Annotated in this window: 46 protein-coding genes (1 of these 46 running past the window's edge); 27 read left to right on the top strand and 19 right to left on the bottom strand. The window is 73.1% G+C overall.

The features are described 5' to 3' along the window. Positions 1 to 146 precede the first annotated feature (146 nt). The gene (locus ACBR40_RS00435) at positions 147 to 812 is read left to right on the top strand and encodes an acVLRF1 family peptidyl-tRNA hydrolase (protein WP_371246962.1); all 666 of its coding nucleotides are present in this window, start codon (positions 147 to 149) and stop codon (positions 810 to 812) included. 175 nt (positions 813 to 987) lie between these two features. Here ACBR40_RS00435 and ACBR40_RS00440 read toward each other — a convergent pair whose 3' ends face one another. Next, entirely contained in the window at positions 988 to 1809 is an 822-nt protein-coding gene (locus tag ACBR40_RS00440; protein ID WP_364453000.1) for an NAD(P)H-binding protein, read from the bottom strand. Positions 1810 to 1900: 91 nt separating this feature from the next. Between ACBR40_RS00440 and ACBR40_RS00445 the strand changes: the two genes are divergently transcribed. The 12 genes from ACBR40_RS00445 (at position 1901) to ACBR40_RS00500 (ending at position 16285) form a co-directional block, all read left to right on the top strand. Further along, positions 1901 to 2476, top strand: coding sequence for a TetR/AcrR family transcriptional regulator (locus ACBR40_RS00445; RefSeq protein WP_371246963.1), 576 nt, complete (start codon positions 1901 to 1903; stop codon positions 2474 to 2476). A gap of 135 nt (positions 2477 to 2611) precedes the next feature. Then, complete coding sequence (locus tag ACBR40_RS00450) at positions 2612 to 3631, top strand: LacI family DNA-binding transcriptional regulator (RefSeq protein ID WP_344215717.1); 1020 nt, start codon at positions 2612 to 2614, stop codon at positions 3629 to 3631. Positions 3632 to 3882: 251 nt separating this feature from the next. Further along, a complete protein-coding gene (locus ACBR40_RS00455; protein WP_371246964.1) occupies positions 3883 to 4497 on the top strand; it encodes a YesL family protein in 615 nt (204 codons plus the stop codon). Between the two features lie 119 nt (positions 4498 to 4616). Beyond that, positions 4617 to 6050, top strand: coding sequence for an extracellular solute-binding protein (locus tag ACBR40_RS00460; protein WP_344215713.1), 1434 nt, complete (start codon positions 4617 to 4619; stop codon positions 6048 to 6050). A 73-nt stretch (positions 6051 to 6123) separates the two neighbouring features. Then, on the top strand, positions 6124 to 7101 hold the full coding sequence (locus ACBR40_RS00465; RefSeq protein ID WP_344215711.1) for an ABC transporter permease subunit: 978 nt from the start codon (positions 6124 to 6126) through the stop codon (positions 7099 to 7101). A 10-nt stretch (positions 7102 to 7111) separates the two neighbouring features. Further along, positions 7112 to 8023 (top strand): carbohydrate ABC transporter permease, encoded by a 912-nt coding sequence (locus tag ACBR40_RS00470; protein ID WP_371246965.1) that lies wholly within the window; start codon positions 7112 to 7114, stop codon positions 8021 to 8023. After that, the gene (locus ACBR40_RS00475) at positions 8020 to 8640 is read left to right on the top strand and encodes a rhamnogalacturonan acetylesterase (protein WP_344215707.1); all 621 of its coding nucleotides are present in this window, start codon (positions 8020 to 8022) and stop codon (positions 8638 to 8640) included. Before ACBR40_RS00470 ends, ACBR40_RS00475 begins: the two co-directional genes overlap by 4 nt. Further along, a complete protein-coding gene (locus tag ACBR40_RS00480) occupies positions 8637 to 11249 on the top strand; it encodes a Tat pathway signal sequence domain protein (RefSeq protein ID WP_371246966.1) in 2613 nt (870 codons plus the stop codon). The genes ACBR40_RS00475 and ACBR40_RS00480 overlap by 4 nt, the downstream gene beginning before the upstream one ends. A 131-nt stretch (positions 11250 to 11380) precedes the next feature. Then, positions 11381 to 12979: an ABC-F family ATP-binding cassette domain-containing protein gene (locus tag ACBR40_RS00485; RefSeq protein WP_344215703.1), complete on the top strand. Its 1599-nt coding sequence runs from the start codon at positions 11381 to 11383 to the stop codon at positions 12977 to 12979. 113 nt (positions 12980 to 13092) lie between these two features. After that, positions 13093 to 13308, top strand: a complete 216-nt coding sequence (locus ACBR40_RS00490) for a helix-turn-helix domain-containing protein (RefSeq protein WP_020547488.1) — start codon at positions 13093 to 13095, stop codon at positions 13306 to 13308. Positions 13309 to 13433: 125 nt separating this feature from the next. Further along, positions 13434 to 14270 (top strand): enoyl-CoA hydratase/isomerase family protein, encoded by an 837-nt coding sequence (locus ACBR40_RS00495; protein ID WP_371246967.1) that lies wholly within the window; start codon positions 13434 to 13436, stop codon positions 14268 to 14270. Between the two features lie 128 nt (positions 14271 to 14398). Then, complete coding sequence (locus ACBR40_RS00500) at positions 14399 to 16285, top strand: ABC transporter ATP-binding protein (RefSeq protein ID WP_371246968.1); 1887 nt, start codon at positions 14399 to 14401, stop codon at positions 16283 to 16285. On the opposite strand, the gene ACBR40_RS00505 is transcribed toward ACBR40_RS00500, so the two are convergent. Then, positions 16257 to 17138: a sulfotransferase gene (locus tag ACBR40_RS00505; RefSeq protein WP_344215698.1), complete on the bottom strand. Its 882-nt coding sequence runs from the start codon at positions 17136 to 17138 to the stop codon at positions 16257 to 16259. The two genes, ACBR40_RS00500 and ACBR40_RS00505, sit on opposite strands and share 29 nt — an antisense overlap. A gap of 76 nt (positions 17139 to 17214) precedes the next feature. Between ACBR40_RS00505 and ACBR40_RS00510 the strand changes: the two genes are divergently transcribed. Together ACBR40_RS00510 and ACBR40_RS00515 are read left to right on the top strand one after the other, a co-directional pair. Beyond that, complete coding sequence (locus tag ACBR40_RS00510) at positions 17215 to 18123, top strand: LD-carboxypeptidase (protein ID WP_371246969.1); 909 nt, start codon at positions 17215 to 17217, stop codon at positions 18121 to 18123. Between the two features lie 33 nt (positions 18124 to 18156). Beyond that, positions 18157 to 19026 carry a hypothetical protein gene (locus ACBR40_RS00515; protein ID WP_371246970.1) on the top strand — a complete coding sequence of 290 codons (870 nt, stop codon included), beginning with the start codon at positions 18157 to 18159 and terminating at the stop codon, positions 19024 to 19026. Between the two features lie 4 nt (positions 19027 to 19030). Here the strand turns inward: ACBR40_RS00515 and ACBR40_RS00520 are convergent, their stop codons facing one another. The 3 genes from ACBR40_RS00520 to ACBR40_RS00530 all read right to left on the bottom strand — a co-directional run bounded on the left by ACBR40_RS00520 (position 19031) and on the right by ACBR40_RS00530 (position 23757). Continuing rightward, complete coding sequence (locus ACBR40_RS00520; RefSeq protein ID WP_371246971.1) at positions 19031 to 21313, bottom strand: ATP-binding cassette domain-containing protein; 2283 nt, start codon at positions 21311 to 21313, stop codon at positions 19031 to 19033. Positions 21314 to 21430: 117 nt separating this feature from the next. Further along, a complete protein-coding gene (locus tag ACBR40_RS00525; protein ID WP_344215690.1) occupies positions 21431 to 22594 on the bottom strand; it encodes a histidinol-phosphate transaminase in 1164 nt (387 codons plus the stop codon). Positions 22595 to 22656: 62 nt separating this feature from the next. Further along, a complete protein-coding gene (locus ACBR40_RS00530; RefSeq protein WP_371246972.1) occupies positions 22657 to 23757 on the bottom strand; it encodes a PP2C family protein-serine/threonine phosphatase in 1101 nt (366 codons plus the stop codon). A gap of 378 nt (positions 23758 to 24135) precedes the next feature. Here ACBR40_RS00530 and ACBR40_RS00535 point away from each other — a divergent pair, with 378 nt between their 5' ends. The 4 genes from ACBR40_RS00535 (at position 24136) to ACBR40_RS00550 (ending at position 29577) form a co-directional block, all read left to right on the top strand. Then, positions 24136 to 26565, top strand: coding sequence for a lantibiotic dehydratase (locus ACBR40_RS00535; protein WP_371246973.1), 2430 nt, complete (start codon positions 24136 to 24138; stop codon positions 26563 to 26565). After that, a complete protein-coding gene (locus ACBR40_RS00540) occupies positions 26565 to 28133 on the top strand; it encodes a hypothetical protein (RefSeq protein WP_371246974.1) in 1569 nt (522 codons plus the stop codon). The genes ACBR40_RS00535 and ACBR40_RS00540 overlap by 1 nt, the downstream gene beginning before the upstream one ends. Positions 28134 to 28330: 197 nt before the next feature. Then, positions 28331 to 29194: an NAD-dependent protein deacetylase gene (locus tag ACBR40_RS00545; RefSeq protein WP_371246975.1), complete on the top strand. Its 864-nt coding sequence runs from the start codon at positions 28331 to 28333 to the stop codon at positions 29192 to 29194. A gap of 5 nt (positions 29195 to 29199) precedes the next feature. Further along, a complete protein-coding gene (locus ACBR40_RS00550; RefSeq protein ID WP_371246976.1) occupies positions 29200 to 29577 on the top strand; it encodes a YchJ family protein in 378 nt (125 codons plus the stop codon). Between the two features lie 4 nt (positions 29578 to 29581). On the opposite strand, the gene ACBR40_RS00555 is transcribed toward ACBR40_RS00550, so the two are convergent. From ACBR40_RS00555 to ACBR40_RS00575, 5 genes are all read right to left on the bottom strand, one after another. Next, positions 29582 to 30418 carry an SAM-dependent methyltransferase gene (locus tag ACBR40_RS00555; protein ID WP_344215678.1) on the bottom strand — a complete coding sequence of 279 codons (837 nt, stop codon included), beginning with the start codon at positions 30416 to 30418 and terminating at the stop codon, positions 29582 to 29584. A gap of 97 nt (positions 30419 to 30515) precedes the next feature. Further along, positions 30516 to 31490, bottom strand: a complete 975-nt coding sequence (locus tag ACBR40_RS00560) for a LacI family DNA-binding transcriptional regulator (RefSeq protein WP_344215676.1) — start codon at positions 31488 to 31490, stop codon at positions 30516 to 30518. 20 nt (positions 31491 to 31510) lie between these two features. Beyond that, the gene (locus tag ACBR40_RS00565) at positions 31511 to 32395 is read right to left on the bottom strand and encodes a carbohydrate ABC transporter permease (RefSeq protein WP_344215674.1); all 885 of its coding nucleotides are present in this window, start codon (positions 32393 to 32395) and stop codon (positions 31511 to 31513) included. Next, the gene (locus ACBR40_RS00570; protein ID WP_364452940.1) at positions 32395 to 33279 is read right to left on the bottom strand and encodes a sugar ABC transporter permease; all 885 of its coding nucleotides are present in this window, start codon (positions 33277 to 33279) and stop codon (positions 32395 to 32397) included. The genes ACBR40_RS00565 and ACBR40_RS00570 overlap by 1 nt, the downstream gene beginning before the upstream one ends. Next, positions 33276 to 34595, bottom strand: a complete 1320-nt coding sequence (locus ACBR40_RS00575) for a sugar ABC transporter substrate-binding protein (RefSeq protein ID WP_344215670.1) — start codon at positions 34593 to 34595, stop codon at positions 33276 to 33278. The genes ACBR40_RS00570 and ACBR40_RS00575 overlap by 4 nt, the downstream gene beginning before the upstream one ends. 177 nt (positions 34596 to 34772) lie before the next feature. On the opposite strand from ACBR40_RS00575, the gene ACBR40_RS00580 reads away from it, so the two are divergent. Genes ACBR40_RS00580 through ACBR40_RS00605 form a run of 6 tightly spaced genes read left to right on the top strand, consistent with a single transcriptional unit; the run spans position 34773 to position 41192 of the window. Further along, on the top strand, positions 34773 to 36794 hold the full coding sequence (locus ACBR40_RS00580) for a beta-galactosidase (RefSeq protein WP_344215668.1): 2022 nt from the start codon (positions 34773 to 34775) through the stop codon (positions 36792 to 36794). After that, positions 36791 to 37915, top strand: a complete 1125-nt coding sequence (locus tag ACBR40_RS00585) for an arabinogalactan endo-beta-1,4-galactanase (RefSeq protein WP_371246977.1) — start codon at positions 36791 to 36793, stop codon at positions 37913 to 37915. Before ACBR40_RS00580 ends, ACBR40_RS00585 begins: the two co-directional genes overlap by 4 nt. A gap of 44 nt (positions 37916 to 37959) precedes the next feature. Then, on the top strand, positions 37960 to 38421 hold the full coding sequence (locus ACBR40_RS00590; protein WP_344215664.1) for an Rrf2 family transcriptional regulator: 462 nt from the start codon (positions 37960 to 37962) through the stop codon (positions 38419 to 38421). 42 nt (positions 38422 to 38463) lie between these two features. Further along, on the top strand, positions 38464 to 39648 hold the full coding sequence (locus tag ACBR40_RS00595) for a globin domain-containing protein (protein ID WP_371246978.1): 1185 nt from the start codon (positions 38464 to 38466) through the stop codon (positions 39646 to 39648). A 35-nt stretch (positions 39649 to 39683) separates the two neighbouring features. Beyond that, positions 39684 to 40313 carry a nitroreductase family protein gene (locus ACBR40_RS00600; RefSeq protein ID WP_371246979.1) on the top strand — a complete coding sequence of 210 codons (630 nt, stop codon included), beginning with the start codon at positions 39684 to 39686 and terminating at the stop codon, positions 40311 to 40313. A 48-nt stretch (positions 40314 to 40361) separates the two neighbouring features. After that, entirely contained in the window at positions 40362 to 41192 is an 831-nt protein-coding gene (locus ACBR40_RS00605) for an SAM-dependent methyltransferase (protein ID WP_371246980.1), read from the top strand. Positions 41193 to 41196: 4 nt separating this feature from the next. Here ACBR40_RS00605 and ACBR40_RS00610 read toward each other — a convergent pair whose 3' ends face one another. From ACBR40_RS00610 to ACBR40_RS00625, 4 genes are read right to left on the bottom strand one after another with little or no spacing between them, the layout of a single operon-like run. Further along, positions 41197 to 42588, bottom strand: a complete 1392-nt coding sequence (locus ACBR40_RS00610) for a GH1 family beta-glucosidase (protein WP_371246981.1) — start codon at positions 42586 to 42588, stop codon at positions 41197 to 41199. Next, positions 42585 to 44876, bottom strand: a complete 2292-nt coding sequence (yicI, locus tag ACBR40_RS00615; RefSeq protein ID WP_371246982.1) for an alpha-xylosidase — start codon at positions 44874 to 44876, stop codon at positions 42585 to 42587. Before yicI ends, ACBR40_RS00610 begins: the two co-directional genes overlap by 4 nt. A gap of 23 nt (positions 44877 to 44899) precedes the next feature. Then, positions 44900 to 46891 (bottom strand): beta-galactosidase, encoded by a 1992-nt coding sequence (locus ACBR40_RS00620; protein WP_371246983.1) that lies wholly within the window; start codon positions 46889 to 46891, stop codon positions 44900 to 44902. Continuing rightward, a complete protein-coding gene (locus ACBR40_RS00625; protein WP_371247567.1) occupies positions 46888 to 47889 on the bottom strand; it encodes a LacI family DNA-binding transcriptional regulator in 1002 nt (333 codons plus the stop codon). Before ACBR40_RS00625 ends, ACBR40_RS00620 begins: the two co-directional genes overlap by 4 nt. A 98-nt stretch (positions 47890 to 47987) precedes the next feature. Between ACBR40_RS00625 and ACBR40_RS00630 the strand changes: the two genes are divergently transcribed. Next, entirely contained in the window at positions 47988 to 49169 is a 1182-nt protein-coding gene (locus tag ACBR40_RS00630) for an SGNH/GDSL hydrolase family protein (protein WP_371246984.1), read from the top strand. Between the two features lie 3 nt (positions 49170 to 49172). Here ACBR40_RS00630 and ACBR40_RS00635 read toward each other — a convergent pair whose 3' ends face one another. The 4 genes from ACBR40_RS00635 to ACBR40_RS00650 form a co-directional block, all read right to left on the bottom strand. Beyond that, on the bottom strand, positions 49173 to 50378 hold the full coding sequence (locus ACBR40_RS00635) for a hypothetical protein (protein WP_344215647.1): 1206 nt from the start codon (positions 50376 to 50378) through the stop codon (positions 49173 to 49175). A 119-nt stretch (positions 50379 to 50497) separates the two neighbouring features. Further along, complete coding sequence (locus ACBR40_RS00640; RefSeq protein ID WP_371246985.1) at positions 50498 to 51718, bottom strand: PP2C family protein-serine/threonine phosphatase; 1221 nt, start codon at positions 51716 to 51718, stop codon at positions 50498 to 50500. Between the two features lie 32 nt (positions 51719 to 51750). Next, positions 51751 to 52317 carry a dihydrofolate reductase family protein gene (locus ACBR40_RS00645; RefSeq protein WP_371246986.1) on the bottom strand — a complete coding sequence of 189 codons (567 nt, stop codon included), beginning with the start codon at positions 52315 to 52317 and terminating at the stop codon, positions 51751 to 51753. 50 nt (positions 52318 to 52367) lie between these two features. Further along, a complete protein-coding gene (locus ACBR40_RS00650; protein ID WP_371246987.1) occupies positions 52368 to 54158 on the bottom strand; it encodes an aldehyde ferredoxin oxidoreductase C-terminal domain-containing protein in 1791 nt (596 codons plus the stop codon). 81 nt (positions 54159 to 54239) lie between these two features. Between ACBR40_RS00650 and ACBR40_RS00655 the strand changes: the two genes are divergently transcribed. Beyond that, entirely contained in the window at positions 54240 to 54422 is a 183-nt protein-coding gene (locus ACBR40_RS00655) for a DUF6203 family protein (RefSeq protein ID WP_371246988.1), read from the top strand. Between the two features lie 27 nt (positions 54423 to 54449). Here the strand turns inward: ACBR40_RS00655 and ACBR40_RS00660 are convergent, their stop codons facing one another. Beyond that, positions 54450 to 57026 carry the 3' portion of a protein kinase gene (locus tag ACBR40_RS00660; RefSeq protein WP_371246989.1) on the bottom strand. 87 nt of this gene lie beyond the right edge of the window, so only the last 2577 of its 2664 coding nucleotides appear in the window; its start codon lies off the right edge, out of view — the gene reads right to left on this strand; the stop codon is at positions 54450 to 54452.

Genomic DNA, 57026 nt, shown 5'->3' on the forward strand with positions numbered 1-57026 from the left:
TGGCGCGGGCCGGTGATCATGCCCGCCGCACCGCGACGGGGTGCGGGCAGCGGGGCACCGCGACGGCGTGCGGACGGCGCGATCCGGCGCCGGCGCAAGCAGCCGGCCGCGGTGACCTCGGCCGGCGGGTCGGCTAGCCTCGGGGCATGAGCGGGCGTCCGGCCAAGGGTGGCGGCCGGTGGGTCGTGGTGCCGCCGGGGCGGGTGCATCCGTGGATCGACGGGTTCGCCGAGCGGCACGGGCCCTTCACGGCGAGCGGCGACGGGCGGGTGGTCCGGCTGTCGGCCCGCGACGGCGCCCTGGCCGAGCTGCACGTGCCGTTCCCGCCCATGACCGCCGGGCCGCCGCACGTCAGCGGGCTGGTCGCGCACGTACGCGCCGAGCGCCGGGTGGGGGTGTTCCTCGTCCGGCTCGGCGGGTACGCGGCCGGCGTCTTCCACGGCGACGCGCTGCTGGCCTCGAAGGTCGGCTCGCGGCTGGTGCAAGGGCGTACGGCGGCCGGGGGCTGGTCGCAGCAGCGCTTCGCCCGGCGGCGGCGCAATCAGGCGAGCCAGGCTTACGACGACGCCGTGGAGACGGCGGTGCGGGTGCTGTCGCCGCACCTGGGGGAGCTGGAGGCCGTCGTGCTCGGCGGCGACCGGCGGGCCATGGACGCGCTGCGCCGGGACCGGCGGCTCGCGCCCCTGCTGGCGCTGGAGGCCGAGCCGTTCCTCGTGGTGCCCGACCCGCGCCTGACCGTGCTCCGCGACACCCCGTCCACCTTCCGCGCCGTCCGCGTCCGCGTGCTGGACCCCGAACCCCCGCCCGCCTGAGTCGGCCGCCCAGCCTGGGCAGGCCGCTCGGTTCACCCGCCCCCAGCCCGCCCGCGTGAGTCGGCCGCCCAGCGTGGGCAGACCGCTCGGTTCACCCCCCGCCCGCCTGCGTGCGTCAGGTCGCCCAGCCTGGGCAGGCCGCTTGGTGCACCCGCCCCCAGCCCGCCTGCGTGCGTCAGGCCGTCGCGAAGGTTGTCAGGTGGTCGGTGAGGAAGTCGTCCAGGGTGCGCGGTGGCCGGCCGGTGATGTCCTCGACCTCGGTCGTGGTCGTCGCCCAGCGGCCGTCGCCCGTCTCGGCCATCAGCGCGGCCAGGTCCGCGGCGAACGGCGCCGGCATGCCCTGCCGCTCCAGGTGGGCGGCCATCTCGGGCACCGGGAGGTCCACGTACCGGACGGGACGGCCGAGTGCCGCGCCGACGCGCTCGGCGATCCGCTCGTGCGGCAGCGACTCTGGCCCGGTGAGCACGTGGTCGCTCCCCGGCCCGGCCGGGCGGGTGAGCAGCGCGGCGGCCACGTCGGCGATGTCCCTGGCGTCGATGTAGTTGACCGGTCCCGGCCCGTACGAGCCGTACATGCGCCCGTCCCGCACCTCGCCCGGCAGGTTCTGCATGAACCCGGTCGGCTGCAGGATCGCGTACGGCACGCCGGACGCCCGCAGCCGCTCGTCCACCTCGCCGTGCATGCCGCCGCCGAGCCGCCCGCCGGGACGGGCGCCCCGGACGGAGACCGTGACCACCTGGGCGACTCCCGCCCGCGCCGCGAGGTCGATGACGGCCCGGTGCGCCGCGGCGAAGCCGGGCCAGAGCGAGCTGTTGAGGAACAGCCGGTCGCCTGGCGACAGCAGCGCGCCGATCGTCTCGGGCCGCTCGAGGTCGGCGAGCGCGTACGGGCACGGCAGGTCGGCGGGCCGGCGGACGGCGGCGAGCACGTCGTGCCCGCGCAGCCGCCCGGCCAGCGCCCGCCCGATGGTGCCCGTGGCCCCGGTGATGACGATCATGAGGTCTCCTAAGCGGACGATCGGATTCCGGTTGGCCGCACGGTACACTAACCGGAATTCGATCGTCCACTTGCAGGAAGAGGAGACGCCGGTGCGCGCGGACGCGAGACGGAACCTCGGCAGGATCGTCGAGGCGGCGGCCGAGGTCCTGGCCGAGCGCGGCGTCAACGCGCCCATGGAGGTCATCGCCCGGCGCGCGGGGGTCGGCGTCGGCACCCTCTACCGCCGCTTCCCCGACCGCCAGGCCCTGCTGGCCGCCGTCGGCGACCATTACGTGCACAGCATGGCCGAGGCCCTCGACCGGGCCGCGGACGAGGCGGCCGACGCCTGGAGCGCGATCCGCGCCTTCGTCTCCTGGGCGGCCGACCCCGGCCGCGCCGCGCTCGCGACCGCCCTGGCCGCGCTGCCCGACGAGGCGTACACCGGCAGGGACGGGTTCGCGCGGACGCGGGACGGCTGGCTGGAGCGGTTCGGCGAGCTGGTGGGCCGCGCGCAGGAGGACGGCGCGATGCGCCGCGACGTCGGCGTCGAGGACCTGGTCCACCTGCTGAACGTCTTCACCTGTCACCCTGACCGGCTTCCCGCCCCCGTCGCCGCCGACCCCGGCCGTTACCTGCGGCTCATGCTCGACGGCATGAGGGCGGAGGGGACGACCGTGCCCCTGTGACCGTTTCGACGTATTGAGACGATTCAAAAGAATCTTGATCACCGCTATGATGGGCCGAGTTCATCGTGGAGCTCCGTACGCGGACCACGTCAGAGCGGCGAATCATGCACCCGCAGCACGGCCTCGTGAGGATCGATGGCGACCAGGAACATCAAGGAGGTCGCGCAGCTGGCGCGCGTCTCCGTGGGGACGGTGAGCAACGTGCTCAACCGCCCGGAGATCGTGTCACCGGCCACCCGCGAACGCGTCTTCGACGCGATCAAGAAACTCGGGTTCGTCCGCAACGAGGTGGCCCGCCACCTGCGGGTGGGCCGTAGCAGGACGGTCGGCCTCGTCGTGCTCGACGTGGCCAACCCCTTCTTCGTGGACGTGGCCCAGGGCGCCGAGTCGGTCGCCGAGGACCACGACACGATGGTGGTGCTGTGCAACAGCGCAGGCGACCCGGGCCGCGAGCGCCGCCACCTCGACCAGCTCGAACAGCAGCGGGTGATGGGCATACTCATCACCCCGGTCGAGGCGGAGAACCCCTGGCTGGAGGAGCTGGCCGCGCGCGGCACGCCGGTCGTGCTGGTCGACAGCCCGGCCACCGGGCTGCAGTGCTCGGTGGCGGTCGACGACCGGCTCGGCGGGCAGATCGCCGGCGCCCATCTCGTCGAGCGCGGGCACCGGCGCGTGCTGTTCGCCGGCGGGCCGATGTCGGTCAAACAGGTGGCCGACCGGCACGCGGGCGCCGAGGCGGCGATCGCCGCGACCGGCGGCGCCGTCGAGCTGCTGACCTGGACCGCGCCCGCGCTGACCGTGGCCGGCGGCCGGGCCATCGGGGAACAGGTGGCGGCGCTGCCGCCTGACGAGCGGCCCACCGCCGCCTTCTGCGCCAACGACATCATGGCACTCGGCTTCCTGCAGGCGATGGCCGCGCACGGGCTGCGCGTGCCCGAGGACCTCGCCATCATCGGCTACGACGACATCGACTTCGCCGCGGCGGCGGCCGTGCCGCTGTCGTCGGTCAGGCAGCCGCGCGAACTGCTCGGCCGCACCGCCGTCGACCTGCTGCTCGAAGAGGTCGCCGAGCCCGAGCAGCACCGGCACAGGCAGGTCATCTTCCAGCCGGACCTGGTGGTCAGGGAGTCGAGCGCGCTGCGCCGCGACCCCTGACGCCCGCCCCCGAGCACGGCCCTCCGCACGAGGCGGCGGGCCGTGCTCACGCATGCCCGGACGGCCTCCGGCGCCCGCGGCGGGTCCGCGAATTCCCGCGCATCTCGTCATTGACTTTGAGTCGATTCAACACTAATTTCGCACCAACCGCCGTTCACTCCCGTGTAACCGGGCAGGAACGGCGGCGCAACAGCCCACCCCCGTCCGGGGCGGATGCCACGAGAAGGTGGTGCCGGATGTCTCGTCCCGCCATGTCATTCAGGATCCAAGCTGCCTGCTCAGAGGCCATCTGGGCGGCTCAGCTCAACCTGATGTGGCTCGTGTTCACCCTCGCCGGAGGCGTGGTTCTCGGGCTGGGGCCCGCCACCGTGGCCGCCTACACCCTGGCCCGGAGGCACGTCCGTTATGAAACGTTTCAGGCTTGGCGCGAATTCTGGACCGTCTACCGGCGGGAATTCGTCCGGGCCTCGCTGCTGGTCCTGCCCCTGGTGCTGACCGGCGTCCTGCTCGTCGGCAACTACCTGTACCTGTCCGCGCTCGGCCCCGGCATGGGGGCGATGCGGATCGCGACCCTCGTGGCGCTCGTCGCACTGGCCGGTGCGGGGGCCTACGTGGGCCCGCTCTACGCGCATCACGACCTGCCGCTGTGGGCGTACGTGCCCAAGGCGGTCCACCTGGCGCTCATGCGCCCGGCCTCGTCCGTGCTGCTGCTGCTCGTCCTCTCCGCCATCGCCTTCGCGACCTCGGCGGCGCCCGTCCTCGCCCCGGTGATCAGCTTCGGCGCGTGGATCCATCTCAACACGTGGCTCTGCCTGCGCTTCTTCGAGGAGAACGAGGCGCGCCTGCATTCGAAAGGGAACTCATGAGCGCATCCCGCCGCCGGCGGCTCCTTGCCGGCGTGTTAGCGATAACGGCTGCTCTCACCGCTTCGGCCTGCTCGGGCGGCGGGGAGGCGCCCCAGTCCGACCCGAACACGATCACGTTCATGTCGAAGCTGTTCGGCACCGCGCCCGACCCGAAGGGCGAGCTGCACCAGGCCGTCGAGAAGTTCCTCGGCAAGAAGCTGCAGATCACCTGGGTGCCCAACGCCGAGTACACCGACAAGCTCAACGTCACCCTGGCCTCGGACAACCTGCCGCAGGTCATGGTGGTCGACCCGCACCTGCCGGCGTTCGTCAAGTCCGCTCAGGCCGGGGCGTTCTGGGACCTGACCGACAAGCTCGACAAGTACCCGAACCTCAAGCCCGCCGACGAGCGGAGCGCGCTCAACTCCTCGATCAACGGCCGGATCTTCGGTCTCTACCGGATGCGGCCCCTGCTGCGCTCGGCGATCGTGATCCGCAAGGACTGGCTGGACAAGCTGGGACTGAAGCTGCCCGAGTCGGTCGACGACCTCTACGACGTCGCCAAGGCGTTCACCGAGAAGGACCCCGACGGCAACGGCAAGAACGACACCTACGGCCTCATCATCCCGAAGTGGCCCGGCAACTACGCCAGCGCCAGCCCGTACGACGTGATCGAGACCTGGTTCGGCGCCCCCAACGGCTGGGGCGAGCGCGACGGCAAGATCGTGCCCGGCTTCGACACCCCCGAGTTCCTCGAGGCCAACCGCTGGCTGAAGAAGATGGTGGACGGGGGCATGATCAACCCCGACTTCGCCACGCTCGACACCGCCAAGTGGAACGAGCCCTTCCACCAGGGCAAGGGCGGCATGATCATCGACGTCAACATCCGCTCCCGCCAGGTCCTCGACCTGTTCTACGAGGACGACAAGGAGAACTACGGTGACAAGGTCGCCATGGTCGGCAACCTCAAGCGCTCCGACGGCCAGAAGTTCTCCTACCCGTTCACCGGCTACGCCGACGTGCTCGCGATCTCCAAGCAGAGCGTGCGCACCGAGCAGGACCTCGACAACGTGCTGAAGACCCTGGACAAGCTGGCCACCAAGGAAGGCCAGAACCTGGTCACCAACGGCATCGAGGGCCGCAACTACAAGGTCGAGAACGGCGACACCGCCGCACTCATCAACGAGGACGACCCCGCGGTCAAGGTCATCCAGGACAACGCGGACGACGCCTTCATCCAGCTCGGCACCAAGGGCACGGTCGACATCGGCGGCATCGCCTACCAGCGGGTGCCGTCGGGCAAGCCGTACCAGGACATGCTCACGCTGCAGAAGAAGCTCATGGAGGAGGACCTCAAGACGGCGGTGCACAACGTGGCGCTGCCCGTGGTCTCGGACACCGCCGTCGCGCGCGGCCCGCAGATCGACACGATCGTCCCCGACGCGCGGATCAAGTTCCTGTCGGGCGCGATCACCGAGGACCAGCTCAAGGGCGAGATCAAGCGCTGGTACGACAGCGGCGGCACCCAGGTGACGGCCGAGATCAACGACCTCGTCAAGAAGCTCGGCCAGTAACGGCCGCCCGACCCCGCCCGAGAGCCCGGGGGACCTGCCGCCCCCCGGGCTCTCCCACGAAAGGAGGCCGCTCGTGGCCACCCACCTGGCGGCGCCTCCCGAGAAGGCGGCGCCCAAGGAGAGCGGGAGAGGCGCCGCCAAGGTGCCGCTCCGCACGGCCGTAGGCCGCTACCGCTGGCTCTACCTGATGCTCGTCCCCGGCGTCGCGTACTTCGTGATCTTCAAGTACCTGCCGATGTACGGGCTGACGATCGCCTTCCAGGACTTCCTGCCCTTCCTCGGCTACTCCGGCAGCCCCTGGGTCGGGCTCAAGCACTTCGAGGAGCTGTTCGCCGGGCCCGACTTCGGCCGGCTGATGTTCAACACGCTCCTGCTGGCGCTGCTGCACATCGTGTTCGTCTTCCCCGCGCCGATCATCGTCGCCCTGCTGCTCAACGAGGTGCGGGTCGGCTTTCTCAAGCGCTCGGTGCAGTCGCTCATCTACATCCCGCACTTCCTGTCCTGGACGATCGTCGCGTCGCTGACGTACGTGCTGTTCGCCGCGGACTTCGGCGTGCTCGCCGGCTGGATGCGCGAGATCCTGGGCGACACCTCCAAGATCGACTACATGGCGCAGGAGGAGTGGTTCCGGCCGCTGATCATCCTCCAGCAGCTGTGGAAGCAGACCGGCTGGGGCACGATCATCTACCTGGCCGCGCTGGCCGGCGTGGACCCCAACCTGTACGAGGCCGCCCGCATGGACGGCGCGGGCCGCTTCCGCCAGCTCTGGCACGTCACGCTGCCCGCCATCCGCCCCACGGTCGTGGTCATGGCGATCCTCGCCTCCGGCAACCTGCTCGACTCGGGCTTCGAGCAGATCTGGCTGATGACCACCTCGCTGAACCGCTCGGTGGCCGACGTGTTCGACACCTACGTCTACTACGCCGGCATCACCCAGGGCGCGATCAGCTACTCCACCGCCGTCGGCCTGTTCAAGGGCGTGGCCGGCGTCATCCTGATCTTCGGCTCGAACTGGCTGGCCAAGCGCCTCGGCCAGCGTGGACTGTTCTGAGGAGCCCGGCATGGCCACCATCACCAAGACCAAGAAAGCCGGCCTCCCCGCGGGGAACGAGGCCGGGCTCGGCAGCCGGGTGTTCGACACGCTCAACGTGATCGTGCTCGTCGGCCTGGCGGCGATCACGGTGCTGCCGTTGCTGTACGTGCTGGCCGGCTCGTTCGCCGGCGAGGCGGAGATCTCCTCCCGGCCGTTCTTCCTGTGGCCGGAGAAGTTCGCCACCGAGTCCTACGAGTACATCTTCGCCACCCCCACCTTCCTGCGCGCGCTGCTGACCACCGTCGTCGTGACGGCGGTCGGCACGGTGGTGCAGCTGCTGCTGACCTTCACGATGGCGTACCCGCTGGCCAAGCGCTATCTGCCGGGCCGGGCGCTGGTGCTCAACCTGGTCATCTTCACGATGGTCTTCTCCGGCGGCATGATCCCCACCTACCTGGTGGTGCGCGACCTCGGGCTGCTCGACAGCTACTGGGCGCTGATCCTGCCGCTGGCGATCAACCCGTTCTACCTGATCATCGTCAAGAGCTTCTTCCAGGAGCTGCCGCAGGCGCTGGAGGAGGCGGCGCGCATCGACGGCTGCAACGAGATGGGCGTCTTCTTCAAGATCGTCCTGCCGCTGTCCAGGCCGATCATCGCCACGTTCTCGCTGTTCTACGCGGTCGGCATCTGGAACGACTACATGTCGCCGCTGCTCTACATCAACGACCCGAGCAAGTGGACGCTGCAGATCCTGGTGCGCCAGCTCACCAGCACCGACGCCGCCAACGCGCTCGCCCAGATGGACCGCACGTGGGTGCCGCCCGAGCAGGGGCTGAAGTTCGCCGTCGTGGTGATCGCGACGCTGCCGATCCTGCTGTTCTACCCGTTCCTGCAGAAGCACTTCGCCAAGGGCGTGCTGCTGGGAGGCGTCAAGGAGTGAGCGTCACCGTGCTGCTGGCGGGGGACTCGACGGTCGCCTCCTGCCCGGCCGCCGAGGCGCCGATGTCGGGGTGGGGCGCCCAGCTCGGCGCCCGCCTCGGCCTTCCGGTGCGCAACTTCGCCAAGGGCGGCGCCACCACGGCGAGCCACCGGGCCGAGGGGCTGTGGGCGGCGCTGCTGCGCGAGGTGGTCCCCGGTGATCTGGTCGTCCTGCAGTTCGGGCACAACGACCAGAAGGAGCCGGAGCTGCCGTACCGGGAGAACCTGCGCCGCTTCGTCGCGGAGGCGCGCGCCGCCGCGGCGCGGCCCGTGCTGTGCACGCCCGTCCAGCGCCGCCGCTGGGCGGACGGCCGGCTCGTCCCCACGCACGGCGGCCATCCGGACCAGGTCCGCGAGCTGGCCGCCGCCGAGGGCGTGCCGCTCATCGACCTGACCGCGGCCACCACCGCCCTGTACGAGCGGTACGGCCCCGAGGGCTCGAAGGCCCTGTTCACGCACTTCCCGCCCGGCGTCCACCCGCTCTACCCGGGCGGCGTCGCCGACGACACCCACTTCTGCTTCCGCGGCGCCGACGAGGTGGCCGCGATCGTCGCCGAGCGACTGAAGGAGATCGCATGACCGCGCTGCGCTGGCTGGACCGACCGGGCGACCAGGGGGTGACCTGGGGCGTGCCCTGGCCGCGGGGAGCGGTCGCGCCGGGGACGCCGTTCGCGCTGAGCGACGACGCCGGCCGCGAGGTGCCCGTGCAGAGCTGGGTGAGCGCCACCTGGCCGGACGGCTCGGTCAAGTGGTCCGCGCACGCCGCGGGCGCCGGCCCCGCCGCTCCGGAGTACCGCCTGGAGCCCGGCCGCGAGCCCGCCGCGCCGCCCACCCCCGTCACCGTCACCCGCGAGGCCGGCGCCCTGGTGGTCGCCACCGGCGTCGTCACCTGGACGGTCGGGGAGAGCGGCGCCACCCTCGCCCGCTCCATCGCCCGCGGCGGGCGCGAGATCGCCCGCGACGTCCGGCTGGTCAGCCTGCGCCAGGCCGGCCCCACCCCCGACGAGGGCGCCGCGCCGCCCCGCGAGCGGCGCACCGGCCTGGTCGAACGGGTCACGGTCGAGCAGGACGGCCCGGTGCGGGCGGTGCTCCGCCTGGACGGGCGGCACGGGGACTGGCTGCCGTTCACGGTCCGGCTGTACTTCCACGCCGGGGCCGAGGACGTGCGGATCACGCACACGTTCGTCTGGGACGGCGACCCGGAGCGGGACTTCCTGGCCGGGCTCGGCCTGAGCGCCGACGTCGTCATGCGCGACGAGCCGCACGACCGGCACGTACGCCTGGCCGGCCCCGACGGCTTCCTCACCGAGGCCGTACGCGGCCTGACCGGCCTGCGCCTCGACCCCGGCGAGCGGGTCCGCCGCGACCAGGTCGCCGGGCTGCCCTGCGGCGAGATCGCCCCCGAGGTCGCGAGCCGCCTGCACCTCGTCCCCGCCTGGAACGACTACACCCTCGACCAGTCCTCCGCCGACGGCTTCACGCTGCGCAAGCGCACCGGAGAGGGACACTCCTGGGTGACGATCCCGTCGGGCACCCGCTCGGCCGGCTACGGCTACGTCGGCGGCGTGAGCGGGGGCCTCGGCTTCGGGCTGCGCGACTTCTGGCGGCTGCACCCCACCCGGCTCGACGTCAGGAACGCGGCCACCGGCCTCGCCACGGCGACCGTCTGGCTGTGGTCGCCCTCCGCCCCCGCCATGGACCTGCGCTTCTACCACGACGGCATGGGCCAGGACACCTTCGAGGAGCAGCTCGAAGGGCTGGAGATCACCTACGAGGACTACGAGCCGGGCTTCGGCGATCCGCGGGGCATCGCGCGTACGCACGAGCTGACCCTGCGCGCCCTCGCCGCCACGCCGCCCGCCGCCGACCTGGCCGCCTTCGCCGCCGCCATGAACGAGCCCGCCCTGCTCACCGCCACGCCCGCGCGGCTGCGCGAGGCGGGCGTGTTCGGCGTCTGGGAGCTGCCCGACCGCTCCACGCCGGCCCGCGCCGAGATCGAGGACCGCCTCGACTTCCTGTTCGACCTGTACGTCCGCGAACGCGAGCAGCGCCGCTGGTACGGCTTCTGGGACTACGGCGACGTCATGCACACCTACGACCCCGACCGCCACACCTGGCGCTACGACGTGGGCGGCTACGCCTGGGACAACTCCGAGCTGTCGCCGGACCTGTGGCTGTGGCTGCAGTACCTGCGCACCGGCCGCGCCGACGTCTTCCGCTTCGCCGAGGCCATGACCCGCCACACCGGCGAGGTCGACGTCTACCACCTCGGCCGCTGGAAGGGCCTCGGCAGCCGGCACAACGTCCAGCACTGGGGGTGCAGCTGCAAACAGGTACGCATCTCCAACGCCGCCTACCGCCGCTTCCACCACTACCTGACCGCCGACGAGCGCTCCGGCGACCTCATGGACGAGCTGAGCGCGCCGGAGGAGACGTTCACGGCCGTCGATCCGCAGCGCAAGGTCCGCGAGGACGTCTACACGCCCGACCCGTCGGCGCTGTCGGTCGGGCTCGGCACCGACTGGGGCTCGCTCGCCGCCGCCTGGCTGACCCGCTGGGAGCGGCACGGCGACGAGCGGGCCAGGGACCGGCTGCTCGGCACGATGGCCGACATCGCGGCGATGCCGCGCAGGTTCCTGACCGGCGAGGCCAGGATGGACCTCGCCACCGGCCGCTTCGACACCTCGGTGGACAAGATCTCGATCTCGCACCTGTCGTCGCTGTTCGGCCTGCCGGAGATCTGCGCCGAGCTCATCGCCCTGGTGGACGTGCCCGGCTTCGAGGACGCCTGGCTGGAGTACTGCCGGCTCTACCTCGCCACCCCGGAGGAGCAGGAGGCCGAGGTCGGGCGGCGGCTCGGCGGGATCTCGCTGATCCAGGCGCACAGCCGGCTGACGGCGTACGCGGCGGCGCGCACCGGGGACGCCCGGCTGGCCGCCTGGGCGTGGCGCAAGTTCGGCCGCGACGAGGGCGACCAGCTCAACACCAACCCGTTGCAGCGGCAGGAGAAGTGGGAGCTGACGACGGTGGACGGCCCGTCGGTGCTCGCCCCCGTGCGGGAGGCCCCGTTCGTCAGCACCAACAGCGCGGCCCAGTACGCCCTGGCGGCCATCCACAACCTGGCCCTGATCGGGGAGCACCTGGACGGCGGGGAGCGGCGGGAAGAGGCGGGCCCCGCCGGGCGTTAGGGAACGGCGGAGCGTCAAACCAGAGGTGGGGCTCCAGCGGGGAGCCCTACACTGATCGTATGCACACTCCCGATTGATCAGGCGTAGCACGCCCAAACCCTCGTTTCCTAGCACGGGAGTGTTCCGCCATCATGATCATCGCCAATGATATCGAGCTGCGCGCCGGCGCGCGCCTGCTCATCGAGAAAGCGTCCTTCCGGGTCAACCCGGGCGACAAGATCGGGCTGGTCGGCCGCAACGGCGCCGGCAAGACGACCCTGACCAAGGTGCTGGCCGGCGAGGCGCTGCCGGCCGCCGGCACCGTCACCACCAGCGGCTCGGTCGGCTACCTGCCGCAGGACCCGCGCACCGGCGACCTGGAGGTGCTCGCCCGCGACCGCATCCTGTCCGCCAGGGGCCTCGACCAGGTGCTGCGCGAGCTGCGCGAGGCCGAGCTCGGCATGAGCTCGGCCGACGAGCGCACCCGTGAGCGCGCGGTGCGCCGCTACGGCCGCCTGGAGGACCAGATGCACGTGCTCGGCGGCTACGCCGCCGAGTCGGAGGCTGCCTCGATCGCCTCCAGTCTCGGGCTGCCCGACCGGGTGCTCACCCAGCCACTGAAAACGCTTTCTGGCGGTCAGCGCAGGCGCGTGGAATTGGCCCGAATTCTTTTCAGCGGAGCGGAAACTCTCCTTCTGGACGAGCCGACAAACCACCTAGATGCGGACTCAATCGGCTGGCTTCGCGATTTTTTGCGCAGCCATCAAGGTGGCTTGGTGATCATCAGCCACGACGTCGGGCTTCTTGAAGCGACGGTCAACAAGGTCCTGCACCTGGACGCCAACCGGTCCGTGATCGATCACTACAACGTCGGCTGGACCGCCTACCTCGCCCAGCGCGAGACCGACGAGAAGCGCAGGAAGCGCGAGCGCGCCAACGCCGAGAAGCAGGCGGGCGCGCTGCTGGCGCAGGCCGACAAGATGCGCGCCAAGGCCACCAAGGCCAAGGCCGCCCAGGACATGATGCGCCGGGCGCACCGCCTGCTCGCCGGCACCGAGGAGGAGCGCCAGAGCGACAAGGTGGCGCGGCTGCGCTTCCCCGACCCCAAGCCGTGCGGCCGCACCCCGCTCACGGCCCAGGGCCTGTCGAAGTCCTACGGCTCGCTCGAGGTCTTCACCGACGTGGACGTGGCCATCGACCGAGGTCACCGGGTCGTCATCCTCGGCCTCAACGGCGCGGGCAAGACCACCCTGCTGCGTCTGCTCGGCGGACTGGAGAAGCCCGACACCGGCGAGCTGCGGCCCGGCCACGGGCTCAAGGTCGGCTACTACGCCCAGGAGCACGAGACCCTCGACGCCGACCGCACGCTGCTGGAGAACATGCGCTCGGCCGGCGGCGAGTTCACCGACACCGAGCTGCGCAAGGTGCTCGGCTCGTTCCTCTTCACCGGCGACGACGTCGACAAGCCGGCCGGCGTCCTGTCCGGAGGCGAGAAGACCCGGCTGGCCCTGGCCATGCTGGTGCTCTCCAGCGCCAACGTCCTCCTTCTCGACGAGCCCACGAACAACCTCGATCCCGTCTCCCGCGAGCAGGTTCTCAACGCTCTGAGGTCGTATTCAGGAGCGATCGTCCTTGTGACCCATGACGAGGGTGCCGTTGACGCCCTGTCACCGGATAGGGTGATCTTGCTACCGGACGGAACTGAAGACGCGTGGAGCGCCGAATTTTCCGATCTTGTGGCACTTGCCTGATCTTAATTTGAGTGGGTACGGATCTTTTCCCGTGGAGTAGGTAGCCGATCCCGCTGAAATGACTGATCATGGCGGAGTAACGCTGCGGAAGTCCGGCACTACAGGAGGTACTCGTGGCCGAGACACTGAAGAAGGGCACCCGGGTCACCGGGGCCGACCGGGAGAAACTGGCCGGCGATCTCAAGAAACGCTACGCCGCGGGTGAGAGCATCCGCGCCCTGGCCGCTTCGACCGGTCGGTCCTACGGGTTCATCCACCGCATCCTGAGCGAGTCCGGTGTGACTCTGCGCGGGCGCGGCGGGGCGACTCGAGGCAAGTCCAAGCGCTGACGGCCGCCTCGGAACGTGCGACCGCAGCCGCCCGTCCCTAGTCAGCCAGCCGTCGCGCCCGAGCCAGAATCATATTCTGTAGGCTCGGGCGCGACGGACAGCACTTCGGACCGAAGGAGCGGGCGATGGCGGAAGCTCAGGCGCGACAGCGCGGGGGGCACACGGAAAGCGTCACGGAGGACGTCTCTGCCGAGCGTTTGGCGGAGAGCGGGCTCCGCTTCGAGGTGGACGGTGAGATAGCGACGATCACGCTCGACCGGCCGGACAAGCGCAACGCTCAGACGTTCGCCACCTGGTCCGCGCTGGCCGGCATCGGCGACAACCTGCCCGAGCAGGTGCGCGTCGTCGTCGTGAAAGGTGAGGGACCGTCCTTCTCGGCAGGCATCGACCTGCGGATGTTCACTCCTGAGGGGGTGCCGGGCCAGGGCTCGTTCAGCTCGGTGGCCAGGTCCGGTGACACGGATTTCGAGCACAACATCAGAAAGGCTCAAGCCGGGTTCCTGTGGCTGCGCAGGCCGGAGATCGTTTCCATCGCCGCGGTGCACGGGCACGCGATCGGCGCGGGGTTCCAGCTCGCGCTCTCCTGTGACCTGCGGATCGTCGCGGACGACGTCAAGTTCTGCATGAAGGAGCCGGCGCTCGGGCTGGTGCCCGACCTGACGGGGACCAAGCCCCTGGTCGAGCTCGTCGGCCTGGCCAAGGCGATCGACATCTGCCTGACCGCCAGGATGGTGCACGCGGAGGAGGCCGTGCGCATCGGCCTCGCCGAGCAGGTGGTCGCGCGGGACGACCTCGACCGGGCCGTGCGCGACAAGGCGGCGGAGCTGCTGTCCACCAACCGGGACGCGGCCGCCGCGACCAAGCGACTCCTCCAGGGGGCGCGGGCCCGCACCCTGGAGGAGCAGAGCGTCGCCGAAGGGCTGGAGCAGGCCGCGCGCATCAAGGCGCTCTTCGGGGGCTGATCTTCGGGGCTCATCTTTGGCGCGAAGCCCCCTTCGTCCCCTCGTGGCACAATTTCGCGCTGAGCTGAGACGGGAATCGGCGGCGCCACCTGGGCGCTGTGTCCGGCGGAGGAGAGGGGATCCCCCGGATGGCGATGATGGGAGGGGGCTTCGGCCCTCACGTGTGGAGCTCGTTGCGCCGCGACGAGTCGGTGGTCAGGCAGCGCCTGCGCCCCGGGATCGCGCGGCGCATCGCCGGTTACGCGCGCCCCTACACCAGGCAGATCGCGGCGTTCCTGCTGCTGGTGGTGGCGGGCGCGGTGATCGTGGTCGCCAACCCGCTGCTGATGAAGGCGATCATCGACGACGGCATCCTGCCCAAGCGCACCGGCGTGGTGATCTGGCTGGCCGTCGCCATCGGCGCGCTCGCGCTGGTGGACGCCGGGCTGACGCTCGTGCAGCGCTGGTTCTCCGCGCGCATCGGCGAGGGGCTGATCTACGACCTGCGCACCGAGGTGTTCGACCACGTGCAGCGCATGCCGGTCGCGTTCTTCATGCGCGCCCAGACCGGCGCCCTGGTCAGCAGGCTCAACACCGACGTGATCGGCGCGCAGCGCGCGCTCACCAGCACCCTGTCGTCGGTCGTGTCCAACGTGGTGAGCCTGGTCCTGGTGCTGGGCGCCATGCTGGCGCTGTCGTGGCAGGTGACGCTGGTGGCCCTGGTGCTGCTGCCGATCTTCGTGATCCCCGCCAAATACGTGGGCCGCCGCATGTCCGCGCTGACCCGCGAGCAGATGCAGCTCGACGCCGAGATGAGCTCGGTCACGACCGAGCGCTTCAACGTCGCCGGCGCCATGGTCGCCAAGCTGTACGGCCGCCCCGAGGACGACGCCGAGGTGTTCGGCGCGCGGGCCGCGCGGGTGCGTGACGTCGGCGTCCGCGTCGGCATGTACGGCACCGTCTTCCGCGTCGCGCTCGGCCTGGTCGCCGCGCTCGCCACGGCCCTGGTCTACGGCATCGGCGGCGTCCTGTCGGTCACCGGCTACTTCGAGCTGGGCACGCTCGTGGCCCTGGCCGCGCTGCTGATGCGCCTCTACGGCCCGCTCACCTCGCTGTCCAACGTGCACGTGGACGTCATGACCGCGCTGGTCAGCTTCGACCGCGTCTTCGAGATCCTCGACCTCAAGCCCATGGTGGCCGAGCGCCGCGACGCCGTGCCGGTGCCGGAGGGGCCGGTGACGATCGAGTTCGACGACGTGCGCTTCCGCTACCCGGCCGCCGAGGAGGTCTCGCTCGCCAGCCTGGAGTCGGTGGCCAGGCAGGACACCGGCCCGTCCCACCCGGTGCTCAAGGGCGTGTCGTTCACCGCCCGCCCCGGGCAGCTCATCGCCCTGGTCGGCCACTCGGGTGCGGGCAAGACCACGATCACCTCGCTGGTCTCGCGCCTCTACGACGTCGACGCGGGCGCCGTCCAGCTCAACGGCCTCGACGTGCGTGAGGCCACCCTCGCCTCGCTCCGCGACACCGTGGGCGTGGTGATGCAGGACCCGCATCTCTACCACGACACGATCGGGGCCAACCTGCGCTACGCCAGGCCGGAGGCCACCGACGAGGAGATCTGGGCGGCGCTGAAGGCCGCGCAGATCGGCGACCTCGTCGAGTCCCTGCCCGAGGGGCTCGACACCGTGGTGGGCGACCGCGGCTACCGGCTGTCCGGCGGCGAGAAGCAGCGGCTAGCGCTGGCCCGGCTGCTGCTCAAGGCCCCCCGCGTGGTCGTGCTCGACGAGGCGACCGCGCACCTCGACTCCGAGTCGGAGGCGGCCGTGCAGGTGGCGCTGAAGACCGCGCTGGAGGGCCGCACGTCGCTGGTGATCGCGCACCGGCTCTCCACCATCAGGGAGGCCGACGAGATCCTCGTCGTGCACGAGGGCCGGGTCGCCGAGCGCGGCCGGCACGAGGAGCTGCTGGCGCGCGGCGGGCTGTACGCCGAGCTCTACCGCACCCAGTTCAGCTCGTCAGGTAGCCCAGCCGGGTGAGCTCCTTGCGCGCCACCCGCTCCACCAGCTCCACGTCCTGGGGGCGGAGCCGGGAGCGCCAGGCACCGGCCGCGGCCTCGTGGCCGTACAACGCGACCTTCGGCACCCGCGTCTCCAGGTGCTCGGCGAGCGTGGCCGCCGCCTGCGCGGGGGCGCGCACCAGGTCCTCGTAGCGCAGGGTCAGGAGCTGAGCGGCGGGCAGGGAGCGGCGCAGCTCGGCGCTCAGCCGCACGGCGCTGCGCCAGCGCAGGGCGCACTTGCCCGCCGCGGGCATCTCCTTCCAGTGTTCGAGGTGCTCGTCCTTGCTGACGCCGAGGAAGGCGTTGGGGAACTCGGTGCCGCCGCTCAGCATCGCCGGACGGAACCACGCCAGGCAGTCGGGATCGGCGAGCATGTCGGCGGCGACGTCGCGGCCGTCGCGGACGAGCTGCACGAACCGGGCGTCGGGGAAGGCCTGGAGCAGCACCGGCGCGCTGTAGATGAGGTCGGGGCCGCCCTCGCCGAAGCGCACGATGTCGCCGGTGGCCACGCACGGCCCCGCGCCGGTGACGCCGCCCGCCTCGCGGCACGGCGCCGCGCACTCCCCGCACGAGCCGGGCAGCACCTGCCACGACTCGGCGAGCGCGTCCCGCAGCACCCGCACGGCCCCGGAGGTGCGGGCGATGGACGGCTTGCGGGCGAAGGCGTACAGCACGTGCGCCACGCTCGCCCGGCCCATCGTCATGTGGAAGCCGGGTGAGCGCTTGAGGGCGCGGGCCAGCAGTGCGGCGCCGGAGTGCGGTGCGCCCAGCAGGAACACCGGGCGGCGGACCTTGACGCCGTTGACGACGAGGATGTGGGGCGGAAGTCGCATACGCGACACAAGTGTGACACCGTTTGCCTGGTGAACGAGCCAACCGCGCCGCGGGCCCATGTCCAGGAGTTGATCGATGCAGCAAGCTGACCTGCGGCCCGGTGACACGGTCGCGATCGTCGCGCCCTCCGGCCCGCCCCACGCGACCCTGCTCAGGCAGGGCGTGGCGCGGCTGGAAGGGCTCGGACTGAAGGTCGTCGTGGGCGCGCACGTGCTCGACCGGCAGGAGCTCGACTACCTCGCGGGCGCGGACGCCGATCGCGCCGCCGACCTGCAGTCCGCCTGGTGCGACCCGGCGGTCAAGGCGGTGTTCTGCTGCCGGGGCGGCTACGGCGCGGGGCGGCTGCTCGGCCTGCTCGACTGGGACGCCATGCGCGCCGCCGGGCCCAAGGTGCTGCTCGGCTCCAGCGACATCACGGCGCTGCACAACGCCTTCGCGATCGAGCTGGGCGTGTCCACCCTGCACGGCCCGATGCCGGCCTGCGAGCTGCTGGGCGGGGAGAACGGTCCCGAGCCGCTCACCTGGGCGAGCCTCCAGGCGGCCCTGTCGGGCGCGCAGGAGAGCGTGTACGGCGATCGGGTGCTGGTGCCCGGCCGGGCCGAGGGCGAGCTGTCAGGGGGCAACCTGTCGCTGCTGGCGTCCATGTGCGGCACCCGGTGGCAGCCGTCGTTCGAGGGGCGTCTCGCCTTCCTGGAGGACGTGGGGGAGGAGCCGTACCGGATCGACCGGATGCTCACCCAGTTGCTGCAGGCCGGGGCGTTCGACGGGGTGCGCGGGATCGCGCTCGGGTCGTGGGTGGAGTGCGGCGATCCCTACCCGGTGCTGCGGGACCGGCTGGCGCCGCTCGGCGTGCCCGTCCTGGCCGGGCTTCCGGCGGGTCACGGGTCGCCGCAAATGAGCCTCTGGCTGGGAAGACTTGGAGTTATCGATACCGAATCGTGCTCCCTGTCTGGTCCGGAGCGCGATGGGGAGCAGGCAACCTAGGAGGGACGAATCCGGAAGAAAGGGACAGCGCGCGTGAGCTTTTTCAAGCGAGAGCGAGAGCCCGCGCGCCGGCCCGACGCGGACGCCGACCTCGACTCGCTGCTCGCGCTGGTCGCCGAGTCCCGCGGCTTCACCTGCGAGTTCGCCGCCGACGGCGGCTCGCTCACGCTGCACGGCGAGCCCACCCTGACCGTCCGGCTCACCGGGCTGCGCCGCGAGGCGGGACGGCGGGCCAGGGAAGACTGGCCCGTGCTGGTCAGCGAGCACCTGGCCCACGCCGTGGCCACCGCGGGAGAGCCCGCGGACCTGTGCGACCTGGAGCAGGCCGCCCCGCTGCTGCGCACCCGCGTGGAGTCGGTGGACGAGCTGGCCGACCCGGCCAGGATCGTCGGCCGCCACCTCAACGCCGACCTGGTGGAGCTGCTGACCGCCCACGGCCGCCCGGTGCGGCCCGAGGAGGCCGGGTGCTGGCCCGTGCCCACGGCGCAGGCGCTCGACCTGGCCGTGGCGAACGTGCGCCGCGAGGAGCGGCTGCCGGTGGAGTCCATCGAGCTGTCCGGCACGCCGGTGCTCCGGCTCACCGGGACGGCGCCGTCGGCGGCCACTCACCTGCGGTGGCTGGCCGACTACCTGCCGGTGCCGGCGGACGGCGTGCTGGTGGTGCTGCCGGATCCGTACACGCTGCTCGTGCACCCGGTGGACGGGATCGGCGTGGTGCGCGCCATCGAGCGGCTGCGCGTGCACGCCGCCCGCACCGGCGGGCTGAGCCCGCAGGTGCACTGGTGGCACGGCGGGCGGCTGACCCTCATCAAGGCCGACATCGTCATGAGGGGCGGCCAGACCCGCCTGGTGGTGGCCCCGCCGCCGGAGTTCGCGCGGGTCCTCGCCCGGCTGGCGGTCTGAAGGCTCAGCCGGTCACGTACTGCCGCAGGTGGGTGGCGGTGAGCGTGTCGCCGTGCGCGACCAGCTCGGCCGGGGTGCCGGTGAAGACCACCCGGCCTCCGTCGTGACCCGCGCCGGGACCGAGGTCGATGATCCGGTCGGCGTGCGCCATCACGGCCTGGTGGTGCTCGATGACGATCACCGAGTTGCCGTCGTCGACCAGCCGGTCCAGCAGCCCGAGCAACTGGTCCACGTCGGCCAGGTGCAGGCCGGTCGTGGGCTCGTCCAGCACGTACGTCGTCCCGCCCCGCGCCATGTGGATGGCCAGCTTGAGCCGCTGCCGCTCGCCGCCGGACAGCGTGGTCAGCGGCTGCCCCAGCCCGAGGTAGCCGAGGCCCACGGCGGACATCCGCTCCAGGATGCCCTTGGCCTGCCCGGTGGTGAAGAACCCGGCGGCCTCGGCCACGGACATGCCGAGCACGTCGCTGATGTTCTTGCCGCGCAGCGTGTACGTCAGCACCTCCGGCGTGAAGCGCCGCCCCTCGCACTTCTCGCACACCGACGCGACCTCGGCCATCATCTGCAGGTCGGTGTAGATGAGGCCGATGCCCTTGCACGCCGGGCAGGCGCCCTCGGAGTTGGCGCTGAACAGGCCGGGCTTGACCCCGTTGGCCTTGGCGAAGGCGGCCCTGATCGGGTCGAGCAGGCCGGTGTAGGTGGCCGGGTTGCTGCGGCGCGAGCCGCGGATCGGCGACTGGTCGGCCACGACCACGCCCTCGCGGCCGGCGATGTAGCCGTGGATGAGCGAGCTCTTGCCCGACCCGGCCACCCCGGTGACCACGGTCAGCACGCCGAGCGGCACGTCCACCGTGACGTCGCGCAGGTTGTGCAGATTCGCGCCCTCGATCCGCAGATGGCCCGAGGGCGTGCGGGGCCGCTCGCGCAGCCGGGCCCGGTGGCCGAGGTAGCGGCCGGTGAGCGTGCCGGAGGCGCGCAGCCCGTCGAGGTCGCCCGCGTAGCAGACCTGCCCGCCGCCGCTGCCCGCGGCCGGGCCGAGGTCCACCACGTGGTCGGCGATGGCGATCGTCTCCGGCTTGTGCTCGACGACCAGCACCGTGTTGCCCTTGTCGCGCAGCCGCAGCAGCAGCTCGTTCATCCGCTGGACGTCGTGCGGGTGCAGTCCGGCGGTCGGCTCGTCGAAGACGTAGGTGACGTCGGTGAGGCTGGAGTTGAGGTGGCGCACCATCTTGACCCGCTGCGCCTCGCCGCCCGACAGGGTGGCCGACTCGCGGTCCAGGCTGAGGTAGCCGAGGCCGATGCCGGTCAGCGAGTCGAGCGTGGCGAGCAGGCCGTCGAGCACCGGGCCGACGGCCTCGGCGGACAGGCCGCGGACGAACTCGGCGAGGTCGTCGACCTGCATGGCCGAGCACTCGGCGATGTTGCGCCCGGCGATCCTGGCCGAGCGGGCCGCCTCGTTGAGCCGGGAGCCGCCGCAGTCGGGGCAGGTGGTGAGCTTGAGCGCCCGGTCGGCGAAGGCGCGGGCGGCCGGCTGCATCGACTCGCGGTCCTTGCCCAGGTAGCCGCGCCGGACCCGGACGGCGAGCCCTTCGTAGGTGAAGGTGTTGGAGCCGTACTTGATCTTGGTGGGTGGTTTGTGGAGCAGGTCGTCCCACTGCTGCGGGGTGAAGTCCTTCAGCTTCACGGCGGGGTCGTAGAGGCCGGAGCCGGCCAGGACCTGCCAGAGCCAGCTGTCCACCGCGTGGCCGGGGACCTTGACGGCGCCCTCGTTCAGCGACAGCTCCCTGTCGACCAGCGCGTCCACGTCGATCTCCATGGTCTTGCCGAGGCCCTCGCAGGCCGGGCACATGCCCTCGGCCAGGTTGAAGCTGAAGGCGGAGGCGGAGCCGACGTGGGGGACGCCGACGCGGCTGAAGATGATGCGCAGCATGGTGTGCGCGTCGGTGGCGGTGCCCACGGTGGAGCGGGCGTTGGCGCCCATGCGCTCCTGGTCGACGATGATGGCGGCGCTCAGGTTGTGCAGGGCGTCCACGTCGGGGCGGGCCTGGCTCGGCATGAAGCCCTGCACGAACGCGCTGTAGGTCTCGTCGATGAGCCGGCGCGACTCGGCGGCGATGGTGTCGAAGACGAGCGAGGACTTGCCCGAGCCGGACACCCCGGTGAAGACGGTGAGCCGGCGCTTGGGGATGTCGAGGGAGACGTCCTTGAGGTTGTTCTCCCGGGCGCCACGGACCTGGATCAGGTCGTGGCCGTCGGCGGCGGTGTGGTCGTGGCGGTGCGTGGGAACCACGGGACCCCTTTGTCGGCGAGATTGCTTAGGGCGTAAGGAGTTAGCCGGGACAGCGTACATCGTCCCGGGAGCTCCGTGTACGGCGTACAATGTACCGTACGCCATACGCCCAAGCGCTCAGGCGGACAGGGGGTTCGCGTGCCGGTGGTGCAGGCCGATCACCGGGATCTCGTGCAGGCTGCCCGAGTACAGGAACTGGGTCATGCCGATGAGCAGCCGCCGCACGTCCTCCTGGGGGCGCACCACCAGGCGCAGGAACTGGCTGGTGGTGCCGAGCTTGTTGCCGCACTCGCGGACGTAGACGCCGTGCTCGGTCAGCAGATGGTCGCGCAGCGGCACCCCGTCGTGCCCCGGCGGCAGCTTGACCAGCAGGAAGTTGCCCTGCGAGGCGTACACCGACAGCCCCGGCATGGTGCTGAGCTGCTGGAACATGGCCCGCCGGTCGCTCGACAGCCGCCGCAGGCTCTCCTGGTACTCGGCGCCGAACTGCTTCATCATGAACACCATGACCTCGGCGAAGGAGTTGAGGTTCCACTTGGGCAGCGCGTCGCGCACCCGCCCCGCCAGCGCCGGGTTGGCGACCATGTAGCCGAAGCGGACGCCGTGCAGGCCGAAGTTCTTGCCCAGGCTGCGCAGCACGATCACGTTGGGCCGCACCGCGGCCTCGGCCGCCACGCCCGGACAGGGCTCGGCGTCCACGAACTCGCCGAACGACTCGTCGATGATCACCAGGTCGAGGTCGATGAGCTCGTCCATCAGCCGGACGACCTCGTGCTTGGGCAGATAGCCGCCGTCGGGGTTGTTCGGGTTGCAGATCACCGCCACGCGCGAGCCGCGGGTGCGGACGAACGAGACGTAGTCGGCCACGTCGAGGGCGAAGTTGCGGCTCTCCAGCAGCGGGTACATGTCGACCCGCTTGCCCGTCTCCAGCGGCTGGTCGGTCCACCGGCCGAAGGTCGGGATCGGCACCGCCAGGCTCTCGCGCACCAGCAGGTGGTCGATCCAGGTGATCAGCTCCGTGGAGCCGTTGCCCATGGCGACCGTCTGGGGGTGCAGCCCCAGCGTGGCGCACAGCTCGGCGGTGATCGTGCCGGCGTCGCTCGGATAGAACTTGAGTATCGTCTCCAGATTCCTCCCGAGGTGCTCGAAGATCTCAGGCGTCGGGAAGTACGGGTTGCACGGTATGCAGAAGTCCACTGGTGCGCGCTCTCCGGCCGAGCCGCGCAGCAGTGAGAAGTACGACGGGCTGTGCGCCTGTGTACGCAGCAGGCTGAGCTCCACGACACCTCCATGGAACACCACGTGTCCGATGTGTGGAGATACGCGCTACTTGCCGCAGTGGTTCATGACGACGCGCGGGTCCTGGTCAGGGTCAGGATCGCGATGTCGTCGCGCGGGGGCGCGCCGGTGAAGCTGCGCACGTCCGCGCCGACGGTCTCGGCCAGGCGGCGGGGCGGATGCCTGGCCCACGTACGCAGCCGCGCCGCCAGCGGGTAGAACGCGCCCGCGCTGTCGCGGGCCTCGGTGACGCCGTCGGTGCACAGCAGCATGGTCGCCCCGGTGGGGAAGGCGAACCAGGCGACGGCACGCGGCCCGGGAGCCAGCCCGGCCAGGCCGAGCGGCACCGCGGGCTCGCCGAGCGCGGCCTGGTAGGCCCGCCCGTCGTGAATGATGTACGGGGCGATGTGCCCGCAGTTGACCGCCTCCACCACCGGGCCGCGGCGGATGTCCAGCACCAGGGCGGTCACCAGGCGCTCGGGCTCGCCACCACGGCCGGCGCCCAGGTTGTGCCGGGTCACCGCCGACTCCATCGCCTCCACCACCCCGATCAGGGTGGCCTCGCGGTAGGCGGCCTCGCGGAAGGCCCCGAGCACGGCGAGCGCGGTGCCGATCGCGGGCAGGCCCTTGCCCTGCACGTCGGCGATGAGCAGGCGGGTGCCGTGGGGGGAGGCGGCCACCTCGTACATGTCGCCGCCCACCATCGCGTCCTCCTCGACCGGCTGGTAGAGGCCGTCCACCAGGACGTCGCCGCTGCGCAGGGGGAGCGGGCGGACGATCTGCCGCTGGAGCGCCGCCGCGGCCGAGCGCAGCCGGTAGACCTCCTCCTCGCGGTGCACCCGGTAGCGGCAGCTGATCACGGCCGCCACGCCGAACAGCCCCGCGAACCCCGCGGCGAGCAGGTTGTCGTCCAGGTCGGCCCCGAGGTAGGCGAGCGTGCCGCCCATCACCAGCACCACCCACACGGACGCGAACGCGGTCTGGCGCACGTTGCCGAGCCCCGACACGATCGAGGGCAGGAAGACCAGGAGGGGCAGCAGGCGCACCGCCGTGCTGGTGAGCGAGTCGAGGGTGATCAGCGCCACGGTGACGCAGACGAGCACCGCCACGAACACCGGCATCGGCAGGGAGGGGCCCACGCGCCGCCGTTCACCGCCATTCGCCACGGCCGTCCCTCATTCCGCGCCGTCGTTCCTCCGTCCCGGTGGTCGTGCCCAGCTCGGCGGGTGCGGAAAACAGCGTGAGCGGTCCGGGCGCGAACAGCAGCCGCGCTATTACCCGCCATTCCTATAAGAAATTGTCCGCCGATCGCTCCGCCGTCATGAGCGGGGTTGTGCAGCCCTGATATGCCCGCGACTACGGAAAGTAAACGTCCGTGACTCGCATGAGGCGACATGTCGGTTTTGAAAGGATTTATCAGGTGCAGAGGGTTAGCCGAGTGTGACGATTTCTCGTCACGGAACGCATTGACAGAAGTAAATGATCTTGTAAATATCTGTGTTACCGCATTCCGAAAAATAACCGCGAGAAAGGGGAACGTGTACATGGGCGAACCCGGCACGTTGCAAGACCGCGAGTGGACCCTGTTGCCGGCCGCGGTCGTCAGGACCGCTGGGTTCCCCTGGGAGCTCGTCCAATCCCTGGCCTGCCCCAGGGCCGCGGAGACCGCGGCCGCCGTCGCGCTGCTGGAGACACGGGCCCTCGGCCTGCTCGCCGGCGCGCCCGCCCGCCGCGAGGCCCGTCCGGCCGGCCCGCACCCCGGCCGGACGGACGCCCCCCGGCTGCCGCGCGGGCTCCGCGGCCGCCTGCGCCGCCTGCGGCCCCTGCCGCCCGGCACCCCGGGCCCCGAGGACTGGCTCGCCGACTGGAACCACGTCACCGGCCTGCTGGAGGAGGCGAGGCTCGCCCTCGCCGAGGTGGTCGCCGCCGACACGGCGCTGACCAGGGCGGCCGTCGCCGGCGTCGCCTCCGACGAGCGCTTCCTCGACGCCCTGGTCTGCTCCGCCCCCGCCGCCTACCGCGAGCTGCGGCGCGGCCCCGCCGATCCCGCGAAGCTCGCCTCCCACGTGCAGCGGCTGGCCACCCGGGCCGCCCCGACCGGCTTCCACGCCCCCACCGGCGCCGCCCGCGTCGAGCCCGCCCTCCCCAGCGGCTACACCTGGGCCGGATACCGCGAGCTCGCCGGCCGCCACGCCTACCCCGCCGCCCGCGTCGGCGAGGCGCTCCAGCAGCGCCTCCTCGCCGACCCCGCCGTCGTCGCCGGGCTCGTGCCCCGACTGCGCGCCGGCGCGACGCCCCCGCGCGACGCCGCCGCCTTCGCCGCCCGCTGCGACGGCCGCCGCACCGTCGCCGAGATCGCCGCCGACTGCGGCATCAGCATGGAACGGGCCTCGGCCGCGCTCGCCGTCGCGGTGCGCCGCGGGCTGCTCACCCACGACCTGTGCCCGCCCGCCACCGTCCCCGACCCGGTCGGCTGGCTGCTGGCGCGGCTGCCCGGCGACGACGAGCCCGCCGTGCAGGAACACGGCCTCGTGGCCGCCCGCGGCGTGCCCGCCCAGGAGCGGCGGTGGCCGCTCGCCGGCCCCCGCGCCGCCGGCAGCACAGACCTGCCCGTCGCGCGGCGCGCCCGCGAGATCGCCGGCCTGCTGGAGCACTACCCGGCCGCGGCGCCCGAGGTGAAGCTGGCCGTGCAGAGCCGCATCGAGGCCCTCGCCGGCGGCGGGCAGCGGGCCGGGCGCGACGAACGCCTCATCGTGCACGAGGCCGCCGCCGGCACCCTCCGCCTCACCGCCGGCGGGCCGCTCGCCGCCGACCTGCGCGAACGCGTGCCCGCCGCGCTCGCCCTGCTCGCCGAGGAGGCCGAGCTGACCCGGCTGCGCACCAACCGGCTGCTCGCCGCCCGGCTCGGCGCCGGGACCTTCCCGCTGGCCGAGGCGCTGGGCGCGGCCGGCGACCTCGAGGTGTGCCACGGCGACCGGATCGCCGGGCTCGTCCGCGCCGCGCCGGCCGGCGCCGCCGTCCTCGACCTGGCCGAGGTGGCCGGCGAGCCCGTGCCGCCGGGGGCGCCCGTGCTCTGCGCGGCCGACGTCATGGTGGCGGCGGCGTCGCTGGAGGCGTACGAAGGGGGCGTCACCCCGCTGGTCATCGACGCGCTTCACGACGCGCCCAGGCTCGGCCCGTGGGAGCCGCCGCCCGTCCGCGACGGCGCCGCGCTCGTCGCCGAACGGGACGCCGCCGTGGCCCGCGTGCTCGACGGCTTCACCGCGCTCAACGTCGTCGCGCCGCGCGCCGACGGCCTGCTCCCGCTGGAGCTGCCCGGCCCCGTCCTGGAGCACGGCGGCGCGACGGCCGGTCCCCGGCGGCGCCGCCTCGGACTCGGCGAGCTCTACGTCCACAGCGACGGCCACCGGGCCGTGCTGCGCGCCAAGGGCACCGGCGAGACGCTGATGTTCCACAACGGCGGGCCGGGCCCGGGCAGCGCCCTGCGCATCGCGCTCGCGCTGCCGGGGCTCCGCCCTCCCGCCCTGCCCTGCCTGCCCGCCCTGCCCCGCATCACCTGGGGGAACGTCGTGCTCGCGCGGCGGCGCTGGCAGCTCGGGCGGGCCGCGTCCGAGCCGCTGCGGCACGCCTCGGGCTCGGGCGAGCGCGACCTGCTGCTCGCCATGGCCCGGCTGCGCGAGGCGCACGACCTGCCCCGCACCTTCTTCGCGGCCGCCGGCCGGCACCCCCTCTACGTCGACACCCGCGCTCCCTCGCTCATCGCCGAGCTGGCCGCCCTCGCCGAGGCCGCCGGCAACCGGCTCACGCTCACCGAGGCCCTGCCGGGACCCGACGACTGCTGGCTGCGCGAGGGCGGGCTGCGTTTCGCCGCCGTGCTCCGCTGCGTCTACCTGCGGCCCGCCCGGCGTCCCGGCGCCGGGCCGTGCCCGCGTCCCCGTCCCCACCCCTGTCCCGGGACGGAGGAACGCGCCTGATGGACGTGCTCGTCGTGCCTCCGCTGGCGGACTTCACCACCGTGGTGGCGCCGCCCCCAGGGATGGCGCTCCTCGACCTCAACGAGCACCTCGTCCGGCGGCTCGCCGACCCCGCCCGGCTCCGGGCCGCCGCCGACCGGCGTCCGGGAGGGCCGCTCACGGCGCTGATCGGGCGGGCGGCGGCCGCCATCCTGGCGCGGGGGGCGTACGACGACGCCCACGTACGGGCCGTCGGCGCCGCGCTGGGCCTGGCCGCCGATCCTGCCGTCCGGCTCGCCGTGGACGGGCTGGAGCTCACCGAGGGCAGCGAGGAGAGCAGCCGCGACCTGCTCGGCGCCGCCCGCCGGTGCGAGCTGTTCGCGCCCGAGATCGAGCTGGCCAGGGAGGTGACACGCGGGCGGCGGGCGCACATCGTGATCGACCGCGCCGACCAGCTCCCGGCCGCGTTCGCGCTGGTCGCCGCCCTGGGGGAGGGCATGACCCTGTGCGGCCGCCACGTCGCCGAGCACCGGGCGGCGCTGCGGCGGATCCCCGAGCTCGCCGGGGTGAGATGGGACGCCTGGTCCCCCGAGCACCTGATCAGACCGCCCTGGTGCGAAACCGCCCGCGCCGACACGCGGGCCACCTCTCCGGACGAATGGGCCCTGCAGGCCGACGGAGGGGAAACCGTCAGCTGGGGGCGCGGGGATGTGGGGGCCGCTTCTCCTGACGGGTGGGTCCTGCGGGCCGGCGGAGGGGAAGTCATCGGCTCGGGACGCGGGGGCGTCGAGCCGGTGCGGTGGGTCGTGGGGGAGCGGTCGGTGCCCGGTGGCGGGGGGCCGTGGGCGGGGCGGCTGGACGTGGCGCGGGCGGCGGCGCTCCCGGGGGAGGCGCTGGCCCGGTGCCGCGGACTGACGCTGATGCTCACCCGGGTCGACTTCCTGGGCGTGGCCACCGGCCTCACCGGCGGGGCCGCCGACCTGCGCCGCCTGCGGGCCGCGCTCCCGCCGGGCGTGCCGATGACGGGCGAGCTGGCCGTGGGCGCGCCCGGCGTCAGCGCCGAGGCGGCGGAGGAGTCGATGGAACTGCTGGCGGGCGGGCTCGCGGGCGTACGGCCGGCGGGGGTCCGGCCGTACCGGATGGGGGTGCGCGCGCCCTGGACGGCGGGCGAGGTGCTGATGCGGCCGCCTCGCGCGGGCCACGACTTGGCCCGGTGGGCGGAGTTCGACGCGCCGGGCGGCATGTCGCCGGACGAGGTCGCGATCCTCCTGCGGCGGTGGGTGGAGCGGCTGCCGGGGTTGCCGGCCGGGCGACTGGCGGCCTGCTCCGTCGCCGGGCCCGCCGCCCCCGGCCCGCCGGGGGCCGCCTGGGATCCCTGCACGGAGGTCGTCGCGGGCGCCGGCCCCGACGGGCGGGGGCCGGGGACGTTCGCCGTCAACCTGCGTTCCGGCCGCTCGATCCGGCTGCACCACCTCCTGGTCGCCCCGGTCAGCCGCCTGGCCGCCGACCCGCACGCCCTCGACCACCTGGCCGAGCCCGCCCGCCGCCGCCTGACAGCCGAACTCGCGGCGGCCGGCGTCCTGAGGTAGTGGGGAGGGGGTGACCGGGCGCGGCACCGCGTCGGGCCACGGCGCTGCGTCGGGCACTCCGGTAGTGGGGAGGGGGTGATCGGGCGCGGCGCCGTGTGGGGCGCTGCGGTAGCGGGTGGGGGTGACCGGGGGGCGGCAGTGCGTCGGGCGCCGCCGTAGGGGGAGGGGTGACCGGGCATGGGGGTGCGTCGGGCACCATGGAAGGCGTGACACTAGGCAGCACCATGAAGGCGTCACCCGGTGGGCTCGACGAGCTCGACGAGCTGGTCGGCCGGGGCGGGGTGGCGGTGCTGAGCGGCGCCGGGCTGTCCACCGAGTCGGGCATCCCCGACTACCGGGGGCCGACCGGGCGGGCGCGGCAGGCTGAGCCGATGACCTACCAGCGGTTCGTGGCCAGCCAGGAGGCGAGACGGCGTTACTGGGCGCGCAGCCACGTCGGCTGGCGGCAGATGGACCTGGCCAGGCCCAACGCCGGGCATCGGGCCGTGGCCGCGCTGGAGCGGCACGGCCTGGTCAGCGGCATCGTCACCCAGAACGTCGACGGCCTGCACCAGGCGGCCGGCGCGGACCGGGTGATCGAGCTGCACGGCGGCCTCGACCGGGTGATGTGCCTGAGCTGCCGCGAGCGCACCTCGCGCGCCGAGCTGGACCGCCGGCTGCGCGAGGCCAATCCCGGCTGGGCGGTCACCAGCGACGTGATCAACCCCGACGGCGACGCGGTGCTCACCGACGAGCAGGTCGCCGGGTTCCGCGTGGTCGACTGCACGGGGTGCGGCGGCCTGCTCAAGCCGGACGTGGTGTTCTTCGGCGAGAACGTCCCCCGCCCGCGCGTCGACGAGTGCTTCGCCGTCGTGGAGAGCGCCCGGGCGCTGCTCGTGCTCGGCTCCTCGCTGGCGATCAGGTCGGGGCTGCGGTTCGTGCAGCGGGCGGCGGCGCGCGGCGTCCCGATCGCGATCGTCAACCAGGGCCCGACCGGCGGCGACGCCGACGCGGCGCTGCTCGTGGACGCCCCGCTCGGCGCGACCCTGACCGCCCTGGCCCGCCGGCTGGGTGCACAATAGGGCGCATGCCCGCCCGACCGTGCCCCTGCGGCCTGCCCGCCCCCTACGACGACTGCTGCGGCAGGCTGCACCGCGGCGAGGCGGCGGCGGCCACCGCCGAGCAGCTCATGCGCTCGCGCTTCAGCGCGTTCGCCGTCGGCGACGCGGCCTACCTGCTGCGCACCTGGCACCCGGCGGGCCGCCCGGTCCGGCTCGACCTCGACCGGCGGCTGCGCTGGACCAGCCTGGAGATCCTGGCCACCACGGGCGGCAGCGTCGTGCACACCGAGGGCACGGTCCGCTTCCGCGCCCACTACGTGGAGCGCGGGCGGCCGGGCGACATGGAGGAGCACAGCCGGTTCGTCCGGCTGGACGGGCGCTGGGTCTACGCCGGGGCGCTCTGAGCCGTCAGAGCTCGGGCTTGCGGGCCACCCCGCCGACGAACGTGTGGTACGTGATGCCGGGCGTGGCGTGGTCGTCCTCGCCCGGCCGCCACTCCGGCAGCGGCACCAGGCCGGGCTCCAGCAGGTCCAGCCCGTCGAAGTAGGCGAGGATCTCCGCGCGGGTGCGCCACCGCCCGGTGCCCATCGTCTCGTTGAAGACCTTCTCCGCCGAGTACGCCTGCCGCGACACCTCGGGCAGCTCAGGCCCGGGGTTGTGGAAGTGGGAGACGGCGAGGTAGCTGCCCGGCACCAGGCGGTCCATCAGCCGGCGGGTGATGCCGCCGGGGTCCTCGTGGTCGGCCAGGTGGTGCAGGATGCCGAGCAGCAGCAGCGCCACCGGCCGGTCGAAGTCGATCAGCCGCCGGACCTCGGGGTTGTGCAGGATCGCCTCGGGGTCGAGCAGGTCGGCCTCGACCACGGTGGTGGTGTCGTCCACGGCCAGCAGGGCCCGGCCGTGGACGAGCACGATCGGGTCGTGGTCGACGTAGACGACGTGCGTGCCGGGCGCGACCGCCTGGGCGATCTCGTGCACGTTGCCCTGCGTGGGCAGGCCGGAGCCGATGTCGAGGAACTGCCGGATGCCGGCCTCTCCGGCGAGGAAGCGCACCACCCGGCCCAGGAACTCGCGGTTGGCCCGCGCCGCCTGGGGCGCGTCCGGCGCGACCTCCAGCGCCCGCCGCGCGGCCATCCGGTCGGCTTCGTAGTTGTCCTTGCCGCCGAGCATGAAGTCGTAGACCCGCGAGACGCTGGGTCTCGTCGTGTCGATCCCGCGCGGCGCGCGCTCCTGCTCGCTCTCGGACACCCTCGGCTCCTCCTGCCTGCGACGTCACAGGGGACGTTGCCGATGATCGTACGACGCCGGACCCCGGAAGATCCCGACTTTCTGCCATTTATCCCGATCAGGCGGACTCCCGTACCACCAGCTCGGTCGGCAGCACCACCGGCTCCACGGGACCGGCCCCGTCCAGCAGGGCGAACAGCAGCCGCATCGTCTCCTGCGCCATCTTCGCGAGCGGCTGGCGGATCGTGGTCAGCGGCGGATGGGTCGAGACCGCCACCGCCGAGTCGTCGAACCCGCCCACCGCCACGTCGTCAGGCACCCGCCGCCCGGCCGCGCGCAGCGCCGCGAGGGCCCCGGCCGCCATCAGGTCGGAGGCCACGAAGACCGCGTCGAGGTCGGGGGAGCGCTCCAGCAGCTCGCGCATCGCCCGCTCGCCGCTCGCCTGCGTCCAGTCGCCGTGCGCGATGAGCCGCTGGGTGGCCTTGCGACCCAGCACCTCGGCGAAGCCCTCCAGGCGCTGGATGCCGCCCGGCGTGTCCATCGGCCCGGTGATCATCGCGATCCTGCGGCGGCCCTGGCGGACGAAGTATTCGGTCATCTGCCGGGCGCCGAGGCGCTCGTCGGCGGCGGCGTACGGGATGACGTTCTCGTGGCCGATGACCGCGCCGACCGACACCGCGGGCGGCCCGCCGGAGCCCAGGGCCTCCACCAGCGGGTCGCCCGCGTGCGTGGAGACCAGCAGCACCCCGTCGGCGTGGCCGCCGCGCACGTAGCGGACCACCCGCTCGCGGTCGCCCTCGTCGCCGGCCATCATCATCACCAGCGACAGGTCCCGCTCGGCCAGCATCCTGATCGCGACCCGGATCAGCGTGCTGTAGTTGGGGTCCTCGAACAGTTTCTCGTGCGGCTCCGACAGCACCATCACCACCGAGCCGGTGCGCTGGGTGACCAGGCTCCTGGCGGCGCGGTTGACGACGTAGCCGGTCTCGGAGATCGCCCGCTCGATGGCCACGCGCGCCGCGGGGCTGACGTATTTGTCCCCGTTGAGCAGGCGGGAGACCGTGCCGCGGGACACGCCCGCGGCCGCGGCCACATCGTGGATCGTAGGGCGTTTCATTTCACGGCTCCGGAGGACAGATCGGTCCTCCAGTATCGCTGCATCGTGAGGAACAACGCGATCAACGGCACGATCGACAGGAACGCCCCCGTGAGGATCAGGTTGTAGAGCGCGGGCTGGTTGGCCCCCGCCATGAGCAGCGTGTAGAGGCCGACAGTGAGCGGGAACTTGCCGTCGTCGCCCAGCATGATGAACGGCAGCAGGAAGTTGTTCCAGATCGCCACGAACTGGAACAGGAAGATCGTCACCATGCCGGGCACCATGAGCGGCATCGCCACCCGCGCCATCAGCCGGCCCTCGCCCGCCCCGTCGATCCGGCCCGCCTCCAGCAGCGAGTCGGGGATGGCCGCCGAGGCGTAGATGCGGGCCAGGTAGATGCTGTACGGGTGCAGGATCTGCGGCAGCAGCACCGCCCAGTACGTGTCCGCCAGCCCGAACTTGCTGAACAGCAGGTACTGCGGGATGGCCAGCACCACGGCGGGCACCAGGATGCCGCCGATGAGGATGTTGAAGATGGCGTTGCGGCCGGGGAAGCGGTATTTCGCCAGCGCGTACCCGGAGATCGCCGAGACCGCGGTGGACAGCAGCGCCCCGCCGCCCGCGTAGAGCAGCGTGTTGCCCGCCCACAGCCAGAACACGCCGTCGCGGTAGGCGAAGAGCTGCTCGACGTTGTCGAGGAAACCCGTGCCGAACGCCAGCGTCGAGGTGCTGAACAGCTCGCCCGGCGACTTGGTGGCCGCGATGAACACCCAGAACACCGGGAACAGGCAGTAGATCGCCCCGAGGAGCAGCAGCGCGGTCGGCGCGATGCCCCACGGCCCGTGGACGCCCGCGCCGCGCGCGCGGCGGCGGTGCGAGGTGGCGGCGGTGACCCCGGCCATCAGCCCTCCCCGAAGGCGTGGTTGCGGACCACGCGCAGGAACCCGAACGACAGGACGAGCGAGACCGCCGCGATGACGATCGAGGTGGCGGCGGCCGAGTACAGGTCGCCGGTGACGAAGGCGTCCCGGTAGACCTTCATGAGCGGGCTCCAGGTGGAGCTGATCGTGTTGGTCAGCGGGCGCAGCGTGGTGGGCTCGGTGAACACCTGGATGGTGGCGATGATCGAGAACACCGTGGTGAGGATGATCGCCGGGGTCAGGATCGGGATCTTGACCCGGACGGCGATCTGGAGCTCCGAGGCGCCGTCGAGCCGGGCGGCCTCGTACAGGTCGCGCGGGATGGCCCGGAGGGTGGTGTAGAGCACGAGCATGTTGAAGCCGGTGCCGCCCCACACCGCCACGTTCGCCATCGAGTACGTGACCGTGGTGGCCCCGAGCAGGTCGGCGTCGAGCACGGAGCGGATCGGGCTGAGCGAGGGCAGGTAGAGGAAGCCCCACAGCAGGGTGGCGGCCACCCCCGGCACCGCGTACGGCAGGAAGATCGCGATCCGGGAGAAGCGCGCCAGCCGGACCCGCGCCGAGTCCAGCAGCAGCGCGAACAGCAGCGCGAGGCCGAGCATGACGACCAGCACCAGCGCGCCGTACCCGAGCACCCGCAGCCAGCCCTGCCACAGCTCGGCGTCGGCGAGCGCGGCCGAGAAGTTGTCGAAGCCGACGAACACCTCCCGCCGCGCCCCCTTCCCGAGCCCCAGCCCCGACACCTTGGTCCGGCGCATGGCGAGGTGGACCGTGTAGCCGATGGGCACGGCGAGGAAGAGCGTGAACAGCACGATCGCCGGGGTCAGGAAGAGGTACGGCCAGGCGTTCTTTCTTCCCTGGTTCATTGCGCGATCTGGAAGCCGGCCTTGCGCATGTCGGCGACCGTGGCGTCCTGCATGGACCGCACGGCCTCGGCGAAGGGCGACTTGTTCTGCACGGCCTTGTCGAAGGCGTCCTTGAAGGCGTTGTACGTCACGCCGACGTTCGGGCCGAAGGTGAAGCCGCGGGCGCCCGCGGAGACGGCGGCGGCCTGCTGCCAGAAGTCGGGCTGGTTGGCGAAGTATTCAGGGGCCTCGCCGAGCGACGACTGGGCCTTGGTGGCGGCCGGGTAGATCGCGGCCTCCTCCACGAGCAGCCTGATCGCCTCCGGGTCGGTGTTGAGCCAGGTGGCGAACCGCGCGGCGGCGGCCTTGTTCGGGGTCTTGGCCGACACGGCGGTGGACGAGCCGCCCCAGAAGCCGCTGACGTTCTCGCCGGCGTTCCACTGGGGGAGCGGGGCGGCGGCCCACTTGCCCTTGGCCTTGGGGGCGTTGCTCGACAGCACGCCCGGCGCCCACACCGCGGACGGCCAGGTGAGCAGCTTGCCGTCGTTGAGCGCCTTGTTCCACTCGGGGGTGAAGTACGGCATGTCGTCGATGGCGCCCTCCTTCACCAGGCCGCCCCAGTAGTCGGCGACCTTGGTGGTGGCCTCGTCGGCGATGTTCACCTTCCAGGACTCGCCCTCGATCGCCCACCATTGGGCGCCGGCCTGCTGGGCGTAGCCTGTGAACGCTCCCGGGTCCTTGCTGGAGAACGTGCCGAGGTGGACCTTCGGGTCCTTCTTGCGCACGGCGCGGGCCGCGTCCGCGTACTCCTGCCAGGTCTTCGGCACCTCGATGCCGTACTTGTCGAACAGGTCCTGGCGGTAGAAGAGCATCATCGGGCCGCTGTCCTGCGGGACGCCGTAGACGCCTTCGGTGCCGAGCGTGACCAGGCGCCACAGCCCTTCCGTGAACTCGCCCTGGACGGCGGCGGTCTCGGCCTTGATGTCGGCCACCGCGTCGGCGGCGATGAACGAGGGAAGGTGCTGGTACTCGGCCTGGACCAGGTCGGGCGGGTTGCCGGCCTTGGCGGCCGTGAGGTACTTCGCGGCCGCGTCGTCGCCGCCGGCCTGCTTGCTGACCGTGACCTGGATGTCGGGGTGCGCCTTGTTCCAGACCTCCACGATCTTGTCCATGTTGGGGGCCCAGGTCCAGTAGGTGAGCTTGACCGGTCCCTGGGCCGCGGGGGCGGAGCTTTGCGGCGCCGCGGAGCTCTGGGGGGCGGGCTCGCCGGACCCGCAGGCGGCGAGGGTGGCCGTGAGGGCGACGGCCAGCGCTGCTCCGAGACGGTTGGCGCGCATGCGTACCTCCGTAAGGTTCTGTGAACGTGCACAGAGTGGAGCAGCGCAGAAATGCCCGTCAAGAGGCGTTACGTTCTCGTTAACCCGTGGAAAACACCTGATCCGTCCCCGGCCTGTTCCCAACGGTGCGGAGAGGGATTACTGTGCACGTTCACAGAAGCTTTCCAAGGGGGATGGATGTATCCGGAGCGTCCTGCCGGCCTCGCCTTCGGCGGGGACTACAACCCAGAGCAGTGGCCGCGCGAGGTCCTGGAGGAGGACGCGGCCCTCATGCGGGAGGCCGGGGTCAACCTGGTCAGCCTGGGCATGTTCTCGTGGGCGCTGATGGAGCCGGCCGAGGGACGTTACGACTTCGGCTGGCTGGACGAGATCCTCGACCGGCTGCACGCGGCCGGGGTCGCCGTGGACCTCGCCACCCCGACGGCCGCGCCGCCCGCCTGGTTCGTCGCCGCCCACCCCGACGTGCTGCCGGTGACCAGGGAGGGCGTGCGGATCGGGTTCGGCGGGCGGCAGAGCGCCTGCTCCAGCGCGCCGGCCTTCCGCGAGGCCACCGCGCGGCTGGTGCGGGCGCTGGGCGAGCACTACCGCGACCATCCGGCCGTGGCCATGTGGCACGTGCACAACGAGTACGGGGCGCCGCTCGGCGAGTGCTACTGCGAGCACAGCGTGGCCGCCTGGCGGGGGTGGCTGCGGGCGACGTACCAGGACATATCCGCGCTGAACGACGCCTGGGGGACCACCTTCTGGGGCCAGACCTACACCGACTGGTCGCAGATCGACGCCCCCCGCTTCAACCACACGGTGGTCAACCCCGCCCAGCGCCTGGACTACGCCCGTTTCAGCGACGGCCAGCACCGCGAGCACTACGCGCTCCAGCGCGACATCCTGCGCGAGCTCACCCCGCACCTGCCCGTCACCACGAACTTCGCCGGCACCGTCAACTGCAAGTCCACCGACCTCTGGCAGTGGGCCCGCGAGCTCGACGTCGTCGCCAACGACCACTATCTGCGCGCCGAGCAGCCCGACAACCACATCGACCTGGCGATGTCCGCCGACCTCGCCCGCTCGGTGGCGGGCGGCGCGCCCTGGATGCTCATGGAGCACTCGGCGGGGGCGGTCAACTGGCAGCCGCGCAACCTCGCCAAGCGGCCCGGCGAGATGCGCCGCAACAGCCTCGCCCACGTGGCGCGCGGCTCCGACAGCGTGCTGTTCTTCCAGTGGCGGGCCTCCAGGTTCGGGGCCGAGAAGTTCCACTCCGGGCTGGTTCCGCACGCCGGGACGGACTCCGGGCAGTGGCGCGAGGTGGTCCGGCTGGGCGCCGACCTGCGGCGGCTGGCCGGGGTGCGGGGGAGCCGGGTGCGGGCCGAGGTGGCGCTGGTCTGGGACTGGGAGTCGTACTGGGCGCTGGAGCTGGACTGGCGGCCGTCGGTGGACCTGTCCTTCCGCGAGCGGATGGACGCCTTCTACGAGGCGTTGTGGCGGGAGCACGTCACCGTGGACTTCGTCCACCCTTCCGCTGATATTTCGGGGTATCGGGTGGTGGTGGCGCCCAGCGCGTACCTGCTGACCGAGGCCGGCGCCAAGAACCTGCACCGCTACGTCGAGGCGGGCGGGCACCTGCTGGTGTCGTACTTCTCCGGCATCGTGGACGAGCACGACGCCATCCACCCCGGCCCCCACCCGGGCGCGCTGCGCGAGCTGCTCGGCCTCTCGGTCGAGGAGTTCCACCCGCTGCGGCAGGACGAGACCGTCCCCCTGACCGCCGAGCCGGGGACGGAGGACCTGCGGGGGCGGATCTGGTCGGAGCGGGTGCGCCCGGCGGGGGCGGTCACCGTGCGCGCCTTCGCCGCCGGCCCCGACGCCGGCCACCCCGCCTTCACCCGGCACGACCTCGGCGCGGGCGCCGCCTGGTACCTCAGCACCGCCCCCACCGGCGGCCGGGCCCTCCGCGACCTGCTCGGCCAGGTGCTCGACCGGGCGGGCGTGTCGCGCCCGCGCGGCCTGCCCGAGCACCTGGAGCTCGTCCGCCGGGGCCGCCACGTGTTCCTCATCAACCACGGCGACGAGCCGGTGACGGTCGAGGGGGTGACCGGCGTCAGCGTGTTCGACGGCGAGCGCTGCGACGGCCGGGTCACCGTCGCGGCCGGCGCCGTCACGGTCGTCGAGGAAACCCCCCGACCCGAAGGAGAACGCGCATGAGGCGCATCCTGACCGTCCTGTCCCTGCTGTTACTCACCGCCGCCTCCCTGGCGGCACAGCCCGCCCAGGCCGCACCGGCGCACGGCCCCGGGGCGCGGCTGGCGATCCGCGGCGCCGACGTCTCCAGCCTCGCCAAGTCCGAGGCGCTCGGCGGCGTCTACCGCGACACGCTCGGCCGCCGCGCCGACGCCCTGCGCGTCCTGTCCCAGGCCGGGCTCAACTACATCAGGCTCAAGGTCTGGGTGAACCCGGCCGACGGCTACAACACCAAGGCGAAGGTGCTCGCCGTCGCCAAGCGGGCCAAGGCCCAGGGGCTGAAGCTGCTCGTCGACTTCCACTACTCCGACACCTGGGCCGACCCCGGCAAGCAGTACAAGCCGGCGGCGTGGGAGCCGCTGAGCTTCGACCGGCTCCGGCAGGCCGTCGCCGACCACACCTACGACGTGCTCGACGCGCTGCGCCGCCAGGGCACCACCGCCGACATGGTCCAGGTCGGCAACGAGATCAACGGCGGCCTGCTCTGGCCCGACGGCTCCAACGCGAACTGGGCGAACACCGCCGCGCTGCTGAACGCCGGCCACGACGCCGTCAAGCGGGTCTCGCCCGCGACCAAGGTCGTGCTGCACCTGGCCAACGGCGGCGACAACGGGTTGTACCGGTGGTGGTTCGACAACGCCGCCGCGTACGGGATCAGGCACGACGTCATCGGGGTGTCGTACTACCCGTACTGGCACGGGACGCTGGAGGGCTTCCAGGCCAACCTCAACGACGTCGCCACCCGCTACGGCAAGCCGATCGTCGTGGTGGAGACCGGCTACCCCTTCACCACGGCCGACGACGACGGCTGGGAGAACCTCATCGGCTCGGCCGAGCCGTACCCCGGCTACCGGTCCACGCCGCAGGGGCAGGCGGCCATGCTGGCGAAGGTCGCCGACATCGTCAGGCAGGTCCCGAACGGTCTCGGCCTCGGCCTGTTCACCTGGGAGGCGACCTGGACCGGGGTGCCGGGCAACGGCTGGGACCCGGCCGACCCGTCCTCCGGCAACGCCTGGGAGAACCAGGCGCTGTTCGACTTCGCCGACCGCCCGTTGCCCGCGATGGCGGTGCTCGGCGGGGTCTGAAGACGGTGACCTGAGAAGGCGGCCGGGCGGCATACCGTGGACGCATGCGCCTGACCGCCTTCACCGACATCTCCCTGCGCATCGTGATGCGGCTGGCCGTGGCGGACGCCGACGAGCTGCTGACCACGCGGGCCGTGGCCGACGCGCTCGCCGTCCCGTACACCCACGCGGCCAAGGCCGTCGCCAGGCTCAGCGAGCTGGGGCTGGTCGAGGCCAGGCGGGGGCGGGGCGGCGGGATGCAGCTCGCCGCGCGCGGCCGCGCCGCGACGGTCGGGAGCATCGTGCGCGCCCTGGAGGGCGGCGACGACGTGGTGGGGTGCGAGGACGCCGTGCCCTGCCCCCTCCGGGCCGCCTGCCGGCTGCGCGGCGCGCTGCGCCAGGCCCAGGAGGCGTTCTACGCCGCGCTCGACGACGTCACGGTCGCCTCGCTGGTCGAGGCGCCGACCGGGCCGGTGCTGCTGTCGCTCACGCCCCCCGGGGAACGGACCGCCCCTCTGGCCAAATAATATGCATCCTAGATACCAATTTGAGGATCTGGGGGTTCATCCATGCTGTCCGAGGAGAGCGCGGCAGCCGTCCGCGCGACGCTGCCCGTCGTCGCGGCCCAGCTCGACACCATCACCGCGCGGTTCTACGACACGATGTTCGCCGACCGCCCCGAGCTGCTCGACGGCCTGTTCAACCGCGGCAACCAGCGCAACGGCGAGCAGCGGCGCGCCCTGGCCGGCTCCATCGCCGCCTTCGCGACCATGCTGCTCGACCACCCGGACGAGCGCCCCGACGAGCTGCTGTCGCGCATCGCGCACAAGCACGCCGCCGTCGGCGTCACCGAGGACCAGTACGTCATCGTCCACAAATACCTGTTCGGCGCCATCGCGGAGGTCCTCGGCGACGCCGTCACCCCCGACGTGGCCGCCGCCTGGGACGAGGTCTACTGGCTGATGGCCGGCGCGCTCATCGCGATCGAGGCCCGCGTGTACGCCGCCGCCGGCGCCGAGGGCGGCCGCACCTGGCGGACCTGGCAGGTCGTGGAGCGGCGCGAGGAGACCCCGGACGCCATGTCCCTGCTGCTGCGCCCGCTCGGCGACGAGCCCGTGCCGCCCGCCCTGCCCGGCCAGTACGTGAGCATCCGCGTCCGCATGCCCGACGGCGTCCACCAGCTCCGCCAGTACACCCTCTCCGGCGAGGGCGACGGCGACGGCGACGGCGGCCTGCGCCGCGTCACGGTCAAGCGGGTCGAGGACGGCGAGGTCTCCGCCCTGCTGCACGCCACCGCCAGGGAGGGCGACGAGCTGACCCTGTCCGCGCCGTTCGGCGACGTCGCGCTGCGCGACGGCGAGGCCCCGCTCGTGCTCGTCTCGGCCGGCATCGGCTGCACCCCGATCACCGCCATGCTCGGCCACCTGGCCCGCACCGGCGACCCCCGCCGGGTGCTGCTCCTGCACGCCGACCGGGACGTGACGAGCCACCCGCTGCGCGCCGACATGGCCCGCCTCGCCGCCGAGGTCGGCGCCGAGCAGGTCCTCTGGTACGAGCGCGACGCCCCCGAAGGCGCCCGCACCGGCCTGATGGACCTGGACGGCGTGGCGATCCCCGAGGGCGCGGAGGTGTACATGTGCGGGCCGGTGCCGTTCATGCGGGCGGTCCGCGGCGGGCTCATCAGGGCGGGCGTGGCGCCGAAGGACATCCACTACGAGGTCTTCGGCCCCGACCTCTGGCTCGGCGCCGCCTGAGCCTCCCGGGCGCGGCGGGTTGGCATGATGGGCCCATGACACCCGACGAGCTGCTCACCACCACCCGCAGCGTCCGCAAGCGCCTCGACCTGGCCAGGCCCGTGCCGATGGAACTCGTCCGCGAGTGCCTGGAGATCGCGCTGCAGGCCCCCAGCGGCGGCAACGCCCAGGGCTGGCACTGGGTCGTGGTCACCGACCCGGAGCGGCGCAAGGCGATCGGCGACTACTACGGCCGGGCCACCCGCGCCTACCTCGCCTCGAAGTCCTCGGCCGGCGCGCTGTTCCAGGACGACCCTGAGCGGGCGGAGGTGCAGCGGCGGGTCTCCGACAGCGCCGCCTACCTGGGCGAGCACATGGGGGAGGCGCCGGTCCTGGTGATCCCCTGCATCGAGGCGGCCAGGCTGCCCGAGGGCAACCAGGCGGGACTCTGGGGGTCGCTGCTGCCGGCCGCGTGGAGCTACATGCTGGCCGCCCGCGCCCGCGGCCTCGGCACCGCCTGGACGAGCCTGCACCTGGTGTACGAGACCGAGATCGCCGAGCTGCTCGGCATCCCGGCCGACGTCCGGCAGGGCGCGCTCATCCCCACGGCCTACTACACGGGCGAGACGTTCAAGCCGGCCCGCCGCCAGCCGCTTGACGACGTTCTTCACCTCGACGGCTGGTGACGGGTTAAGATCACCGGCGTAATCCCCCCATACCCCAAGGAGCCGGCGATGCCCGACAACGAGCAGGAAAGCGCACCACAGGGGATAGACACCAGCAGGCCGAGCGTGTCACGCGTCTACGACTTCCTGCTGGGCGGCACGCACAACTACGCCGCCGACCGGCAGGTCGGCGAGCTGGCGCTGAAGATCGCGCCGGACGCGCCGCAGGCCGCCAGGGCCAACCGGGCGTTCCTGCGGCGCACGGTCCGCCACCTCGCGGGCGAGGCCGGCGTCCGGCAGTTCATCGACGTCGGCTCCGGCCTGCCCACGCAGGGCAACGTGCACGAGATCGCGCAGGCGGTCGCGCCGGGCGCGCACGTCGTCTACGTCGACCACGACCCGATGGTGCAGGTCCACGGCGGGGCGCTGCTCGCCGGCGACGACACGACGGCCGTGGTGCACGCCGACGCGCGCGAGCCGGAGAGCATCCTCGCCGACCCGCGCACGCGCGACCTCATCGACTTCGACCGGCCGGTGGGGCTGCTGATGTTCGGGCTGCTGCACCACCTGGCCGACGAGGAGGACCCGGCCGGGATCGTGGCCCGCCTGGCGGCGCCGCTCGCCTCCGGCAGCCACGTGGTCATCTCCCACTTCCACAACCCGGGCGCGGCCCACCCCGAGGTCGCCGCGCAGGCGGCCGAGGCCGAGAGGCTGTTCAACGAGCATCTCGGCACCGGCCGCTGGCGCACCCGCGAGGAACTGCTGGCCTACTTCGACGGCCTGGAGCTGCTGGAGCCCGGCCTCGTGCCGCTGCCGGAGTGGCGGCCGGACGAGGGCGACGACGCCGGTCTCGGGATCACCTACCACACCTTCGTCGGCGGGGTGGGGCGCAAGCCGTAGCGGCTCACTCCGGCAGCTTGCCCGTGGCCACCACGTCGCGGTACCAGTGGGCGCTGTCCTTCCAGGTGCGCTCCATCGTCTCCCGGTCCACCCTGACGATGCCGAACCGCTTGGCGTAGCCGTGCGCCCACTCGAAGTTGTCCATCAGCGACCACACGAAGTAGCCGCGCACGTCCGCGCCGCCCGCGATGGCCTCGGCCACGGCGGACAGGTGCCGGCGCAGGTAGTCGACCCGGTCGGCGTCGTGGACCAGCCCGTCCTGCCCGACCGGGTCGGGGAACGCGGCGCCGTTCTCGGTGATCATGAGGGGCAGGCCCGGGTAGTCGCGGTGCAGGCGCAGCAGCAGCTCGGTCAGGCCGGTCTCGTCGATGTTCCAGCCCATCTCGGTGTACGGGCCGGGCTGGCGGACGAACTCGACGTCCTCGCAGGCGATCCACGGGGAGGCCGCCCCGTCCTGGTGGCCGTCGGCCGTCTCCTTCGGCCCGGAGCCGTCCCAGTGCCGCACCAGCGTCGGGTTGTAGTAGTTGACGCCGAGCACGTCGATCGGCTGGCGGGCGGTGGCCTCGTCGCCGTCGCGCACGAACGACCAGTCGGTCACCGAGGAGGTGGCCTCGATGAGGTCGCGCGGGTAGGCGCCCTCCAGCATCGGCCCGAGGAAGGCCAGGTTGGACAGGGCGTCCGCCTTGCGCACCGCCACCGCGTCCGCCTCGGACACGCCGCGCACGTGGTGCAGGTTGAGCGTGACCGACATCCGCGCGTCCCTGGCCGCGGTCGAACGCAGCGCCTGCACCGCCAGTCCGTGCCCGAGGTTGAGGTGGTGGACGGCGGCGAGGGCCGCGGCCGGGTCGGTGCGGGCCGGGGCGTGCACGCCGGAGGCGTAGCCCAGGTACGCCGAGCACCACGGCTCGTTCAGCGTGATCCAGGTGTGCACGCGGTCGCCGTACCGCTCGCCCATCAGGCGGGCGTACTCGGCGAAGCGCAGCGCCGTGTCGCGGGCCGGCCAGCCGCCCGCGTCCTCCAGCTCCTGCGGCAGGTCCCAGTGGTAGAGGGTGGCGACGGGGGCGATGCCACGGGCCAGCAGGCCGTCGATCAGCCGGTCGTAGAAGGCCGCGCCCGGCTCGTTCAGCCCGCCGGAGCCGCCCGGCTGGACGCGCGGCCAGGAGATCGAGAAGCGGTAGGCGCCGACGCCGAGCCCGGCCAGCAGGTCGAGGTCGGACTCCAGCCGGTGGTAGTGGTCGCAGGCGAGGTCACCGGTGTCGCCGTTCGCGACCAGGCCGGGGGTGTGCGAGAAGGTGTCCCAGATGGACGGGCCGCGGCCGTCCTCGTTCCAGGCGCCCTCGACCTGGTAGGCGGCCGTGGCGGTGCCCCACAGGAAGCTCTCGGGGAAGGTCGTCATGTTGCTCCTTCAAGGATGATCTCGATCTCGTCGATGTCCGGCCCGGCGGTCGCCCGCGCGCCGCCGGCCTGCAAGTTCCAGGACGTGGCCGCGCCCTCGACGCGCCGGGCCCGCACCCGCTCGCCGTCCCGCGACACCTCGAAGACCGCCCCTGTGCCCCCGTCCACGGTGGGAACGGTAACAGTGCGGTGATCGCCGTCCGCGAGCCGGTACGCCCGCAGGGTCACGCCGTCGGCGTAGTCGTAGTCGGGCCGGTCCTCGCGCGCGCCGACCGGCAGCACCGCACCCGGCCGCACCAGCAGCGGCAGGCTGTCGAAGCCGTGCACCTCGGTGTGCCAGGCGGGACCCGTCACCGTCGCGCCGTCCAGCAGGCGGGTCCACTCGCCGGCGGGCACGTAGTAGGAGACCTCGCCCCCGGCCGACAGCACCGGCGCGACCAGCAGGTCGGGGCCCAGCATGTACTGGGCGTCGAGGTGGTCGCAGGCCCGGTCGCCGGGGAACTCCAGCTGCATCGCCCGCATCACCGGCAGCCCGTCCGTGGTGGCGCGCACCGCGGCGCCGTACAGGTAGGGCATGAGCCGCGCCTTGAGCCTGGTGAACGCGCGCAGCACGGTCACCGACTCCTCGTCGAACAGCCACGGCACCCGGTACGACGAGCTGCCGTGCAGCCGGCTGTGCGACGACAGCAGCCCGAAGGCCACCCACCGCTTGAACACCGCCGGGTCCGGCCGGCCCTCGAACCCGCCGATGTCGTGGCTCCAGAACCCGAACCCGGCCAGGCCGAGCGAGAGCCCGCCGCGCAGCGACTCGGCCATCGCCTCGAACGTGGACTCGCAGTCGCCGCCCCAGTGCACCGGCAGCCGCTGCCCGCCGACGGTCGCCGACCGGGCGAACAGCACGGCGGGGCCGCGCTCGGCCAGCACGTCGTGGACGGTCTGGTTGTAGAGCAGCGTGTAGTAGTTGTGCATGCGCTCGGGGTCGGAACCGTCGGCGTAGGCCACGTCGGTCGGGACGCGCTCGCCGAAGTCGGTCTTGAACGCGTCCACGCCCATGTCGAGCAGCGCGCGCAGCTTGCCCGCGTACCACTCCCGCGCGGCCGGCGAGGTGAAGTCGACCAGCGCCCGCCCCGCCTGCCAGTGGTCGTCCTGCCACACCGTTCCGTCCGGGCGGCGCAGCAGGTGGCCGAGCCGCCGGCCCTCGTCGAACAGCGCCGACGCCTGCCCGATGTACGGGTTGATCCACACGCACATCCGCAGCCCGCGCTCTTTGAGCCGGCGCAGCATGCCCTCGGGGTCGGGGAACGTCTCCGGGTCCCACTCGAAGTCGCACCAGCGGTATTGCCGCATCCAGAAGCAGTCGAAGTGCAGCACGCTGAGCGGGATGTCCCGCTCGGCCATCCCGGACACGAACGACGTGACCGTGGCCTCGTCGTAGTCGGTGGTGAACGACGTGGACAGCCACAGCCCGAACGACCAGGCGGGCGGCAGCGCGGGACGGCCGGTCAGCGCGGTGTAGCGGCGTAGGATGTCGGCCGGCGTCGGGCCGTGGATCACGAGGTACTCCAGCTCGTGCCCCTCGACGCTGAACTGCACCCGCGACACCGTCTCCGACCCCACCTCGAACGACACCCGCCCCGGATGGTTGACGAACACGCCGTAGCCGCGGTTGGTCAGGTAGAACGGGATGTTCTTGTAGGCCAGCTCGCTTGCCGTGCCGCCGTCGTCGTTCCAGATGTCGACGCTCTGCCCGTTGCGCACCAGCGGGCCGAAGCGCTCGCCGAGCCCGTACACCAGCTCCCCGGCGCCGAGCCGCAGCTGCTCGACCAGGAAGTGCCGCCCGCCGGCGTCCTCCATGACGCCGAGGCTCCTGCCGTCGCCGCGGGTCAGCTCCCTGCCGCCCGCGCTGAAGACCAGCTCCCACGGCGCGTCCCTGCGCAGCCGCGCGGTGAGCGCGCCGCTGGTCAGGCTCGCGTGTTCGGCGTCCACCTCGATGCCGGCCGCGACCGGCTCCCCGCGCAGCTCGAAGGCGGGGGAGTCGGGCACCGAACCGGCGAGGTGCACCACGCGGACGCTGATCACGTCCGGCATCGGCGAGGAGACGTCCACGCGCAGGACCGGGCCGTCGATGGTGGCGCCCCGGTGGGTGATCGGGCGGGTGGGCGCGAGGATCCGTAACGACCCGCCCGCCTGGTCCGCCGTGACGTCCTGGATCGTGACGTCGTGGGCCGCGGCGGCGTACGAGGCCCGCACGCCCGGCCGCATCCGCCAGTAACCGTCCTTGAACTTCATCCCGTCCGCCCCAGAGGTGAGAGTCAGGTGCGCCGGCGCAGCGCGGCGACCGCGCGCGGCGGCAGGGTCACGGGGCCGTCGGCGACGGCTCCGGTCAGCAGGTCCTCGCAGCGTCCGCCGGGGTCCACGCGGGCGGTCGCGGCGCCGTGGTTCAGCAGGAACAGCACCTCGCCGCGGCGTACCGCCTCGACGCCCGGCGGCAGCTCGGCGACCTCGCCGCGCACGCCCGCGTCCGCCAGCGCCCGCGCCATGACCTCGGCGAGGGCGGCGGGCTCCGGCAGGGTGGCGACGTACCAGGCGACGCCGTCGCCGGCGCGGTGCCGCAGCACCGCGGGCCGCCCGGCCAGGTCGCCGCCGGTGAACTCGGCCACGGCCTCGGCTCCTTCCGCGGCCATCAGCTCGGTCCAGGTGTGCGCGGTGAACGCCTCCCCTTCGCGCCAGCGGCAGCCGACCTCGCCCGCCGCGGGCAGCCACTCCTCGCCGGAGGCGCCGAGCGCCGCGCGCAGCGGCGCGGGGAAGCGGCCGGTCCGTACGTGCCCGTCCGGGTCCACCACGCCGGAGAACGGGCCGACGACCAGCGTGCCGCCGCCCCGCACGTACGCGGTCAGCGCGTCCGCGTCCTCGTCGGTGACGAGGAACAGGTTCGGCACCACGACCAGCGCGTACCCGCCGAGCTCGGCGTCCGGCGGCACCACGTCCACGGCGACGCCCCGCTCCCACAGCGGCAGGTAGTAGGCGAGCAGCTGCTCGTCGGCCCGCAGCCGGTCGCTCGGCCGGGCCGGCTCCTCCAGCGCCCACCAGCTCTCCCAGCCGAACACCAGCGCCACCCGCGCCGGCACCGGCTGCCCCGCCACCTCGCCGAGCCCGCGCAGCTCCCGCCCGTGCGCGCGCACCTCGCGGTGCAGCCGCGTGTCCGGGCCGGCGTGCGGCACCATCGCCGAGTGGAAGCGCTCGGCGCCGAAGCGGGAGGCGCGCCACTGGAAGTAGCACAGGCCGTCCGCGCCCCTGGCCAGCGCCTGCAGCGACTCCAGCCGGAGCTGCCCCGGCGGTTTGGGCAGGTTGTGCGGCCGCCAGTTGACCGCGCCGGCCGCCTGCTCCATCAGCAGCCACGGCCGGCCGCCCGCCAGGCCGCGCATGAGGTCGTGGACCAGCGCGGTGCGCGCCGGGGCGAGCGGGTCGCCCGGGTCGGGGTAGCAGTCGTTGGAGACGACGTCCTCCTCGGCGGCCCACTTCCAGGCGTCCACCGGCTTGAACAGCCCCATGAAGTTGGTGGTGACCGGGATGTCCGGCGTGTGCTCGCGCAGCACGTCACGCTCGGCGCGGAAGTGGTCGAGCAGCGCGTCGGAGCAGAACCGCTGCCAGTCGAGGCTCTGCGTCGGGTTCACCAGGTACGGGGCCCGCCGCGGCGGCAGGATCTCCGCCCAGCCGGAGTAACGCTGGCTCCAGAACGTGGTGCCCCACGCCGCGTTGAGCGCGTCCAGGCCGCCGTAGCGCCGCTCCAGCCAGGCGCGGAACGCCTGCGCCGAGACGTCGCAGTGGCAGATCTGGCCGTACTCGTTGCCCACGTGCCAGAGGGCGAGCGCGGGATGACCCGCGTAACGGGCGGCGAGGTCGCCTGCGATGCCGAGCGCCCGCTCCCGGTAGACCGGCGAGGACGGGCAGAACTGGTTGCGCGAGCCGTACCAGAGCCGGTGCCCCGAGGCGTCCTCCGGCAGCGTCTCCGGCCGGAGGTGCCCCAGCCACGGCGGCGGCGAGGCGGTCGGGGTGGCGAGGTCCACCGCGATCCCGGCGCCGGCCATCAGGTCCATGACCCGGTCCAGCCAGCCGAAGTCGCGCGCCCCCGGCTCCGGCTCCAGCCGCGCCCAGCTGAACACGCCGACCGTCACCAGGTTGACCCCGGCCTCGCGCATCAGCGCGACGTCCTCGGCCCACACCTCCTCCGGCCACTGCTCGGGGTTGTAGTCGCCGCCGAACAGCAGGCCACGGCCCGCCGTGAGGCGCTCCAACCCGCTCATGCGCCGGCTCGCGGGGGGCCCGAGCTGCCGCCGGGCACCAGGCGGCACGGCACCAGCCGCTGCCGTGGGGGACCGTCGTCCTGGAGCCGGTCGATGAGCATGCGCGCGCCGAGCCGGCCGAGCTCGGCGCTCGGCGGCTCCAGCGTCGTCAGGCTCGGGTGGAACATCGCGGCCGCCCGCGCCGACGACAGCACCAGCACCACCGTCAGGTCCTCCGGGACGCGCCAGCCGCGCGCCGCCACGCCCGCGAGCACGCCGGCCGCCGCGTGGTCGTCGGCCACGGCCAGCGCCGTCACGCCGGGGCGCTCGGCCATCAGCCGCTCGAACGCCTGCCTGCCCTCCTCGGCCGAGCCCGGACGGAAGCCGTCCGCGTAGCCGATGCCCGCCTCGCGGGCGGCCGCGGCGAACTCCGCCGCCATCCGGGCCGCCGGGCCGTAGCCCTCGGCGTACCGGCCGGGGGAGAGGTTGAAGAAGGCCAGCTCGCGGTGGCCGAGCCCGGCCACGTGCGCGACCGCGTCGCGGGCGGTGGCGGCGAAGTCGATGTCGGCGTGGTCGATCGCGTCCGGCTCGCGGGTGCGGCCGATCATCGCGAACGGCACCCCGGCCGCGGACAGGAACTCCGTCCGCTCGTCGTCCAGCCGCACCTCCATGAGCAGCACGCCGTCCACCAGCCCGAGACCGGTGAGGTGGCGCAGCTCGTCGATGGGGTCGGCGCTCTCCGGCGACAGCAGCAGGTGGTAGCCCAGCTCCTTGGCGGCCTCGGCGGCGCCGGTCGCGAAGAGCATCTCCGTGTGGCCGAAGCCGCCGGACGGCGTGGGGAACAGCAGCGCGAGGATTTTGGTCCGCTTGCTCTGCAGGCCGCGCGCCAGCAGGTTCGGGCGGTAGCCGAGCTCGGCGGCGGCCTGCTCGATGCGCCGCTTGGTGGCCGCGGCCACCGGCCGGGTGCCGTTGAGCGCGGCGGAGACCGTGCTGACCGCGACCTGGGCCCGCTCGGCCACATCACGCAATGAGGACATCAGACCCCAGACGGGAGGTTGTCGAAACGTTTCGCATAACCTAAAGTCCGATTTGTGCGGATGTCAACGGGCTTAGTGCCATGAGCGGCCACTGGGTGGACACCTGGACCGCGACGCCCCAGCGGATCGAGCCCGGCGACCTGCCGGCCCCGCCGTACGCGGGCGGCGGCGGTCCAGGCGGCCCCGTCCTGGCGGACGCCACGCTCCGGCAGACCATCAGGGTCTCGGCGGGCGGCCCCCGCCTGCGGCTGCGGCTGTCGAACGCCTTCGGGACCGCGCCCCTGCCCGTGACCAGGCTCGCCGTGGCCCGTCCCGCCGGCGGACGGGCGGGCGTGAGCGCGATCGAGCCGGGCACCTCCCGGCCGCTGACCTTCTCCGGCCGTTCCCACGTCGTCGTGCCGCCCGGCGCGCAGGCGGTGTCCGACCCGCTGGACGTGCCGCTCGCGGCCGGCTCGGTCGTCACCGTCACCGCCTACCTCGCGGACGGCCAGCACGCGCCGGTCACCGGGCATCCCGGGTCGCGGACGACGTCCCATCTCGCGCCCGGCGACCAGTGCGAGGCCACTGATCTCGCCGGGGCGACGCCCGTGGACCACTGGTACCTGCTGAGCGCCGCCGAGGTGCACGCCGATCCAGGGACGTACGCGCTGGTCCTGCTGGGCGACTCGCTGACCGACGGGCGCGGCTCCACCACCAACGGCAACGACCGCTGGCCGGACCGGCTCGCCGACCGGCTCGGAGGGGCAGGCCCTGCCATCGCCAACCAGGCGACGGGCGGCAACCGGCTGCTCGCCGACGGCCTCGGCCCGAGCGCGCTGGCCCGCCTGGACCGCGACGTGCTGGCCCGCAGCGGCGCCCGCTGGCTGATCGTCTTCGAGGGCGTCAACGACCTCGGCGTCGCCGAGCCCTCCCCGGCCGCGCAGAAACGGACGGCCGGGGAGCTGGTCGCCGGCTACGAGCAGATCGTGACCCGCGCGCACGCCGCCGGCCTCACCGTGTACGGGGCCACGCTCACCCCGTTCGGCGGGCACGACTACGACGACCCCGGCGGCTGCAGGGAGGCCGCCCGCCAGGAGGTCAACGACTGGATCCGCACCGGCGGCCGGTTCGACGCGGTGATCGACTTCGACCGCGCGGTCCGCGACCCGGCGGAGCCGCGGCGGCTGCGGGCGGCCTTCGACGGCGGCGACGGCCTGCACCTGAACGCGGCCGGGTACCAGGCGCTGGCCGAGGCGGTGCCCGCCGGGCTGTTCGCGTGGTAAGGGTCAGCGGCGGCTCAGCGCCAGGCTGTGGACCGGGTGCTCGCCCTCGGTCTGCAGCCGGTACTCTCGCCCCGACTTGGCGCGGTTCTCGGCGATCACCCGCTCGGAGGCCGGCTGCTCGCCGCCCATGAGCGCCTCCTGCATCTTCTCGAACCGCTCGTGGGCCTCCTGGACGTAGCCGGTGCCGAGCGTCGTGTAGTCGATCTGGGTGGCCAGCAGGTCGCGCAGGTAGGCCTTGTTCGGCTCGAACGTCACCGGCTGCGGCAGCTCGGGCGCGCACACCTGCTCGGGGTCGCGGCCGTCGTACTTCTTGAACAGCTCGGCCGCCAGCCGCAGGTGCTCCAGCTCCATGTTGAGATGCAGCTCCCAGATGTTCTTCACCTTGGGGTCGGACTCGGTCTCCATGAACGAGTGGTAGAGGTAGCACTCGTTGTACTCGTGGTTGAGCAGCATCTCCCACCAGCTCTCGCCCGGGTCCACCAGGGACTCGTAGTGGGTGACGTGCTCCTCCTCCACCATGCCGATCTCCTGGTAGAGCTGCCGGGCGATCGGCTCCATGTAGGTCGGGCCGACGTTCATGTAGAAGTTCATCGTCTGCTGCTCGGCAGCCATGATCGTCAGCGCGTGCAGCTTGGAGATCGGCGCGGCGCTGGAGCGGTCATAGGGCTCGCGCACGTTGTCCACGGGGTTGCGGTGATGCAGGTACGTCGGCCGTCCCGGCATGACCTCGGTCAGGTTGTCGACGATCTTCTCCGCCTTGCGGTGCTCGATCATCTCGTACAGGTTGGCGTAGCGGTAGAGGTGGTCGAAGTCCTCCAGCACCCCGAACTCGTACGCCTGCCGCAGGTACGGATCCGGCTCCATGCGGGCCACCCACGCGGTCAGATCGACGGCGACCTGCTCGTAGGAGATCGTCGTCTCCAGCACCGAGGACACGCCGGGCAGCAGCCAGTTCACGGCCTTCTGCTGCTGGGCCTCGATGTAGCGGGAGCGGGCCAGCTGCTGCTTCAGCTCGATGTCCGGGCAGTGCCGGGCCAGGTGGTGGCTGAAGAAGATCGCCTCGACCTCGATGCCGTTCATCGTGATGATGCGGCAGAGCGTGTAGGGGTCGCAGTGGTCGGGATCGACGGGGGTCACGTTCAGCTCGCGCCAGTTCCGCAGCTGCTTGTCCAGCGGGATACCCCGCTCCTGCAATGGGTTGAAAGGCATGACGCCGGGCTCCTTGCGTTGGTCGGGAACATCCGGTTTCCGGCGTACCCGGCGCCTTTGCCGACAACCTCCCGTCCTGATCGGCTGAGAGGCTGGAGATGGTAATGCCGCGCCGCAGGTCAGGACACGGTCAGGAGGCGGTGCCGCTCGCCGTACCACTCGACGGTCATCACCGTGGCATCGTCCTGCAGCCGGTCGCCCTGGTGCCGCAGGATCGTCTGGATGAGCCGGCGCAGCGTCTCCGGCGCCGACACGCCGTCGGCCTCGTGCCGCACCACGAAGTCGGTGAAGCGCTCCAGCCCGAACACCTCGCCGCCCGGGCTGCGCGCCTCCACGATCCCGTCGGTGTAGAGCAGCAGCCGGTCGCCGGGTTCGAGCTGGTAGCGCAGCAGCCCCCTGGCCATGCCCAGCCCGAAACCCATCGGCGGATCGGGCATGGGCAGGGTCTCCAGCGTCGCCACCCGCCGGCCGCCGCGGATCACCAGCGGCGGGTGGTGGCCGCGGTTGACCCAGTGCAGCAGGCCGGTCCGCAGGTGCAGCGAGGCGAGGAGGCCGGTCGCGTACCGGCCCCTGAACTGCTTCTTGATCGCGGCGTCCACCGCCTCGCTCACCTCGGGCAGCCCCATGCCCTGGCGCCGGTGGTGCCGGGACGCGGCCATCGCGACCGAGGCGGTCAGCCCGGCCGCCGTGTCGTGCCCCATCGCGTCGAACAGCGACACGTGCAGGACGTCCCCGTCGATCGCGTAGTCGTAGGCGTCGCCGCCCACCTCGTACGCGGGCTCCATGGCGGCGCTGACCACCACCCCCTCGCTCGCGAACGTGCCCGGCGGCAGCAGGCTCCACATGACCTCCGCCGACAGCGTCATCGGCCGGGACCGCACCAGCCGGGCGTAGGAGTCGCTGTGGGGGCGCTTGCTGACGATCAGCACCGCGATCAGCGCGGCGAGCTGCGCGGCCCGCCACTCGGTCAGCTCCGGGTCCTCGTCCGGCACGTCCAGCCCGAGCACCCCGATCCGCTCGGTGCCGTCCAGCAGCGGCAGCCACAGCCGGCGCGGGCCGCCGCGCGTGCCCGGCGTCGCGTACACCTTCGACACCGTGCGGAACGCCCGGCCAGGCAGCGTGGTGTCGATGCCGAGCCGCTCGGGCGGGGGGCCCGCCGCGTCGCGCTGCCCCGGCAGCAGCACCAGCGACTGCTGCTGCAGGTCCGCGACGTAGATCAGGGTGCCGGAGAAGCCCATCATCGCGGCGTGCTCGGCGACCAGGGCCGGCAGGTCCTCCATGGCGGCCAGGTGGCTGGCCGCCAGCAGGCCGCCCAGGGCGCGCTCGCCGTCGCTCCGCATCGACCTCTCCTTTCATGGCGGATGGACGGCTCCTACCCGCGCGGTACGGGATCACCCGGCGGCGGGACCCGCCACCACAGGTGCGTGGCCGACGGGGCCTGCGTGACGCCGAGCCGTTCGAGGGGGACGGGCGCGCCGCCGGGGCGGTCGAAGAGGCGGACGCCGTCGCCGAGCAGGACGGGCGCGACGAACACCAGGATCTCGTCCAGGATCCCCGCCTCCAGGCACTGCCGGGCCACGTCCGCGCCGAGCACGTTGACGTACTTGCCGCCCGCCGCCTCCTTGGCGGTGGCGACGGCGGTGCCGAGGTCGCCGGCGAACACCACGCCGGGCACCGGCTCGGCAGGGGCGTGATGGGTCAGCACGACCTGCGGCCCGCTCCAGCCGCCGCCGAACGCCTGGCCCTCGCCTTCCGTGCCCCGGTGCGGGTCGTCACCGCCGAACGTGCGCCGGCCCACGAGGAGCGAGCCGATCCGCCCGGCGAGGTCGTCGGCGAAGGGATCGGGCCCGAGGTAGGGGGTCAGCCAGGACATGTCGCCGCCCGGCCCGGCGATGAAGCCGTCCAGGGACATCGTCGCGGAGTAGAGGAGTTTGCTCATACTCCATGGGACACCGCCCGCGCGGAGAACTCACCGCGCCCGGTGGGGCTTTACCAGCCGAGTTCGGCGTGGAACGCCGCCCGCGCCTCGGCGAACGCCTCCCGCTCCAGCACCGCCCCCGTGTACGGCCCCTCGGCGACCGGCTCCTCGTGCAGCCGCGCGGGCAGCTCCTCGCGGCCCGCCAGGCCCTCCCTGGCGGCGTAGGCGCGCATCGCGTCCAGCCGCTCCTGCCCGGCCGCCAGCAGCTCCGCGACCGGGAACTCGCGGCCCAGCACGGCGGCGGCCAGCCCGGTCAGCCGGTCCAGCGTCAGCGGCCGGGTGGGGGAGGAGGCGAACAGGCACACGTTGAGCGCGTCCAGGGCGCTCCACAGCCGCAGCAGGCGGGCGGTGCGCGTGCCCCGCTCCGCGTCCAGGCGTCCGGCCGGCGCCGGCTCCGCCCCGATCCTCGCCGCCTCGGGGAAGCAGTACGTCAGCCCCTCCACCGGGTCGAAGTCCAGGTCGTGCTCCAGGGCGTCGTAACGGGGGCCGCCGGGAGCGAGGGCGTAGCCGAGGCCGAGCCCCGGCTGGACGCGCGGGTCGAAGCAGGGCAGCTCGGCGCCCTTGGCCGTCATCGCGTACCGGGCGGCCTCCGGGCCCAGCGCGGCGGCCGCGCGGGCGGCGCCGTCGGCCAGCAGGTCGCCCAGCTCGCCCGTCCGGTGCGCCACGTCCGCGACCAGGCCGGGCAGGGCCGCCGCGGCACCGAAGGCGGGCCCGCCGGGCAGCAGGCCGCGCCCGGCGCACTCCATGGCGAAGGCCAGCGTGCCGCCCAGGCTGACCGGGTCGAGGCCGAGGTCGTTGCAGCGGGCGTTGGCGGCCAGCACGGTGTCGAGGTCGTCGATGCCGAGGTTCCAGCCGAGCGAGGGGAACGCCTCCTGCCCGAGCCCGCCCGAGCGGCGCTCCGGCGCGGACGGCGGGGCGTACACCTTGAGGCAGTCGTTGGGGCAGCCGGGGCAGGCGCCGCGCAGGGTCACCGCGCGGCCCGCGTAGTCGCCCTCCTGGGGGGCGCGCAGACCGGTCGCGGCCGTGACGGAGAAGTTGCGCACGGCGACGTAGCCGGGCGCGGGCGGCTCGCCCGTCCAGCCCGCGAACCCCGGCTCGCCGTGCTGCCAGGCCGCGAGCCGGTTGCCGGGCAGCGCGTCGCGGTAGAAGGCGGCGGCGTCCGCCAGCGCACCGGGATCGGCGACCGCCGCCTCGGCGTCGCCCGCGAACACCAGGGCCTTGAGGTTCTTGGCGCCGAACACCGCGCCGATGCCGTACCGGGCGGCCGGGTGGGCGAGGTCGGTGACGACGCTCGCGTACCTGACCAGGTTCTCCCCGGCCGGGCCGATCGCCGCCACCGAGGCGTCGCGGCCGTGCCTGGCCCTGAGCGCGTCGGTGGTCGCGGCGGTGCCGAGGCCGCGCAGCTCCTCCGCGTCGCGCACGCTGACCTCGCCGTTCGCCACCAGCAGGTACGACAGCCGCGCCGCCCGCCCGGTCACCGCCAGCGCCCGCACCCCGGCGGCCCGCATCCCGGCCGCGAACGGGCCGAGCGCGTGCGACTCCCCGGCCACCCCGGTCAACGGCGACTTGGCCAGGAACACCGCCTTGGCCAGGCCGGGCGCGCGGACCCCGCCGAGCCGGCCGGCGGCCACGAACAGCAGCGCGCGCGGGTCGTACGGGTCCAGTCCTGGCGGCGTGCGCTCGGTCATCAACCGCAGGCCGAGGATCGTCCCGTCGTAGTGGCCGGGCTCGTCGTCGCGGCGCTCGCGTTCGACGGTTCCGCTGGTCAGGTCCACGATGGTCGGCACGGCACAGTACGACATCACACCTCACAGCGCGGGCGCAAACCGGCGCGGGCGCAGGTGCCTGGTGCGGCCGGCGCCGATCCGGGCAGAGGAGAGCCCATGAAACGGTTACTCAAGGTCCTCCTGGCACGCCGCATGGCCGCGACCCCCATCGGCGCGGCGCTCCTCGCCCTCGGCTGGTTGGTGAACCGCCGCCGCCGCAAGAACCAGCCCCGCCCCGGCCCCGCACCCCGGCCCGCCCGCTCCCGCCGCCGCTCCGATCGCCGCCTCTCCCACCGCTGACTACAGGAGCGTGGCTGGGTGACCGGCTCAGCCGGTGCCGAGGCTCCAGAGGCGCAGCCGGCGGTCCGCGCCGAGGGTGGCGACGACCGGGCGGTTCACCGCCTGCTCGGTGAGCGCCAGCGCGCGGATGCCGCCGCCCTCGCCGGAGCCGAACTCGCCGACGATCTCCCCGTCGGCGAGGCTCCAGACGCGCACGAACGCGTCCCCGCCCGACGGCGTGTGCGCCACGACCGCGACCGGCATGCCGCCCAGGACGCCGGTCACCAGCGCGGCGGCGCCCCGGTCGTCGGGGCTGCGGTCGCTGAAGTCCCACTTCTTCCGGCGTTTGCCTGACTTGAGGTCGTACACGCGCAAGGTGGCGTCCTGATGCGTGGAGACCAGCACCGGCCGGCCCTTCAGCTCGTCGCACGCCAGGAGCTCGATGCCGCCGATCTCGCCGGTCTTGAACGTGCCCGACACCACGCCGGTGGACAGGGGACGCACCCGGATCCGGTTCGCGCCGTCACCCGTCACCAGCACGTCGGCGTCGCCCAGGCGGCCGAAGGCCAGGCCGTTGACGCCCTGGAAGTGCTCGGTGCTCGTGGGGCCGATCTGCTTGCCGGTCGTGACGTCCCACAGGCGGACGACGCCGCGCAGGTCGCGCAGGCTGTCGTACTTCTGCGACACCGCGACCACCTGGCCCGCGGCCGTGACGGTCATCGCGATGATCGGGTCGGGGGCCTTGTGCGAGGCCAGGCTCTCGCCGGACGGGCGCCACAGGCGCATGCGGCCGTCGGCGTGCCCGGAGGCGACCACCGGCTCGCCCCGGCTGTTGCCGTACGCGAGGGCCGTCGTCGCCGCGCCGCCGTCGCCGAGCCTGCGGGCCGGGCCGGCGGTGACGTCCCAGGCGACGACGGAGCCGTTGCCGCCGCCGAGCGCCACGAACGGGCCGCGCGCCTCCATCACCGCCGACGGGGCGCCCGTGCCGGCGGGCAGCGCCGCCGGCTCCCCGATCATCGTCCCGAACGGCTCGGCCGCGACCGGCCTGGCGGGCGTTTGTGTCGGCGTCTGGAGGGACGGCTGAGTGGACGAGGGGGTGGCGGAACCGGCGGGGGAGGGCATCCCGGTGGCGCCGGTGTCGGGAACGGGCGGCTGATTCAGCGTCCCGTCGTGGCCTGCCGCGCCGCCGTCCGGCCTGAGCGCGACGAACGCCGACACCGCGGCCGTCGCCAGCGCCGCCGCCCCGGCGCTCAGCACGGCCCGCCGGCTGACCCCCTTGCGCGCGCCCCCCGGCGACGTCTCCGGGCCCGGCATCCCCCCGTGGTACGACCCCTGCGACCCCCGGCCCCGCCCACCAGACCCGCGTCCCTCGACGGTCCCCTGCTCGCGACGCCCTCCGGAACTCCTGTGGCCCTCGGCAACCGGCCGCCCACCGCCCCTCCCCGCCCCACCGGCCCCCGGCCAGGGCCCGACGGGATTCGGCACGGGCACGCCGCCCCCACCGCCCGGCCCAGCGGCAGCAGGCACGGCGGCGTGGCCCGGCGATTGCATGCCCGGGCCGCTGGCGTTGCCCGATGGCACGCCGCTCGGCCTAGCCGTGCCCGGCACAGCGGCGGGGCCCGGCGGAGGCGCGCTCGGCCCGGAGGCGGCCGGCCTGCTCGCATGGTCCGACGGCACCCCGCTTGGCTGGGCGGCGTCCGGCATGGCGGCGTAGCCCGGCGATTGCATGCCAGGTCCGACGGCGGCCGGCCCGCCGGCGTTGCCCGACGGCATCCCGCTCGACTCAGCCGCGCCTGGCAGCGCGGCGTGGCCTGCCAGTGGCGTGCCCTGTCCGGTGGTGCCCGGCGTGGGGGCGGCGCTTGGGCCGGTGGGGGTGGAGCCGGGCAGAGGGGAGGGGACGGCGGGGGCGCGGTGGGTCATCAGGCGCTTCATCAGCTCCGTGGGGGACGGCCGTGAGGCCGGGTCCCTGGCGAAGCACGGGCGCAGCACCTCCGCCAGCCGCTCCGGCACCCCGCCCAGGTCCGGCGAGCCGCTGAGCACGGCGTTGAGGATCGCCGGCACCGTCGCCCCGGCATAGGCAGGCCGCCCGGTGGCCGCGAACACCATGGTCCCGGCCCAGCTGAACATGTCCGACGCCGGCCCGACCCGCTGCCCCTCGAACTGCTCGGGCGACATGTACGTAGGCGTCCCCACCACCCCGGACGCCATCGTCGTCGCGTCCAGCGCCTTGGCGATGCCGAAGTCGATGACGATGGGCCCCTCGGGCCCGATGAGCACGTTGCCCGGCTTGAAGTCGCGGTGCACGATCCCGGCCTGGTGGATGGCGGCCAGCGCGGTCAGCGTGGAGATCGCCAGCCGGTCCAGCGTCCCGCCCGTGCGCGGCCCCTCCGACCGGACGACCTGGTGCAGCGTGTCGCCCGCGACGTACTCGCTCACGATGTACGGCCGCTCGTCCGCCGTCCCCACGTCGAGCACCGCCGCCGTGCAGAACGCCGCCACCCGCCGCGCCGCCTCGACCTCGCGCAGGAAGCCGCGGGTGATCCCGTCGTCGCCGATCAGGTGGCTGTGCAGCAGCTTGACGGCGACCTCGCGCCCGTCGTCGCCGACCGCCTTGTAGACCGTTCC

The sequence above is a fragment of the Nonomuraea sp. AD125B genome (genome assembly GCF_041402765.1).
Classification (GTDB): domain Bacteria; phylum Actinomycetota; class Actinomycetes; order Streptosporangiales; family Streptosporangiaceae; genus Nonomuraea; species Nonomuraea bangladeshensis.

Coding starts and splice junctions, on each gene's coding strand:
- ACBR40_RS00450 (WP_344215717.1), top strand. CDS start 2,612: ATGGCGACCAGGAACATCAAGGAGGTCGCGCAGCTGGCGCGCGTCTCC.
- ACBR40_RS00635 (WP_344215647.1), bottom strand. CDS start 50,378: ATGCCTTTCAACCCATTGCAGGAGCGGGGTATCCCGCTGGACAAGCAG.
- ACBR40_RS00550 (WP_371246976.1), top strand. CDS start 29,200: ATGCCCGCCCGACCGTGCCCCTGCGGCCTGCCCGCCCCCTACGACGAC.
- yicI (WP_371246982.1), bottom strand. CDS start 44,876: ATGAAGTTCAAGGACGGTTACTGGCGGATGCGGCCGGGCGTGCGGGCC.
- ACBR40_RS00610 (WP_371246981.1), bottom strand. CDS start 42,588: ATGACGACCTTCCCCGAGAGCTTCCTGTGGGGCACCGCCACGGCCGCC.
- ACBR40_RS00585 (WP_371246977.1), top strand. CDS start 36,791: ATGAGGCGCATCCTGACCGTCCTGTCCCTGCTGTTACTCACCGCCGCC.
- ACBR40_RS00495 (WP_371246967.1), top strand. CDS start 13,434: ATGGCGGAAGCTCAGGCGCGACAGCGCGGGGGGCACACGGAAAGCGTC.
- ACBR40_RS00500 (WP_371246968.1), top strand. CDS start 14,399: ATGGCGATGATGGGAGGGGGCTTCGGCCCTCACGTGTGGAGCTCGTTG.
- ACBR40_RS00575 (WP_344215670.1), bottom strand. CDS start 34,595: ATGCGCGCCAACCGTCTCGGAGCAGCGCTGGCCGTCGCCCTCACGGCC.
- ACBR40_RS00630 (WP_371246984.1), top strand. CDS start 47,988: ATGAGCGGCCACTGGGTGGACACCTGGACCGCGACGCCCCAGCGGATC.
- ACBR40_RS00545 (WP_371246975.1), top strand. CDS start 28,331: ATGGAAGGCGTGACACTAGGCAGCACCATGAAGGCGTCACCCGGTGGG.
- ACBR40_RS00440 (WP_364453000.1), bottom strand. CDS start 1,809: ATGATCGTCATCACCGGGGCCACGGGCACCATCGGGCGGGCGCTGGCC.
- ACBR40_RS00605 (WP_371246980.1), top strand. CDS start 40,362: ATGCCCGACAACGAGCAGGAAAGCGCACCACAGGGGATAGACACCAGC.
- ACBR40_RS00565 (WP_344215674.1), bottom strand. CDS start 32,395: ATGGCCGGGGTCACCGCCGCCACCTCGCACCGCCGCCGCGCGCGCGGC.
- ACBR40_RS00455 (WP_371246964.1), top strand. CDS start 3,883: ATGTCATTCAGGATCCAAGCTGCCTGCTCAGAGGCCATCTGGGCGGCT.
- ACBR40_RS00600 (WP_371246979.1), top strand. CDS start 39,684: ATGACACCCGACGAGCTGCTCACCACCACCCGCAGCGTCCGCAAGCGC.
- ACBR40_RS00595 (WP_371246978.1), top strand. CDS start 38,464: ATGCTGTCCGAGGAGAGCGCGGCAGCCGTCCGCGCGACGCTGCCCGTC.
- ACBR40_RS00570 (WP_364452940.1), bottom strand. CDS start 33,279: ATGAACCAGGGAAGAAAGAACGCCTGGCCGTACCTCTTCCTGACCCCG.
- ACBR40_RS00540 (WP_371246974.1), top strand. CDS start 26,565: ATGGACGTGCTCGTCGTGCCTCCGCTGGCGGACTTCACCACCGTGGTG.
- ACBR40_RS00470 (WP_371246965.1), top strand. CDS start 7,112: ATGGCCACCATCACCAAGACCAAGAAAGCCGGCCTCCCCGCGGGGAAC.
- ACBR40_RS00460 (WP_344215713.1), top strand. CDS start 4,617: ATGTCGAAGCTGTTCGGCACCGCGCCCGACCCGAAGGGCGAGCTGCAC.
- ACBR40_RS00580 (WP_344215668.1), top strand. CDS start 34,773: ATGTATCCGGAGCGTCCTGCCGGCCTCGCCTTCGGCGGGGACTACAAC.
- ACBR40_RS00505 (WP_344215698.1), bottom strand. CDS start 17,138: ATGCGACTTCCGCCCCACATCCTCGTCGTCAACGGCGTCAAGGTCCGC.
- ACBR40_RS00435 (WP_371246962.1), top strand. CDS start 147: ATGAGCGGGCGTCCGGCCAAGGGTGGCGGCCGGTGGGTCGTGGTGCCG.
- ACBR40_RS00535 (WP_371246973.1), top strand. CDS start 24,136: ATGGGCGAACCCGGCACGTTGCAAGACCGCGAGTGGACCCTGTTGCCG.
- ACBR40_RS00650 (WP_371246987.1), bottom strand. CDS start 54,158: ATGTCGTACTGTGCCGTGCCGACCATCGTGGACCTGACCAGCGGAACC.
- ACBR40_RS00645 (WP_371246986.1), bottom strand. CDS start 52,317: ATGAGCAAACTCCTCTACTCCGCGACGATGTCCCTGGACGGCTTCATC.
- ACBR40_RS00480 (WP_371246966.1), top strand. CDS start 8,637: ATGACCGCGCTGCGCTGGCTGGACCGACCGGGCGACCAGGGGGTGACC.
- ACBR40_RS00640 (WP_371246985.1), bottom strand. CDS start 51,718: ATGCGGAGCGACGGCGAGCGCGCCCTGGGCGGCCTGCTGGCGGCCAGC.
- ACBR40_RS00620 (WP_371246983.1), bottom strand. CDS start 46,891: ATGAGCGGGTTGGAGCGCCTCACGGCGGGCCGTGGCCTGCTGTTCGGC.
- ACBR40_RS00655 (WP_371246988.1), top strand. CDS start 54,240: ATGAAACGGTTACTCAAGGTCCTCCTGGCACGCCGCATGGCCGCGACC.
- ACBR40_RS00485 (WP_344215703.1), top strand. CDS start 11,381: ATGATCATCGCCAATGATATCGAGCTGCGCGCCGGCGCGCGCCTGCTC.
- ACBR40_RS00510 (WP_371246969.1), top strand. CDS start 17,215: ATGCAGCAAGCTGACCTGCGGCCCGGTGACACGGTCGCGATCGTCGCG.
- ACBR40_RS00590 (WP_344215664.1), top strand. CDS start 37,960: ATGCGCCTGACCGCCTTCACCGACATCTCCCTGCGCATCGTGATGCGG.